We start from the raw sequence: 57,671 nt of genomic DNA, 5'->3' as shown, positions 1-57,671 counted from the left end.
GTGAAATAGTTTTATTAATATCTGGCTTGGAGGATAAAGATGAAGAAAAAGTAGCAAAGGATTTACAGGCTTTTATAAAATTATCTTTAGCTAAAAACCTAACTGCTAAAACTGTCACCGATCTTGCTTATGAAAAATTTAGCAATAATTATAGCAAAAAGGAAATATATAAAATTGTGAATCAAATAAGGGGATGAAGGTATTTTAGGAATACCCAAAACGTCAGGGCGAGATGCCTCTTGGCGTCCTGTCCATCCAATTCGCTCGCCCTGATGGGCTTTTATTGATTTCCTGCTCCACGCAACAATGCTGCTCTATACAATATAAATTAATCAGTCATGGAAATGTGTGATATTGCCCATATTATTTACCTCATGATTGTCGTTACTAGCAATATGAGCTAGGTTATTTTGTTCAACAGGTGAATTATGTATTGGCTCTTTTATTTCTTCTATAAATTGATCTAATACATTGAAATTGAATTTTTTATAATGATATTTCTCTCCCCTAATTGGTGCTCCAATAATCTTAGATAACTCATCTATTTTTTTGCTAGCAGCTAAGCAATTAGTGTCATCTTGACTTAAACTTAAAGCGTCTCTATAGCATCCCATCGCTTTATCATGTCGACTGATTGAAAGGTAATAATCCCCTTTATCTATTCTAATATTTGGATCATCTGAATTTAACTTAATAAGCTCTTTAAAACAGTTTCCAATCTTTATTGATTTGTCTACTACTTTAAAGCATTCTATAGCTTCTAAATATTGTTTATTATTAAATAATATTGCACCTAGTTTTCCGTAAACTTCAGATAATTCTGGATTCATTTTTAACGCTTGTGTATAATTCGTTGCTGCTTGAGTGTAATCACCTTGAGCATCGTATATATCCCCTAAGTTTTTATAGGCAATCGCTTTTTGCTTAGTACAATTAGGATCATCTTTACAAATATCTAAATATTTTATAGCTTCCTTATAATAAGCTATATCAGGCTCACCGCTTTCAGCATTTATTTTACCTTCTTCTACTTCTAGGAGTTTGATTTCTCTTTTTAATACCTCCTCTATCTTCCCTTTACATTCCTGTAAAGCTTGCTCCATATGACTATAATCTACAGGTTTATTTCCGCACACTTGACTAAAACATTTATTGATATCTATTTGCTGTTTAAAGACATATGCATAGTTTTGGATTTTTTGTTTTAACTCATTGTCATTTATTACAAACTCTGCAAATACTTCTAGCACCTTTAAAAAATTATCTTTAGCAGAATTTAAGTTATTATTATTAGATAAATTTTCAAATAATATTTTTTGTAAAGATTTGATTTGATCAAGTTTTAAAAATGGATCGAGAGAACTATGTAAAGGTAAATTATCAAATAAAGTATTTTTTTCTGAAGTTGATGATTTCGGTAAAGATTCTACAATATTATAATTATCAAGTTTCGTAAACTCGTTACCCTCAATATTTGTCATACATTTATTAGGATCACTAATAGCTTTTGTAAAAATATTGACTAAACTGTTAATATTATTATATGTGACTTTAAGTAATCCTTCTGCACATTCCTTTGCTTCTTTTGAAATGGATATATTAGCAGAGTTAGGTTTTGTAAATAAATCCACATATTTAGTAGAACCATATTCAGCAGAACCATTAATTGTATCTAATATCTCAGTAGTTTGTACAAATGTTTCCTCACCGGGTTCACGAAAGATATGTATAGATTTTTTTAGAAACTCTAACATCTTTTTAGTTTTAGCAGGAATATTATCGTTATTTTGTGTTACAACCCTATCAAAATCTTTTTGAATATTAACAAGATTTTTTTTATTGTTTACTTTAGTAATAACGAGAGATACACTATTTTCCAAAAAATCAATATCAGTAAAAATTTCTGCAAATTGTTTAACCATCGGTAATATGTTTTCTTTATTTTTTAAGTCAGCTTCAGTAATTGCTAAAACAAATTTTAGTTGTTTACTGATCATACATAATTTTTGAGTATAAAAAGCGTTTGCTATTTCTTCAGCGGTACCCCTCGTATCCATAAAACCTGGGCAATCCCAAATTGCTACCCCGTTTTTATCGGTAAGTTTGCTTGAAATTTTGGTTTCTGAGACTTGTGTATGATTAATTACAATATTTTCTTTGGGTACAACTGCTTTAAAGAACATGGCTCCGTTATCTTCGACTACTTTTAATTCTTCACCGGCTAGTAAATAAGTTAAAGTGCTTTTACCGGCTCCGGTTTTACCTAATATTAATATTCCTTTGTCATTCCCCTCTGTTATTCTATCATTCCCTATCGCTACTAACTCCATTGTCTTTTGAATTATTTCTTGTTGTTTAGCCATAATTTCCTCTGCTTGTTTAGGAACTATTGGAGGGCTTACCTCCTCCCATATATCTAATTCGTCCGAGGACAATTTTGTAATAAGTGGACAAGATAGGCTAATTTTTTTTTCACTAATTTCCTTATTCTTAATTAATAAGTTTCTAGTTTGCGCCGACATTTTACCATGAGTTCCAATAGTAAAAGCAAAATTTTCAATGTTAACATTAGGTAAGAGATTTGCCAGCTTCTGCAACTCTTGATCGGATATATATATTTTATTATTATGAAAGTTATAGTTGGCTAAATTGCCATCTTTTTGAGCCGCTAACCAATATTCGAATCCTTTATCACTTATATTATTGTCGCTAAAATCAATATTCTTAATAAGAGAATTCTCAGCTATATCAGCAAAAGCTTTCAATCCGTTATCCCCTATTTTATTTTTACTAAGAGAAAGAGTTTTAATATTTTTATTATCCCTAAAAGCATTAGCTAGAATCTTAGCATCGTCGCTTGTAAATTGGTTATTAGAGAGATCAATCTTTTGCAAGTATTTATGATTAGCAATTGAGTCTGCTAAACTTTTTACCTCTGAGATACTAAATTTGATATTATTGAGGTTAAGGGTAGTACCACCGTTTTTTAAACTATCAGCTTCCGCAGTAAACCCCTTACTTTCTATAAAATCTATTAATTCTTGCATATTATGCTCCTTGATTAAAGCTCATGATTTTTAAGATTTTGTTAAAAATCTCACTACATAATAATAACATAATAAAAAAGTTGAAAAAGCCAAGAAATATTTAAATATAAGTGTAAATAAAAAATTTATCCTGTATCTATATCTTATAGTTGAATAACTTTTTGTTTAAATTATATTTTTTCTATAAAAACTGATCGTATAATAAATTATGTCTTAAACAGAAATTGAAGACTTCACAAAATACCAAAAGCACTCCAGCAAACCTAAATCTACAACTGAAGATAAAATTATAGTAAATTCATTTAAAAGCTTATAGACAAAGCCGGATTAATCTATTATAAGAATTGGTCATACGTTATATATACGTGAAGTATTTCGAGAATTAGATTTTATTTTGATGGGTGAGTACGCACAGCCTATACTTAATAGCCATCTATTAAATAATGGCATGCGAATCTCTGATAAAATAAAAAAATAATTCTTGAAAGACGAGGCGTATAATGGCCCGATAGCTCAGTTGGTAGAGCAAAGGACTGAAAATCCTTGTGTCGCTGGTTCAAATCCGGCTCGGGCCACCATATATGATATTTGTTGTGGGATAGATTTATAGTTGTCATTGCGAGGAGTTGCGATAGCAACGACGTGGCAATCTAGTTTTTGTTATGCTGAACTTGTTTCACCATCTCTTATAGCAGATCCTGAAATAAATTCAGGATGACTATTATTTTCTGGATTCCCGCCTCCGCGGGAATGACATAAGGGGCTACAAGAATGACAATAAAAATTTGATTTACATAACAGTACCTCCACATTTAAATACTCGCTTAGGTTTTATTATGGTAAATAGTAAATTTTATAAAAACCTGGGACCGCATAAATTATCCACAATTATCGAATTTTTACAAGATACTATAGAAGTATCTATAGGTAATTATGAAGATGTAACTATTCACGATATAAAAACCATCGAAGAAGCTTCCTCGCACGATATTACCTTTCTAAGCAATCCTAAATATGCAAGTTTATTAAAAGATACTAAAGCTGCTGCTGCAATCGTTCCCAAAGATTTTGCCGAAGAAGTAAATAATCATATAATCTTATTAAAAACACAAAATTCATATTTTGCTCACGGCAAGTTAATTAACTTTTTTTATAGTCCGGTAAAGTCTTATCAGCCAAAAATAATGAAATCGGCAAATGTGGCAGATTCAGCAATTATCGGTAAAAATTGTTATATAGGACATAATGTTGTTATTGAAGATAATGTCGTTATAGGTGATAATAGTGTAATAGAATCCGGAACTTTCATAGGTTTTGGTGTAACCATTGGCAAGAATGCTTTAATATACTCAAATGTTTCAATAACTTATAGCATTATAGGTGATGATGCGGTAATTTTATCGGGCGCACGAATCGGCCAAGACGGTTTTGGCTTTTCTACTGAAAAAGGAGTGCATTATAAAATATTTCATATTGGTATAGTTAGAATCGGTAATAATGTTGAGATAGGCGCGAATACTACCATCGATAGAGGTTCGGTAAGTGATACGATCATAGCTGACCTATGCCGTATAGATAATTTAGTACAGATCGGACATGGTGTAAAAATAGGTAAAGGATCAATTATTGTAGCGCAGGTAGGAATAGCTGGCAGTAGCGTAATCGGTCAATATTGTGCGCTCGGCGGTCAAGTTGGTATAGCTGGTCACTTAACGATAGGTGATAAGGTGCAGATAGCAGGGCAGGGCGGAGCAATTCAAGATATAGAAGCGGGTCGTATTGTTGGTGGAACGCCCACAGTATCAATTAGAGATTGGCATAAACAGTCAATAATTATGAAACAATTAGTAGAGGCAAAAAGTAAATAAATGACTATTGAGATTGTTGAAATTATGTCGATGCTACCGCATCGCTACCCGTTCTTATTAATTGATAAAGTATTAGAGTTTGATATTGGTAAGTCTATCAGCGGCATTAAAAACGTTACTTTTAATGAACCACAATTTATGGGGCATTTTCCGGAAAAACCTGTTATGCCGGGTGTGCTAATAGTTGAAGCAATGGCACAGTTGGCAGCTATTTTGGTTGCAAAATCTTTAGATTCGACTAAAGATAAAGAAGTTTTTTTAATGTCTATTGAAGAGGCGAAATTCCGGAAAATTGTTCAGCCCGGCGATACTATGTATATTCATGCGCAAATCGAACAACAAAGGGGCCCGGTGTGGAAATTTTATAGTAAAATTATGATTGACGGCACGCTGGCTGCCGAAAGTAAATTTACTGCAACAGTTAGAATTCGTGTTTAAAATAGGAAGTAATAAGTGGTAACATCTAATATACATCATACTGCAATAATAGATCAAAATGCTTCTATTGGTGAGAATGTAAAAATTGGACCTTATTGCATAGTGGGCCAAGAAGTAGTGCTTGGCGATAATGTAGAATTAAAATCTCATATAGTGATTGAAGGGATAACTAAAATCGGTGCAAATACGGTAATTTATCCTTTTGCCTCGCTCGGTCAACCTCCGCAAATCTTAAAGTACGCTCAGGAAAAATCTGAAACAATTATAGGTGCTAATAATACTATTCGTGAATATGTAACTATTCAAGCCGGAAGCAAAGATGGTGGAATGGTAACAACAATAGGCGATAACTGTTTATTTATGGTGGGGGTTCATATCGGTCATGATTGTCAGGTTGGTAATAATGTGGTATTTGCCAATTACGTAAGTTTAGGCGGTCATGTTAAAGTTGGTGATTATGCAATTATCGGCGGGCTTTCTGCAGTCCTTCAATATGTACGAATCGGTGCACATTCAATGATTGGCGGAATATCGGCAGTAGTTGAAGATTTAATACCTTTCGGGCTTGCTAGTAGCGAGAGAGCAAAGCTTGAAGGTATGAATTTAATTGGTATGAATAGACGAGGCTTTGACAAAACAGAAACTTTAAGTGCTATAAAAGCACTTGAAGAAATTTTTTCCGGCGAAGGAATATTTACCGATAGAGTTAAAAAAACTTCAGAAAAATACAAAGATAACTCTATTGTCCAGCAAATTATCGAGTTTATTAATCAGGATCTATCTAGGTCCTTTTGTTTGCCAAAAAAATAAATTGACATTGAGGATACATGTCTTAAACTGTTTTTATAAAAAAAAAGTGGATTAACTCTATGGCAACTATAAATTTATCGCTTGAACAATTACTTGAAAACTACAAAGACAAAGAAGAACAAAGGTTAGATAGTCTAGGATGGGAATATAAAAATTTATCTGAGTTAATGAGCAAGGATCCCCAAAATACTAAATTTTTAGTTGATAATGTAGATTCTATAGAAGAGCTAAAAGACATCAATGGAAATATTCTCCAACTTATCAAATTATTTTCTACGAATCCCAGTGAAGCAAAATACCTAATTGAAAATATAGACGCTATAAAGAAACTAGATAAATTAGGGGTGGAGATTGAAACTCTGGAAGACATTATTTATAGAGACAAAAGGTTAGACAAAGCAAAATATCTAGTTGAAAATGTAAACTCTATAAATGAATTAAGTAAGTTAGGGTTAGAGAACAAAACTCTTGAATATATTATTAATGAAATTATTGATGAAAGGAAAAATATTGAGAAAGCAAAATACCTCATTAAAAATGTAGAATCTATAAAGGAATTAAGTACCTTAGGGTTGGAGAGTAACACTCTAAGATATATTGTAGATGAAGTTATTTATACAAGCGAAAACGTTGAAAAAGTTGAAAAACTAATTACAAATGCAAAGGATATAAAAAAATTAAATGATTTAGGATGGAAAATTAGCGCACAATACTCAGAAGTATTTGAACAAACAAGCTTTTTACTTAAAAATATCGAAGGTATAAAAAAATTAAAAGAAAATGGTTATAATATTTTTGAGCTTAGTAAATTATATGGTCAAATAGTTTATAATGAAGAAATTCGTTTCATGATTAAAAATCCCGAACGAATAATTGCTCTCCAAGATGCAGGATGGAACATAAAAGAAGACTACAAAAAACAAATTAAAACAGGCTTAGAAAAATTTGTAACCGCATTAGAAAAAGTTAAGGAACTAGAAGGAGATGTTCCTTCCCTTGCATCACTTTATAAAATTAAAGAAGCGGAAGTAAAAAATTTCATAGAAAATAGCAAAAATTTAGAGAAATTATCTAGCTTAGGAATACCTGCAAGAGAGATACAGGATTTTCATTTTAAAACTACCGAAGCACAATTTTTAATGGATAACCCTGCAAAAATAGAAAAATTATCAAAAGTAGGCTTAGGTTTTAAACAGTTAAAACAATTATACGATATAAATCCCTTTTATTTCAAAATTATAGTGAAAAATAGTGATAAAGTGGAAAATATTTTAACTAATTATAAAGCTTCAGAATTAATAAATTTATTTAAGGAAAACCCTAAAAATGCAATAACTTTAGTAGAAGAAGGTTACATTACTCAACCTTTGCGAACCTCAAGAACTTCAAATAGAAATAATAAAAGTTTATTTGAAGAAATGCAGGAGGCAACCGTGCCATTATCGAGCCCTGAAATTCAAAACAGTAATAGTAAAAGTATACCTGAAAAAATTAGAGAAGCAGAACTATCACCACAAAATGTTTCGAGTACTACTAAAGCTGCTTATAAAAGAAATAGTTCGTGGGATGATGATTTACCTCCTATGGTTAAGAGAGAAGAAATAGGGACAGAAGCAGGGAAAACTAAAATACGTAATAAATCTAATCTATGGCAAGCAGATGATTTACCTCCTATGGTTAGGAGAGAAGAAATAGGGACAGAAGCAGGGAAAACTAAAATACGTATATTAGAGAGAGGCTTTAAGAACGGTAAAGGAATAAATGATAGAAAAGAAAATAAGAGTGCCTCAAAAGAAAAAATTTTAGAAGAATTAGAAAATTTAAAAAATACAAACGAAGTGAAAAAATTAAAGGCTAAATTTGAAAAGTTTCAGCAATCAGAAGGCCAAATAGATACTAAATTACAAAGAAAGGTGGCGCGACAAAAACTGTCTCGTATACCGTAATAAAATTATTTTTATTTAATAAGAATTCTCTAGCTCTTCTAAACTCCATCTAGCTCTTGGGCAGAAATTTACCGGACTAAATAAATTATTATTAAAGCGCTCAAGCCCGGCATAAGCAATCATTGCTGCATTATCGGTGCATAACTTAATAGGAGGAGCAATAAGCTCATAGTCGTATTTTGCTAATTGTTCGGTCAATAATTGACGTAAGTATCCGTTTGCAGCGACTCCGCCGGCAATTACTATATTCTTGTGTTTTTCCAAATTAGCTCCACAAGACTGTGGGGAATTTAGATGTTCACCTAGTAAGTATAAGCTACGCTCATTCACTCCTTGTTTTACGTTCAAATTTAAAAGATCATTTGAATATGAGTCCTCGGCAATAATTTTCTCATAAACTTTAATCGCTTCTAAAGTTTTTATAGTTAAAATTTCACCAATTGTATATTGAAAGCTGGCGGCTATATTATTAATTTCTAAATCACTGATATTTTTAAGTTTTATTATCAACGTACGCACGGCAGTTTTAAGACCGGAAAAAGACATATTACAATCGCTGCTATTAATAATCGGCTTCGGTAGAATATATTTATGAGGATCGCCAAGTTTGGCTCTTTTTTCTATTTCTGGTCCTCCGGGAAAGGGCAGTCCTAGCATCTTAGCGACCTTATCAAATGCTTCACCGACTGCATCATCAATAGTTTGTCCTAGAATTTTATATTTACCTAAAGCCTTGACTGCTACAAATTGGCAATGTCCGCCTGATACTAATAACAATAAATAAGGATATGCTATTTTGTGAGTTAGGCGAGCAGTTAGAGCGTGACCTTCTAAATGATTAATAGCGATGAAAGGTTTTTTTAAAACGCTAGCAAGAGTCTTGCCAAACATTGCGCCGACTATAACGCCCCCTATTAACCCGGGGCCGGAAGTTGCGGCAATTGCGCTAAGCTGCGATAATTCAACTCTGCTTTCATCTAATGCTTGCCTCAATGCTTTCTCTAAATTAGCTAAATGCGACCTTGCGGCGATTTCTGGGACTACTCCTTGAAAAATTTCGTGTTCTTTATTTTGAGAAATTACTATATCGGCAAGGATTTTATGATTCGAGGTAACTATTGCTACTGCCGTATCATCACAACTTGATTCAATTCCTAGTATTGTTGTTGAGTTGTTCAAAAAGCTTCCTGTTTGGTTTTTTTGAGTAGTAAAGTATTGTCATTCTCGCTACCTGAGGTCATTCCTGCGAAAGCAGGAATCCAGCCCTTACTTTGTCATGCGGAATAAGTTTGCCACATTTTTTTAGTAGATTCTGAAATAAATTCAGAATGACTCTAATACTGTCATACCGTGGTCAAGCCACGGTATGACAGTATTAGAGTCATATACCAAATGAATTACCGCAACCGCATTTTGTTTTAGCTTGGGGATTACTAACTTTAAAATATGAGCTACCAAGTTCCTCTATAAAGTCTAAAACACATTCTGCCATAAAGTTTTTAGAGATTGGGTCGATAATAATCGTAGCATTATTTTTGGTAACGATATAATCATCATCTTCAATAGTGTCTTTTGCTACAAGTTCGTAATTATACATAAGTCCTGAACAGCCGCCGCTATCAACTGAAACCCGGAGTGCTAAATTCTCGTTTTTCTCTAGCTTAATTAATTCCTGAACTCGCTTGAAAGCGTTATCGGTTATTGTTATGGACACAAAATACCCTTGTAAAAACCTTATTAATTATATAGTATATGCGTGTTATAGTATTGTACATTAGTTCTATGTCATTCCCGCGTAGGCAGGAATCCAGATTTTTTGTCATGCTGAACTTGTTTCAGCATCTGTTGCAAGAGATCCTGAAATAAATTCAGGATGACTATTATTTTTTCTGGATTCCTGCTGCCTACGCGGGAATGACCTCAATCACTATATTACTACATATTTAATATTTTTTCAAGATGGAGTGCAAAATGCTTGCTTCATATGCTTGTGATCCAGCGAAGAGTAAAGGCAGATTATATCCTGAATCTCCAACCTCTTACAGAAATGAGTTTGAACGTGATCGTGACCGCATTATTCATACTAATGCTTTTAGACGTTTGCAGTATAAAACGCAAGTTTTTATAAATCATGAAGGGGATCATTATAGGAATAGGCTAACCCATTCTTTGGAAGTTTCCACGGTTGCAAGGTCGATAGCAAACACTCTAAATTTGTCAAGCGATCTAGCGGAAGCTATAGCACTTGCTCATGACCTTGGGCATACCCCTTTCGGTCATGCGGGAGAGATTGCCTTGAACGAATGTATGAAGGAATACGGGGGATTTTCTCATAATGCACAATCTCTAAAAATTTTAACTGCGTTAGAAAAAAGATATGCTGCTTATCACGGAGTAAATCTAACCTGGGAAGTTTTAGAGGGGATTGTTAAGCATAACGGTCCTTTAACAGAAAATGTAAATGAATATATAGCGGAATATAATAAAGAAAATGATCTATATCTTGAAACTTATGCAACTGCTGAAGCGCAAATAGCTTCGCTCGCCGATGATATTAGCTATATCTCTCATGATTTAGAAGATAGCATCGGAGCTAAAATTATTGATTTTAATCATTTAGGAGAAATCAAATATATCGATCAACATATTTTTGAGCTTAAGGCTAAATTTAAAGATATAAATTCTTCCTGTTTAATCTATGAAATAGTCCGAAGATTAATAAATGAGTTAATTACCGACTTATTAGGACAGACAAGAGATAATTTAAATAAAGAACAAATCAAAAGTGTTGGGGAAATACGTAATTTAAATTATCAAATAGTTGATTTTACAGATAGTGCCAAGGAGCGCATTAATGAAATCAAACAATTTTTATTTCAGAAAGTTTATAGAAATAACAGGATTACAGCTATTACTTATAAATGTCAAAAAATTATCAGAGGTTTATTTGAAGTTTATATGGGTGATATTAACCTATTACCTTTTAGTTGGAAAATACTGATAAAATCGGAAGATACTAACTCGAAAGCCAGGATAGTTGCAGATTACATAGCCGGTATGACTGATCGTTTTGCCATCGGTGAATACAATGAACTTTGTTCACTTAATTTTAACAATATATAAAGATACTCGTTGAATTTGAAAAATTGGCGGTGTTGCTTCTCGCTTTCGATCCCTACGTATTAATTATACGCTGCGGTTAAAAGCTCCAAGGCGCCTTGCTCTTTTTCAACTTGAACTTCGTATCTCAATTTTTTATTTTGACTTATGAATATATTTAACCAATTAAAACAAGACATAATTACTGCCGGCACACAGATATATAGCAATCACGATATAGCAAAAATTACTAATATTGAGATTCCTAAAGATAATTTTAACGGTGATTTATCGAGCAATATAGCGATGATTATTGCCGCTAACGAAAATATTTCTCTCGGTACTTCTCCGCGGGAAGTAGCAATAAAATTTAAAGAAATTCTTATATCGCTGCCTTATATCGCTAGTATAGAAATAGCCGGACCGGGCTTTATAAATTTTACTATTAAAGCTGAAAATTGGCATAGTGCTATTAAAGATATATTACAAAATGAAGAAAAGTTTTTTGCAATTGATATTGAGAGTAACAAAAATATTAATATCGAATATGTTTCGGCAAATCCCACCGGGCCTATGCATATAGGGCATGCAAGAGGGGCGGTATATGGGGATGCGCTCGCCGGAATTTTACAAAAAGTCGGATATAACGTTACAAAAGAATATTATGTTAATGATGCCGGCTCGCAAATAGATGACTTAGTTAATGCTGTAATATTGCGTTATCAGGAAGCTTTAGGGGAAAAAATCCAAATACCTGAAGGGTTATATCCGGGAGAATATCTAATTCCTGTTGGTCAAAAGCTAGCAAAAGAATATGGTGACAAATTACTTGCCATGGATAAAGCGCAAAGATTTAAATTGGTTAAAAACTTTGCCGTGCAGGAAATGTTGTTGTTAAATAAGGAAGATCTAAAAGAGCTCGGTATCAAACATGACGTGTTTTTTTCGGAGCAATTATTGCATGATAACGGTAAAATAGACGAGGCCGTCAAGTTGTTAACCGATATGGGGCTGATTTATGAAGGAGAATTGCCAGCTCCTAAAGGCAAAATTCATGAAGAATGGGAAAATAGAGCACAAAAACTATTTAAATCTACCCAATTCGGCGATAATCAGGATAGACCTATTGAAAAAGCTGACGGTAGTTGGTCATATTTTGCTGCCGATCTTGCTTATGCCAAGGATAAAATAGACCGCGGAGCTAATCACTTAATTTTCGTACTCGGCGCTGATCATAGCGGCTACGTTAAAAGGATTGAGGCCGTGGTAAAAGCTTTAGGTGCGAATAAAGTTAAAGTTGACGTGAAAATCTGTCAACTAGTAAATTTTGTGGAGAATAACGTGCCGATAAAAATGTCAAAACGTTTGGGCAATTTTACCAGTGTTAGGGACGTGAATAAGGAAGTAGGAAAAGATATAATAAGATTCATGATGCTTACACGTAGGAACGATGCTACCCTTGATTTTGATTTAGTAAAAGTAAAGGAACAGTCAAAGGAGAATCCTATATTTTACGTACAATATGCTCATGTACGGGCAATTTCGATATTAGCAAAAGCTAGAGAGATAATGCCGGAAGCGTATGAGAATTTTAAAGCTAATGAGTATGATTTGTCATTGCTTTCTTCAGAAGAGGAAATAGCAATAATTAAGCTTCTTGCATCTTGGCCAAAGATGCTCGAAAGTGCGGCAAAATATTTTGAACCGCATCGTATCGCATTCTATTTAATAAATTTGGCTTCCAGATTTCATGCCTTGTGGAATTTTGGTAAAGAAAATAATGATTATAGATTTGTAATTGAAAACAATAAAGAATTAACCAGTGCTAGACTGGCACTAGCTAAATCCATTCAAAAAATTATAGCTAGTGGTTTGGAAGTTATAGGGGTAGAACCTATGGACAGAATGTAGGTATACGCTCGTCTTTTAAGAATTGTTGTTTCATTTTATCAGGGATTCATGTGCTCACCTATTAAGTATAGGCTGCGCGCACTCACCCTTCAAAATAAAATCCAATTCTTAAAATACTTCACGTATACTTTTTTTTAAGGTTTCTTTGATGTTATTCCTGCAATCAACCGATGACATAAGGGGCAAGCGGGAATAACATCAAAATTTTGTAAGCAATACCTAAATAAAACCTCTTCAAATCATGAATAACAATATTTTATTTAAAATTTTTATTATAATTATAATATTGTCAACTTCCGGCTATTTTTTATATCATTACTATTATAACAATAAGCCAGTAATTACCATTTACCCTGATAATTTACCGACAAAAATTAAACCGCAGGAAATAGAAAAAATAAAATCTTTCAGTACAGGAAGCACAATATATGAAAATCTTACTTCTAAAAAAACTTTAATCAAAGATGCCAGGCTTTTACCAGAGCCGGAAAAGCCTCTAAGTATAGATTCCCGTCGGCGAACAGATAAGGAAATAGAAGATTTACTAACTGATTTTTCTAGTTTGGAGCAGCAAGTGGAGCCGCTTGATAAAATTTCTGATTTAATATCTTTAAGTGATATCGTTGGTGATGTTTCTGATTCTCCGAAGATAGAAGAAAATACAACAGGTTTAAATATAATAAAAATTAATCGAGAAAATGAAAAAGTTGAACGAGAGCAAGACCGTACCGAGGTAGAAGGCTATAAAATTCAACTTGCTTCGGTAAAATCTGAAGCGGAAGCAATTGAGGAAGGAGAAAGAATTAAAAAGAAATTTATAAAAATTCTTAAAAACGCTGATATTACTACTAAAAAAGTTAAATATGATGACGGAAAATTTTTCTATTTAGTATTAGCAGGCGATTATGAAAGCCTGTCTCAAGCTAAAGCGGTTTGTAAAAAACTGTCTTATCAACATCAAAGTTGTGTTTTGAAATAATTTTTAATTATTATATTTATAACTGAGTGCTAAATTTATTGTTTTATAAATATTTTTTAATAATTGTGCTTTTTTGCCTCGTTGTGGGATAATAATTTTAACCTTAACGTTATATAATGTTTTTAACGCCTCAATGATTAATTGCGGTTTTATAAGCGCATAGTTGATTATTATTTCTTTAGGAGGTTTTCTAGTTTGATAAAATTGTCCGATAAAGGACTCTAAAACTTTTGGTATTTGGCTTTCTTCCGTATGGATAGGAAAATAAATTTGCTCTCCCCATTTCTGCGCTCCCCTATATAATAAAACTCCTATACAATATTTATTATGTTTTTTAGCAAGAGCAATAACATCTGCATCGATAATACCCGTATATTGCTCACCAATATTTAACCGAGAATACTTCAAAGTCTTAATCCTGTCCCTAATTATTGCTGCTTCTTCAAATAAACAGTTATTGCTTAATTCTTGCATTTTATTTGCTAATTTTTCTAATAATTGTTCTGTTTTGCCAGATAAAAAATCTTTAGCCTGATTTATTAATTCATTATAATTCTCTATGGAAATTTCTCCTGTGCAAGGAGCGAAACATTTCCCGATTTGATATTGTAAGCAGGGACGTTCTCTGGAAATAAAATAACTATCTATGCATGTCCTTAATCTAAAGATTTTTTGTAATTCTTCAATAACGATATCTGTTTGATAACCTGAGATAAAAGGGCCATATAGTATCTCGTTTTCAGTTTTATTACTGCGATATTTTATAAATTGAGGAAAATCATGATCTAATCGTAATTTTATATAAGTAAAGGATTTATTTCTCCTGAGTAAAATATTAAAACGCGGCTGAAATTTTCTTATTAAGTTTGCTTCAACTAAAAAAGCTTCAGCTTCTGATTCAGTGATTTGATATTCTATCGAACAAACCTGATGTACCATTCTGGATATTCGTCCTCGTAAGCCCGGAGCAATATAATTAGTTAGGCGTTTTTTTAGGTTCTTGGCTTTACCGATATAAATGACTTGCTGATCGGCATTGGCCATAAAATAGACGCCTGAGGTTGCAGGAGTATCTTTCAATAATTTTTGAATTAATTTTTTACCGTGCTCTACATTATTCTCTGGCATTGAAAAATATAATTTTATATTTTCTTTATAATCAATTGATTTAAACTAGCCTACATCGTTGCTCGTCGTCTCGCCTATTTTTATAGGCTTCGCTTCTCGCGCCTTGTATGCTAATCCAACTGAATTGATTATATAATTAAAATATATTACAGATTGTGACAAAGCCAAGCTATTTAAATTTTGATAATAGAAGTTACGCCTGGAGAAAAGGTCTAGATTACCGTGAAAAGTCTGAGCTTTATAAAGTAGGGAAGGGGGAGCAGGGTGTATTGATCTGTGAGCCATATAAAAGTGAAATATTACCTTATTGGCGTTTTAAAACTCCTGAAATTGCCAGAATAAGTAGTGAAAAAATATATGAAATGTTTTTAAATTATTTAAAGCAAGGCGAGTTTGTGGGTAGCGATATGGCTCGAAAATATTTACAAATGGGTTTTACGAGAGCTAGGCGCTATACTAATTACAAAGGTGGTAAGAAGTACGATGCAGAACATAATCATAAGCAACTAGAGCGTGGCACGGGTGACCCGGAAAAAGCCGTGAGTGCCGATATATTTTTTAAAAAATGGCAAGAAGCGGAAGAGAATGAGGAATATAAAAATATGAAAATAAAGTGGAAAGAAAAGTATGGTTAAGCTATTGTAAACAGTAAATAAAAGATGTATTATACACTATATTAAACAAAATGAATTTGTTTAGTAAATATAAATAAAGGTAAATTTATGAAAGAAATTAATTCAAGCGCTGCTAAAGAAGATATTGAAGGTATAAAAAAAGATATAGAGAGTTTAGTATCTCGTTTAAGCAGTTTAAAAGGTAAGTCCGGTGAAATTATGAGCGAGCAGTTAGAAAATCTTTCTAGTGTTATATCTCACTATAAGGATAAAGGGATAGATAAAAGCAAAGCTAATATAGGCGATTTATGTGAGTCTACCCGTGACCATCCACTTAGAAACCTCGCATATGCTTTCGGTATCGGAGTAATACTTGCTATTCTTATTAAATAGGTAAATTTAATGTTAAAAGCTTTATTGTTTGAATTACTAAAAAGTAGAATGGTGGAAGAAAGAAAATCTTACGCTAAACCTTTTGTCTATTTTTTTAATATCTTAGGTTTAAGCTTGTTAATTATTGCTAAATATAATTACTGGCCTGATACTAGGGAATTTACTTTTTTTATAAATGGTGCAATTTTATGTATTGCGATAGCAATTATTATCGAGTGCATTAGATGCTACTTAAAATGTAAAAATAGATACAAAACTATAAATAGTTTAAAGTCATCAAGTAGAGATTTAGCAGATAAAGCAACTACTCAGGTTGCTCGCTTATTTACTTCAGATTCAGTAGCTAGGTGTGTACCGATAATTATTCGCTATGTTCCAGGCACTATACTAACATTTTTAATATGTGCTTATATTAAAAGAAAATTCGCCAAAAATATTACCTACCCGCTTTTAGGTAAGTGGGTAAAATAAAAATTAAGATTAAGATAATAGTAATTTTGCTATATTAGCAAAGTTACTATTATCTTACTTAAATTTTTTTAAGAAGTTTTATATAGCATCTGTAATTCCACTTAAGCCTACTTCACCCATGCCTAAGGTAAGTGCATTTATATCTTCAGAAACCTCAAAACTTTCTGAAGCTTTTTCAATGTGTGAACTATTTACTTCAGCAGTAGGATGCTTAAGTAATAACTCAAGGACTTCCGGATTTTCTGAAGTTTTGTCAATAGCTTTGTTAATGTGTGAACTATTTACTTCAGCAGTAGGATGCTTAAGTAATAACTTAAGGACTTCCGGATTTTCTAAAGCTTTATCAATAGCGTTGTCAATTTGTAAAATATTTACTTCAGCAGTCTTATTTTTAAGTAGTAACTCAAGGACTTTAAGAACTTCCGGATTTTCTAAAGTTTTGTCAATAGCTTTGTTAATGTGTAAAATATTTACTTCAGCAGTAGGATGCTTAAGTAATAACTTAAGGACTTCCGGATTTTCTGCAGTTTTGTCAATAGCGTTGTCAATGTGTGCACTATTTACTTCAGCAGTAGGATGCTTAAGTAATAACTCAAGGACTTCCGGATTTTCTGCAGTTTTGTCAAGAGCTTTGTAAATGTGTAAACTCTTTACTTCAGCAGTAGGATGCTTAAGCAATAACTCAAGTACTTTCGGATTTTCTAAAGCTTTGTTAATGTGTAAACTATCTACTTCAGCAGTAGGATGCTTAAGTAATAACTCAAGGACTTCCGGCTTGTCTAAAGCTTTGTCAATATACCAATTGTTTATTTTAATAGTAGTAGGACAATTATTTATTAATGTAGAAAGAATTTTAAAGTCAAGGTTTTCTAAAGCTTTTTTAATATAGCTGTGTTTTACTGCTTTAGAGCACTTACTAAGTAATACTTCAAAAAATTCAGAGTTTTTGGTATCGTCGTCTATGGTTGCGTTAATATACGTATGTTGTACTTTAAAAGCAAGATTATTAAGCAATATTTTGAGAGATTCAAAGTTTTTGGTGCTTAAAGCCTCTTTAATGTGACTATATTCTATTTGAGCAGAATAATGATTACATAGTAGTTTAAGAATTTCCGGTTTATTAAGAGCTTTTTCAATAATTGATTCCTCTATTCTAATAGTGTGATGTTTAAGTAAAATTTCAAGGATTAATGGATTATCAAAAGCTTTAATAAGATGCGATTCTTCAATTTTAACGGAATAATGCTTAAGTAATATTTTAAGAATTTCTGGATTTTTAGTAGCTGCCTGTACAATATGCGATTCTTCAATTTGGACCCTAGCAATAGTATTCAAAAATAAATATTCAAGATATTTTGAACTCAATGGATCTGAGCTTTCTATAAATTTACTGATATCGTTACTAGTTATTTGTTCTTCTTCCAATAGTAGTAATTGAAAAATCTGTCCTAGAGATTTTTTATTTTCGTTAAGTGGCATAAATATACTTCATAATTAAATTAAACTTTTAACGCAACGCCATATAACATGGTTTTAGACATTTTTCAAGAAAAGGTTTGCAATAATTAGCATTTTTAATAATAAATATTAATGTAAATTAAGAAAAATGTGATTAGTTTATCGACTTTTTATTGAGATAGATTAGATATCTTTAATTAGTTTATTATTGAGTTATCTCTTTTATTTAAAAAACACTTAATAGCAGAGCAATTATGATAAAGATAAAAATCAGTCTAATTTAATGAAGATACTCAAATCTATCAGGTAATTTAATTTAAAAATATCTAGAAATTTTGAAGCCAATAAAGAGATAGTATTACGAAAAGATGATAAGTTTATTGTTCGCTAAAACAGAGAAAGGCTTAGTAAATAGGCAAAGGGAATTGAAGGGAGTAAATAAAATTTTACAAAAAGAAGATTCTTTTTTGAAGATTCAGAGAATGATGTAAAAGTTCCAAATAGTGCAATAAACCCTAATGTAAAACTAAAAAAGTCGATTCTTCAAAATAGATAAAATGTAATTTTGCATTCATATAAAAAAAGAAATTTAAAAAATATTTAAGATAGTGTTTGACATGGTAGAGAATAATAGATATAAAACTTCTCAACAAGGTTTGCAAAAACTTTGTTAGCTGTTTAAAAAGTTGATAAAGCTGAAAAAACTAAATACACACCGCGAATAAATAAAAATTTATATCGTGAGTAGATACTGTAATTTTTTACTCCAATGATTTTAAAAAGCAATTTATAAAATCAAAAAGAGTAATATAGAATTAGTTCTGTATACATCGTGTAATCTCAAGTTTTAATAAAGTAAATAAATAAGAGCATTTGGTGAATGCCTTGGCACTAGAAGGCGATGAAGGACGTAATACGCTGCGATAAGCTTCGGGGAGCTGCGAATAAGCTTTGATCCGAAGATTTCCGAATGGGGCAACCCACCTAATTTATTAGGTATTGTATAGTGAATACATAGCTATATGAAGCAAACCCGGCGAACTGAAATATCTAATTAGCCGGAGGAAAGGACATCAACCGAGACTCCGTTAGTAGTGACGAGCGAACGCGGACCAGGCCAGTGGCTTCAAAAAAATAACTAAAACAACATGGAAAGGTTGACCATAGAGGGTGATAGTCCCGTATAGGTAAAAAGTTTGAAGTCCTTGAGTAAGGCGGGACACGTGAAATCCTGTTTGAACATAGGGGGACCACCCTCTAAGCCTAAGTACTCTCTAGTGACCGATAGTGAACAAGTACCGTGAGGGAAAGGTGAAAAGTACCCCGACAAGGGGAGTGAAATAGTATCTGAAACCAAATGCTTACAAGCAGTCGGAGCAAGCGTATTTATATGTCTTGTGACGGCGTACCTTTTGTATAATGGGTCAGCGACTTAGTTTATCTAGCAAGCTTAAGCCGTTAGGTGTAGGCGTAGCGAAAGCGAGTCTGAATAGGGCGTTTTTAGTTAGATGAATTAGACCCGAAACCGAGTGATCTAGCCATGGCCAGGCTGAAGGTGGAGTAAGATCCACTGAAGGGCCGAACCCACTACTGTTGAAAAAGTAGGGGATGAGCTGTGGTTAGGGGTGAAAGGCCAATCAAACTCGGATATAGCTGGTTCTCCGCGAAATCTATTTAGGTAGAGCGTCATAGCATTACCATCGAAGGTAGAGCACTGAATGAGCTAGGGGGTCCTACAGACTTACCAAACTCAATCAAACTCCGAATGTCGATGAGTACAGCGTGGCAGACAGACTATGGGTGCTAAGGTCCATAGTCGAGAGGGAAAAAGCCCAGACCGCCATCTAAGGTCCCTAAATCATGACTAAGTGTGAAAGGATGTGAGAAAACCAAAACAACTAGGATGTTGGCTTAGAAGCAGCCATCATTTAAAGAAAGCGTAACAGCTCACTAGTCTAAATAAGTTTTCTTGCGCCAACAATGTAACGGGGCTCAAGTCATGTACCGAAGATGCGGATTTGCACTAAGTGCAAGTGGTAGCGGAGCGTTCCGTAAGCCTGCGAAGGTGAACCGTAAGGTTTGCTGGAGGTATCGGAAGTGAGAATGCTGACATAAGTAGCGATAAAGAATGTGAGAAACATTCTCGCCGAAAGTCCAAGGGTTCCTGCGTAAAGTTAATCTGCGCAGGTTTAGTCGGCCCCTAAGGTGAGGCTGAAAGGCGTAATCGATGGGAATCAGGTTAATATTCCTGAACCTGAGGGATGTGACGAAAATAGAAAGTTGTACAGACTTATTGGATTGTTTGTGCAGCGAATATTTTCCAGGAAATAACACCCTCGTTAAAGACCGTACCCCAAACCGACACAGGTGGACAGGTAGAGTATACCAAGGCGCTTGAGAGAACGATGCTGAAGGAACTAGGCAAATTGCATCTGTAACTTCGGGAGAAAGATGACCTATAGATGGGCAACCATTTGTAGGTGACACAAACTAGGGGGTAGCGACTGTTTATTAAAAACACAGGGCTCTGCTAAGTCAATAGACGACGTATAGGGCCTGACGCCTGCCCAGTGCTGGAAGATTAAGAGGAGGGGTGCAAGCTCTGAATTGAAGTCCCAGTGAACGGCGGCCGTAACTATGACGGTCCTAAGGTAGCGAAATTCCTTGTCGGGTAAGTTCCGACCCGCACGAATGGCGTAACGATTTCCCCACTGTCTCCAGTATCGACTCAGCGAAATTGAATTCTCCGTGAAGATGCGGAGTTCCCGCGGTCAGACGGAAAGACCCCGTGAACCTTTACTATAGCTTTGCACTGGTGTTAGGAATCAGATGTGCAGGATAGGTGGGAGACTATGAAATAGTGACGCTAGTCATTATGGAGTCATCCTTGAGATACCACCCTTCTGGTTCTTGACATCTAACCGAGATCCTTGAATCAGGATCCGAGACAATGCATGGTGGGTAGTTTGACTGGGGCGGTCGCCTCCCAAAGAGTAACGGAGGCGCGCGATGGTTAGCTCAGGTTGGTCGGAAATCAACTTTTAGAGTGCAATGGCATAAGCTAGCCTGACTGCGAGTCTGACAAGACGAGCAGAGACGAAAGTCGGTCATAGTGATCCGGTGGTCCCGCGTGGAAGGGCCATCGCTCAACGAATAAAAGGTACTCCGGGGATAACAGGCTGATGATTTCCAAGCGTCCATAGCGACGAAATCGTTTGGCACCTCGATGTCGGCTCATCACATCCTGGGGCTGGAGAAGGTCCCAAGGGTTCGGCTGTTCGCCGATTAAAGTGGTACGTGAGCTGGGTTTAGAACGTCGTGAGACAGTTCGGTCCCTATCTGCCGTGGGTGTAGGAAGTTTGAGAGGATCTGCCTTTAGTACGAGAGGACCGAGGTGGACGTACCCCTGGTGGACCAGTTGTCATGCCAATGGCATAGCTGGGTAGCTAAGTACGGAAGGGATAACCGCTGAATGCATCTAAGCAGGAAACCCACCTCAAAACTAGACTTCCCTATTAGAGCCGTGGAAGACCACCACGTTGATAGGTCAGGTGTGGAAGTGCGGTAACGCATGTAGCTAACTGATACTAATAGCTCGATTGATTTACTTTGCTGAGATTACACATGTATACAGTGTTAATTCTGTATGATACGGTAAGGATCTCACAAATAAATTTTTTAAGATACTGCTTAAAATTATTATTTTTAGTAAGTTATTGCTAAACTTTTTAATCTATCTATAATGGGTAAATTAAAAAGCGAAAGCAATAATAATGAAATTACTAAAAGCTAATTTTAAGTAGTTCTTTATATAGGTAATTTCAGCTTTATCAACACACCCAGCGAAAAAAATTGTCATTGTTGTACTTCTTATAGTCAGCAATGACGGTTCTAAACTTTAAAAAGTTTGTATTGCTGGCTTGGTGGTTATAGCATGAGTGAAACACACGATCCCATCCCGAACTCGAACGTGAAACCTCATTGCGCTAATGGTACTATGCCCTGAGGCATGGGAGAGTAAGTCGCTGCCAAGCTTGCAATGCAAATTTTTAACTCTTCTTCTTAAAGCTATTATTTTGTATAAAATATGGTTTTTCTCAATATATTTTCTATTCTTATTTTTTTAGTTAGTTTTCAAAGTAATATAGTTAAAGTAGTTGGATTTAATTACAAGGAGCGAAAGCAAACGCCTATAATAATAGGCGAGACGATAAGTAACTTATTAAGTGAATTCAAATCATGTGACTATAGTTATAAAAAAACCATTTACTTTGTAATTTTTTAGCTTTCTGTTTATATCGCCAAAATTGTAGTTGTGCTTTTTCGTACATTAAGCGTTTAGCTTTAGACATTGTTACAAGAATATCTATATCTAAAACAGAAAATCATTCTACTATAATCTTCATACAGGGTTTTTATCAAATTGTAATGCTAGAGAAGCAATTTCTGTAGCCCCTAACCTTGAGCTATCAAACCAAGTATTATAAAAATTTTTACAAGATTCAAAAACATCATATTGTCCACTCTGTAATCTTACAAAATCTTCCGTTAAGAAAAGGTTGTCAGTTCTAGTTTTTAATCTTTTTAATAGTTCTTCAAGTGGGCAATAAATTCCTACAAATTTTATTTTATAACCGTGCAGAGATTCAAGATAAAGTTTTGCCAGTTCTTGTGCATCAGGCCCATCTAGCGCAGTATCAATTACAATGTTAAAGTTTTTATTTAACAGATTCTTTGCAGTTGCAAGCAATATTGATGCAACAATTTTTCTTCTTGCCAATCTATTGTTATTAAAAAGACCTTTTAATCCATCATCATTTTGTTCAGTACCAACTTCATTTTCTATAAATTTAAATCCTTTGGGGAAAATTGTGCTATAAAATTCTCCAACTTTATCAATTTGTAAATGAACAAATTTACATCCCGATAGTTTACAAATTTCTTTAGATATTGTTGTTTTACCTGAGCATGAAGGTCCATTAATTATTATAATTTGATTCATATTAATTACCTTGTTTTTTATAAGTTAAATTTGTTTCTCAATTTAATATGAAGGGATTTAAAAAAGTATCATTAATATACATAACGAACAAGAATATTAAGAGATCAGCTTCTTTAAAATACTGAAACACAGGTTTACTGCACGGTGATTTACAAGATTAAATATTTTCATAAAATCATTTAAAATTTTAACATATAATATATTATCGTTAATTACTAAACAAATACATTATATGAGTTCTCAAAGCATGCTTACAAAAACCCAACCCCTCCCTTTTTTATGGTCGGTTATAAAGCCGTATAAATAATTTATATCTGATCATGGTGCTTGCACCGCTTGCAAACGGTTTCTCTCCTATTTTATATAACTATGCTGTAAAACTTTTGCTTGATTTATTTACCCAAAATGAAAAGATTACATTTGTACAAAGTTATAAACCGATAATATTTTTTGTAATGTCCCAAGCGATACTTGACATTGCTTGGCGTGCTCATAACTTTGCACAACTTAAGGCTATGCCTTATATCTTCCAAGATATGATGAATAAAATATGTCATCACTGTTTTAATTTATCATACTCCTATTTTCAAAATACTCTTTCCGGTTCCATAGTAGGAAAAGTACGTGGCATAGGTGATAATTATTATAAAATACATCAAGCAATTGAGCATAAATTAAGCGTACCATTCCTTACTACCTTATTTTCCGGTATTAGTCTTGCCTATACTAATATAAAAATATTTATTTTTATTATGGCTTTTACTGCTATTTATTTACCGCTTGCTTTAAAGTTCTTTACTAAACTTGCAAAGATGGAACAGGCTAAGCAAGATTCTTGGTATAATTTATTTGGTATAGTTGCTGATTGTATTACAAATATTTTCACTATTTTTTCATTTGCGGCAAAACAGCGAGAATTAAATAAAGTACAAGATTATTATCGCAATGTACATAATCCTTTAGTGATTAAATATTATAGATATGATCTCATTATCTCTATAATACTGTCCCTGATATATTGGGTATATTTGATAGGAGTATTTATATATGTAATTCACTTACGTAATACTGGCGAGATTGGTATTGGTGATATCGCTTTTATTATGTCGCTAACTTTTTTATTTGCTGAAAATTCCTGGCATAGCACTATGGAAGTTAAAGACTTTTTAGAAGACGTGGCTGCTTTTCGTTCAGCTTTTACAATCATGCAAATCCCGAAAGAGAATATAGACAAAGAAAATGCAGAGAACTTAAAAATTTCTAAAGGCGAGATTATATTTAAAGATATATGCTTTGCTTATACAGAGGGTAACGAGGTATTTAACAGTCTTAATTTGCGTATCAAAGCCGGTGAGAAGGTGGGTATTGTTGGGCATTCAGGTAGCGGTAAGTCTACTTTAATTTCGCTACTATTAAAAAATTTCAAAGCATCAAGCGGTGATATTATAATCGATAATCAAAGTTTGTATGATGCTTCTTCTGATAGTTTGCGTTCTCAAATATCATTAATTCCACAAGATATTATGCTTTTCCATCGTTCAATCAAGGAGAATATCGGCTATGCAAAAGAAAACGCTACGCAAGAGAAAATAGAAAACGCTGCAAAGGCTGCAAATATCCATGAATTTATTGAAACTTTACCGGAAAAATATAATACAATTGTTGGTGAGAGAGGGGTAAAGCTAAGCGGCGGGCAGAGACAGCGTATAGCGATTGCTCGTGCTATCCTTAAAAATGCACCAATCCTAATTTTAGATGAAGCAACTTCAAGCCTTGATAGTAAAACAGAGCAAGAAATACAAGAATCTATTAATATAATGCTTGATATTGAAAATGTAACGATAATTGCTATCGCTCATAGATTATCTACCATCAAACATATGGATAGAATTATTGTCATGGATAAAGGTCAAATTGCCGAAAGCGGTACTTTTAAAGAACTGCTTTCTAAAGATAAGGGAAAATTTAAGGAGCTTTGGGAACATCAAGTTAACGGATTCGTTTAGGTATACTACTTATCTTTCAAGAATTGCTCTTTCATTTTATTAAGGACCTCGTGATGCTCACGTACTAGATGTACGCTCCGCTCACTCGCCTATCAAAATAAAATTCAATTCTTGAAATACAAGCAGTATACTCGTTTAATTTGGAAAATTGGTGTTGTCGTTCTACAAAAGCTGCGGTACTCACGTATAGTATACGTTCCGTTCCTCGCTTTGTGAACTCCTAGCTCTTTTTGAAATTGACCTTCGTCTACCAATCTTTCTAGCACTACTAAGTAAAGATAGATATAAACAATTTTTTTCGTCATTGTGAGGAGAAACGTAGTTTCGACGCGGCAATCCAGTCAAAAAATATAAATTTATAGTACTTTTTATTATTTTTCTGGATTACCGCGCAGCCTGCGGTTGCTCGTAATAACGATGTCTATCTTTGGTTAGCAATGACACCTTTCTTAAATAGACAAATACTAAAAAATATAGTAAATCATAACTAAATCAACTAAACAGAATATAAAAATGACTAACTCTAACTTAAATAAAGCCGTAAGTTACTATACAGCCATGCGTGATAAAAATTTTGATGAAATGGCTGGATGTTTACATCCTAACATCCATTTTATAGGTCCATTATCGGTTATGGACGGTAAAGAGTTGGTCGTTGAAGCTGCTAAAAATTTTGCTATGTTTTTTAAGAATCTTACAATTAGTGAAAAATTTTATGCAGACAATAAAGTTATGTTAGCATTAGAATTTGATTGTCCTGAACCTATAAATGTTTTCAGGGGTGCTTCGTTATTATCTTTTAATGAAAATCTGATTTCTCGTATTGAGTTATTTTATGATGCTCGTCCTTTTGTAACAAAAAAAGAAGAGATTTTTAGTTAAATAAATCAGCTATAGTTATAATAAATATAAGGTTTTACGTGTCATGAAAATTATTTTTTAGAGCTGTCATACCGTGGTTTGTCCACGGTATCCAGATTAGAAATTTGTTATGGATAAAGGACAGATTGCCGAAAGCGGTACTTTTAAAGAACTGCTTTCTAAAGATAAGAGGAAATTTAAGGAGCTTTGGGAGCATCAAGTTAACGGATTTATTTGGACTTCGTGTAGTTTTTAAAAGTATTTATATTTGCAATAAAAACCTAAGTAATAATTTCTACTTAAAATTTAGATCAATTTACTATATAATCTAATTTTTAATTCGCTCAAACGTCTTATGCAAAATATAAATACTACTTACACCCTTCTTCTTATCGCAATAATAACATCATTATTTGTTAAAAACAAAAAGCCGTCTTATATTTTACTCATCATTACTAATTTGTTTGCTTTATACCAAGGTGTAATAAATATTGTTGGTTTCTTTTCTTTGGTTTTATTTGCCGGTATAATTTATTCTTATTTTAATTTTCAAAATCTCAATAAAATAGCAAAGATTTTATTGTTTTTAATAATATCCATTTGTGTAGCAGCATTTGCTTTGCATAAAGTGCCAGGATTTTTTAATATATTAGCAATTCACCAAATACAATTATCAGAATTATCCCCACCATTTTCAATGTATTTGAATTTTGATAAAGTTATGGCGGCTTTAATAATTTATTGTGTTAGTGATTTATATATTTTAGAAAAAAATAGTAAATCGGCATATATAAAATATACCATTACTTCCTTGTTATTATGTATTATAGTAATTCTCACTCCAAGCTTTATAAGCGGTTATATATTATTTGATCCTAAATTACCGGATATTTTACCGATTTGGACAATTAATAATTTCTTTTTTGTTTGTATGAGCGAAGAAATAATTTTTCGTGGTTTTATGCAGAGAACATTACAAGATATTCTAAAAAAGCAGCAAATATTAGCTATTATTATAACATCTTTAGTATTTGGGTTTGCTCATTTTCAAGGTGGCTTAATATATATGGCTTTAAGTAGTATATGTGGTTTTTTCTACGGTTATGCATATTATAAAACTGGTAAAATATTATGCTCTATGGTAGTGCATTTCGGTTTAAATCTATTTCATCTATTATTATTTACTTATCCTACCGCTATTAAAATTTTATGAAAAACAGCAATATAATCAACTTTATTTATGAAGTTTGTAAGCCGTTTAAATGGTTAATATTGGGGCAATTTACGGTTGCGATTGTATGGGCGATTGATATGAGTCTACGCCCTTATATACTAAAGCTCATGCTTGATAAAATTCCTTTATTAAATGCCGATAATGTAGCAAGCGAATTATCAGGATTAATGGTTTTTTATCTTAGTATGTCATTAGGAGTAAGTATTATATGGAGATTTATAGATTATACTCGCATTAAATTAAAATCTCCGCTAAAGCGTCACATAACAGATACTTTGATGAACAAAATGATGCAGCATTCGCAAACTTTGTTTCAAAATCATTTTGCTGGAAGCCTTGCTAATAAAGTAAAAGACGTAATGAATAATATTCCTGATTTGATAGATATAGTAATACTTCAGTTTTTTGGTAATTTTATAGCGGTAGTGATATCTATTTTTACGGTTTGGACTATAAATTATAAATTTTCATTATTATTGGGTATTTGGGTAGTTATTTTTACCCTCAGCGCAATTTATTTTTCAAAACGTGCACGAGAATTATCCAAGAAATCCTCTGAAACTCACTCAAAAGTAGTCGGGTATGTAGTTGATATATTAAGTAACATTGTCAGCGTTCATTTATTTGCTTCAAAAAGAATGGAATCGAGGAGATTGGGAAGACAGCTTGACGAATATGTACAAGCCCATCAGAAACGTGACTGGTGGTTTTTATATATGTTTGCTTTTCAAAGTATATTATTTATTGTTTATCAAATTATCGGCTTTGTTCTTTTAATATCCGGTTTTAAGGAAGGTAGTGTTACTCTAGGCGATTTTGCACTACTTATAACCCTTAATATCTCTATTGTCGATATTTTATGGGCTTTATCACGTGACATTCTAAATTTTGCTAAAGCAATAGGTGAAACTAAACAGGGGCTTGATATTGTCTTAACACCAATGGAGATTGCCGATAAGCCTGATTCTAAAGCTTTAAAAATAAAAGAAGGGAAAATAACTTTTGATAAAGTAAAATTCCAGTATAAAAACACTGCGCCATTATTTCAAAATAAATCGGTTATTATTAAGGCTGGTGAAAAAGTAGGGCTTGTTGGTTATTCCGGTAGCGGTAAAACTACTTTTGTAAATCTAATTTTAAGAATGTATGATATAAATGAAGGTAGTATTTTTATAGATGATCAAAATATTGCAAGCGTAACGCAGGAATCGTTGCGGAGTAATATAGGGGTCATACCGCAGGAAGCTTCGCTTTTCCATCGCAGTCTTATGGAAAATATTCGTTACGGTCGCTTAGATGCTAGTGATGAGGAAGTAATAGAAGCAGCAAAAAAAGCTCATGCGCATGAATTTATCGAAAGACTTCCGGAGCAATATGAGTCTTTAGTAGGAGAGAGAGGGGTTAAATTATCAGGCGGGCAGCGTCAAAGGATAGCGATAGCTCGGGCAATACTTAAAAATGCCCCGATTTTAATTTTAGATGAAGCAACTTCGCAATTGGATTCGGTAACGGAAAGTTATATACAGGAAAGCCTATGGAATTTAATGCAGGGGAAAACAACTATAGTGATTGCACACCGCTTATCGACCCTACTACATATGGATCGGATTCTGGTTTTTGATAAAGGTAAGATTGTGGAAGATGGTGAGCATGGGGAGTTACTTACAAATAAAAAACTTTATAAAATTCTGTGGAATGCACAAATAGGCGGTTTTTTACCGGAGAGAATATAGTAATGAATAAAAAAAATAATATAATAACTTTCTTTACTTTATGTACGGTTATAATACTAATAATTCTGGGATTTTGGCAACTTAATCGTTTAAAGGAAAAAAAATTATTTTTAGCGGCTATGGACCATAACCTTACTAGTCCTGCTGTAGATTTGAAGGATTTAAAAGATGATTTTATTTACCATAAAGTAAAAATTACCGGACATTTTTTACCGGGGCAAGATATCCATCTATATGGGCGTAGATCGATGTCGAAAGAAAAAGACGGCTATTATTTAGTGACGCCTTTTAAAACTATAGACGATAAAATTATTTTAGTAGCACGAGGTTGGTTTAGTAATCGTAATAAAAGTATAATTGGCGATTCTGCAAATAGACTTTTTTCCAAACTCGCTTATAGGGAGAAATTTAAAGGAGACACGGAACACAGAACCGCAACGTACTCTAGCGTACGTGAGGATTCGAGTACCGGATCGACGTATAAATTACCCCTAGAAGTAGAGTTTGGAAAAAAGTCTATTGAGCAAGAGCATGAAATTATTGGCGTTACCATGCCGTCTGAGAAAATACGTAGCTATATACCAGATAATGATATTAAAAATAATGTTTGGTTAACTTTGGATTTAAAAGCAGCTACCAAAATTTTAGACCTAGAACTTCAAAATTTTTATATAATACAAGAAGGAAAAGATATTAGTAATTTGGATATTTTATTACCGCTTTCTATAAATCACTTGGCAAATATTAGAAATGATCATTTAGAATATGCTTTAACCTGGTTTGGACTGGCTATCTCTTTAATCGTAATTTATATTATTTATTCTAGGGCTAGGGCCACAGAACCTAGAAAATATAAATCATGATTATTATTTGTAATTAATTGAGTAAGTTGTTCATGTATAACGGACTCATCAATTATAGTAACACGTTCCGGTCTTTCCTTAAACATTATCTCATAGCATTCCAATTCCTCAAATACTATCTCATTCCTTTGAGCCAGGTTACCAGTTTTACTTTTGACAATATCATAACAATCTAAAGCCTCGCAATAATATTTTTTTGTAAGTAAATAATCTCCCTTTTGACGCAAAAATTCTGGATGTTCTTGATTATTTTCTATAAGTTTGTCGTAACACTTGAAGCCCTTACTCGTTTGCCCGGCAGCATCATAATATTTTATTGCTAGTGTTAAAACCTTATTACTTTCATTAAGTTCTAATCGATCGCTTAATTCAAATAATGTATCACCAATTTTTTTATACAATAAGTCTTTTAGTTCTTTATTAAAGCTAAGAGCTTTTATAAATTCTTCTGCTGCTTTAAAAAACTCTCTTTTTTTACTATAAATTTCTCCCTTATAGAAATGAGCTAAAGCTGTGGTTTTATTTATCTCTTGAGGTTGAGGGTATTGTTCTAGCAACCGTATGGCAGTTTCATAATAATCTAGCTCACTATTAACGTCTTCCGGTTCCATAAGCTCTATCTTTTTAATAAAAGGTGTAGCAATTTCATTTATTATTGTTTTGCAATGATCAATTGCAGAGACAATAAGAGCATTAGGGAAATTTTCTGTTAAGGCGTTTAAGTGTTTGTTAAACAATTTAAAAATATAGCTGTAATTATGTATTTGCTCTTGCTGCTCTGGTGCTTCTACAAATTTTTCAATAATATCCAAGAGTGGAAGAATCGTATTTTCATTATTTTTTTCTATTAAATCCTGAAACTCAAATATTTGCTGCAGCCCTTGGAAATGCTTAGGCTTTTCGAGAGTTGAGGAGGTATAATTTTTACAAGGCCCTAATAAGAATTTTTGAATATGAGTGTTATAATTATCAAAAAATATCTGACAATTTAAAGGTTGGTAATAATGAAAATTTTTTTCATTAAAAGTTAAAGTTATAAAATCGGTTATGGCAGCAATATTAACATTTATTAAAAAATATACCTTCCTCAATTCTTCATAATCTTTTAGACGTAAAGGTAAAGGATTAATTTCGACGCTAGCAGCTTGTAAATCATTAAAATCTTCAATTAATATTTTTACGGGTACTAACTTTGATTGAGATGTAAGAATTTTAATAGATATAGGAGAAAATAAATCTTCTAAAAACTTCTTAAACTCTTCACGCTTTCGAACTATATCATACACTGCTCTATCAAAATTATTTGGTTCTTGGGCATTAGTTATTACTAATGAAAGACTGTTTTTTAATTTTTCTAGCTCTGATATAGTAAAAATACTAGTAAAGAAATCAAGGATAGAGAGAAAATCGCTACTTTTTTCTATTACTGATGATTCGGAAGTTAATACTATAAACTTTAATTTTGTAGTAGTTTCCGATAATCTTTTTATAAAAAATCTATTAATCAATCCTTGAGCTAGCTCAGTAGTAATTTCTAAATCCTGACAATCCCAAATTACAGTCGTATCTATTTTATATTTATTAGGAATTTTTATTTCATGATTAGAATTACTAGAAGTTTTATTATTTAAGGATGATACTAAAATAGTATCTGTATTGCCCGGTCCCCTCAATATTATTAGCGCCTCTTCTGCTTTTTCTTCTGTTTTGTTATAAATTTGTTCCAATGCAGAAAATATTTGCTTTCTCTCATAGGTAAACTTCATATATTTAATTTTTAAAATTAATTTTTACCGTATCGCTTTCACCTGCATTATCGATAACCCTTATAATCGCTTCCCCAGCTTTAGGTTGCCAAGATAAAGGGTCATTTGGTTTAACGGTTGCTATTAACTCATCGTTAACAAACCAAAAAATATCGGATACGCTAGGATCAACAGTTGCCGCAAAAATAATCCTATCACCATTTTTAATTGAATAAACAGAATTTTTTATGGGAGAGGTAATTTTAGGTTTTTGATAATTTTGGTTTACTAAATTACCACAGTAATTGCCTGCTAGCGGTTTCGGTAATAAATGAATACCGGCGTTTTTATATACCGATAGTAAATCGGTTGGCCAAAAATTCACTATTCTATACTCGGTTTGTCCTTCTATGAAATTACAAGCAGGCATACCGTTCGTTCTATCTATTAAAATTTTCCTATATATCCCTGAAGGTTTTATCGGAGATTTGCCTTTAATAAACAAAGTATCGGTTTTGATTGGACACATACCATTGTAAATATCACCAGTATCAGCACAGACAGGAATTTTAGTAATTTCAAGTCCTGTTATTTTACCTTTAATTAAATCTTGCTCTTTGTCCTTATTTATTACCGTATTTATAATATTAAAAAATAAGGGTGCAGCAGTTTCTACTCCAGTAAATGTTCCTCTAACCTGTCCTTTAAAATCTCCGATCCATACGGCCAGGGCGTATTTACCGAATATCCCGACTGTTAAAGCATCTCTAAACGAACTGGAAGTGCCGGTTTTCCAATATATCGGTAAGCCTGGCTCTATATTATTATAAGCATGCGGGTGAGCGGTATCTTTTAAAATATCTAGAGTTAGATAACTCGCTTCCCTGGATAGGAGCGTTGCAGACGTAAATCCCTGTTTTGAATCTATTAATTTCTTTAACGGTTGATATGAGCCTAAATTAGCAAGCATTGCATAAAGCTTCACCAATTCTTCCATATTAATCTCTACTGCTCCAAGGGCTATAGACAAACCATATATTCCCGGTTCCTGTAATTTAGCAATTTTTGCCTGTTGTAAAAATTCGTAAAAATTAGGGTTTTTTAATTTGGAAGCCAGAAATATCACCGGTATATTACGGCTTTTTATTAATGACTCGCTCGCGCTCATACCCCCGGCAAAACTACTATCAAAATTTTCCGGCTTGTAGTTGTCGTAACGAACAGAAGAGTCTTTTAGCAAAGTTAGAGGGTGGATTAACGATTGATCGAAAGCCAAAGCATAAATGAAGGGTTTGAGAGTCGAACCGGGAGATCTGTAAGCTTTCGTGCCGTTTATTTGACCATCTATATCAGTGTCAAAAAAATTAGCAGAGCCGACACTGGCTAGTACTTCCATGGAGGTAAAATCCACTAGCATCGCAACGGCATTAGTGATGCCATATTGTTTGCGTGCATTGATATATAATTTTATTTGTGTTTCTAAAGTAGCCTGTAAATTCCTGTCTATAGTAGTGAAAATATCTTTACTGCTGCTATTTTGTGCCAATATATCTAAAGTAAAATGCGGGGCGATAAAGGGTAAGTTTTTGGTTTTATTAAATTTTATGGGCAGATTAAACAAATTACTATAAATGGCATCCTGCGGGTGAGTTTCCAGCCATTTAGAAGATAGATAGCTTCTAGCTTTTTTTATATTATTGCTAACTTTGTTTTTTCCTCTCTTAACCGGATTTTGCGGTATCACGGCTAGAGTTAAAATATCTAGTAAATTTAAATTTTTAAGCTCTCGGCCGAAATAAATATAGCTTGCAGCTTCTACCCCTTCAATATTACCGCCGTAAGGAATTAAATTTAAATAAGCTTCTAAAATTTCATTTTTTGAGTAATGTAGCTCCAAATGGATTGCTTTAATAATCTGATATATTTTACCGGGTATAGTACCGGAATTTATACCACATCTTATGCGTGCAGCTTGCATAGTGATAGTGGAGCCGCCAATTTTCCGCTCCTTATGTAGGTAGGTAGAGCGGAAAGCTTTGAATAATGAAAGAGGGTTAACTCCAAAATGCGAATAAAAATATTTATCTTCATATAATAAAACTGCTTCTATGAATTGCTGCGGTATCTTATTAAGCGGCGTGTATATTCTATATTTGTCATCTTTTGAGAGAGAAATACGCATTAACTCTCCATGCCGATCAAATACTTTTTGTGAGAAACTGACTTTATGAAGCAAAAGGGGAGGGGGGAGTATAAAATATACTATAATGCCGATTGTTAATAGAGTTATAATTAGCTTTGTTTTGTAGAGCAAAATAATATACCCGTTATGTTTTTTATGTCGATGCTATTCTTGTGTTTTTATGATCCACGCGGGCAAATGCCCTTCCCGCCTTGCTCCTCTATGTCATTTTCGCTTGCTCTCTATGTCATTCCCGTGAAAACGGGAATCCAGAAAATAATAGTCATCTTGAATTTATTTCAGGATCTCTTGAATTAGATGCTGAACCAAGTTCAGCATGACAAAAAAGCCTGGATTCCCGCCTCCGCGGGAATGACATAAAATCTCAACTTATTTATACCCTAAAACACTATAATAAAAAATGCCTATATCAATATAAGAAAAATATTAATAAAACATATTGACTATTTGATTTGTTTTTCGTATAATGCCTTTTAAGTTAGTTAATAAGTTAACTTTTTGTAAACAAATTCACTCGCGCCTCTTTATTTACTTTATGTAAGCTATAACCTCCCTGCCTCTTTAACACAAAAGCTAAAAATCTATCTAAGCCTATCAAATACATATTTAAATTTCTTGACTTTAATTTTTTATCCTGTATAATGTTTCTTAATTATATAAAAATTTATTAATATTTTAAAAAAGGTTAAATTATGCAAAATAGTAAATCTAAGTTTGTTAAAAATTTAATGCTTATTGCTGTATCTACAACTATATTAAGCGGAATAGCGGCAGAAGCGATAGCAGCAGGGGGATTTAAGCGTCCTGCGCCTCCAAAAAAAGTAGGTGGGAGAATTGTAATTCCTGGAGGAGCTGCTATTCCTGTTCCCCCTCCACTGCCTGGGGCTATTCCTGTTCCCCCTCCACTGCCTGGGGCTATCCCTGCCGCCCCTCCGGGGCCTGGGGCAGCAGGAGCTCCAGCTGCTGTAGTAAAAGCAGGCAAGCCTGGACTAGTAGGTGGTGCATTCAGGGTTATTAGTAATGATGAAGCAGCAAAAAGGCTGGGGATTCCTGTAGTTGCGCATTATTCAGCTGATGATAAAAAGAAAATCACTAAGATACAGAATGATGCAAGAACGAAATATAGAACAATAAAGATGAGTGCACCTGATATAGATCATCTTGCAGTTGCTTATGGTTTTACATTAGATCCTGTAAATAATACATATAAAAAAGCGGATCTCACTAAGATGCGTATATATATAGCAGGTTTAATAAGCGCAGAAGAGGCTAAAAAAGGTGGCGGCGCCAAAGCAGCAATGGTAGCGCAGATTGCAGCTAAGAAAGTTGGTGGTGCAAAGGCAGCAGCGAAGGCAGCAGCTCGCGCTCTTGTAGTAGGCGCTGCTAAAGCTTATGTAAGTGTAGTCCCAAGGGGTAAATATGAGGTTTCTTATTTTAATGTTAGAACTAGCCTTATAGAAAAAATTGATGTTACTCATGAAGTTACTTTAGCGTCTGATGACTTCAAAAATACTAAAGTAAAACTAATGGCATTTGATAAGAAAAATCCAGTAGATCCAAAAGATTATCCTCAAAAGGAGCGGGAAGAAGTTTTTAAAGCTGTAACACAAGTTATTACAAAGAAAGTGTTAAGTGATCGCGGATTAACAGAAGATAGAGCGATGTTAGCAGCTTATTACGATGCCAACATCGGAGGTGACTCATATGAGAAATATTATACTTCTAGAGATGTAGATACTATTAAGAGCGTAGGCGGAGCTATCGCGTATAATAAGAAGTTACAAGCTGAAATAGATGCAGAAAAAAAAGCTTTAAATCCAGCTGTGCTTGGAGCAGTAGCTTATCAAAATGCTTGTAATGCAATAGATAAAGCATATAGAGACCCTAAAGATGAGGATGTAATAAACACAGCTACCAAGCGTTCAATTCCATATAACCAATTTTTAGATGAAGCAATATTAGAAGCTAAGAAGAAGGCAGCGATAAATTTCTTATTAAATGAGGAAAAAACACGACTTGAAGCTGTAGGAGGAGGAGTAGCGGCTTTAAGAATTGACGGTGCTACGACCTTCTTAGCGAACGATGTAGGAGTTATTCTAGCTGCTCCTCCAGCTCTAGATTTATCCCCAACCATACCTACTGATTCTTTTAAAACCGGAGGAAGTAGCAGTGCTGCTGGGGCTACAATAGTTATGCCAGAGACTGCAGCGGTTAAAAAACTACAAGCAGAAATTGCTATTTTAAAAGCGCAAGTAGCTAGCACTGTTTCTAAAGGCGGGTTTAATAATGATCCTACGTTATTAACAGAATTAGATAACCTAAAAAATAAACTAGTTGAGACTACTAATGCACTTGTTGCAGAATCTGCAGCCAACGCGGCTTTAAAAGCTGAATATGTAGATGCAAATAGTAATTTGGGTAAATTAAGAGTAATTTTTAAGAACCACGGCACGCAGCTTACAGAAGAGGAAAGAGAATTCTTAGATGAAATAAGAAATAGCTCAGATCCTGCAGAATTTATTGAATATATTGAAGAAAATCCTGACAAAGTACCTGCTTTATTCCTAAACAAAGATCTTTTAGAATTATTAAAACAAGATGCCGGGGTATTAAATAAATTAGAAGTAGTAGAAGAAGTATTAAGTAAAGAGGAAGAACAAAAGGAAAAGGTTAAATATATTAAAGAAATAATAGAAAAAGCAGAGAAAGCAGAAATAGAAAGGATTGAAGATTATAATTTAGGTGAGCAAGCTAATGATATAATTAAAACAACAGAAGAAACCATGGATGCTAGTGGTAAAATGTTAGCTTCAGTGACTGAAACTATAATACCTGAACTATCTAATAGATTATTTTCTTTAGATACTAGTACTGTTGCTATTATGGGTGCTGGTGATGAAGAAGAGCCTATTAAAAAAGGTTTATGGGTTAGTGGATTGTTTGGTAGTAGTAAACAAGAAAATTCTGCGAATGCTGCAGGTTACAAAGGTCGCACTAGCGGTGCTACAATTGGTTTTGATATAGATTTAAATGATGATATTTTAGGTATTGCTTATACTAATATTAGATCTAACTTTAAATATAATAAAAACCGTGGTAAGTCTAATATTACTGGGCACGTTCTAAGTTTATATGGTCTAAAAAACTTACCTAATAATTTTTCGCTGCAAGGAATAGTTTCTGGGGCAACTAATATACTTAAGAATAAGCTGCCATCTCAAGACGGTATCATTAATGGTAAGTATAAGAATAATAGTGTAAATTTTGAAACACTTTTAAATTATACTTATACAATATCAAATATGATGAGTATTAAACCAAATATCGGTATTAGATATGGGTATACTCAAGACGGTACATATAATGAAAGTGATAGAGGAATTCAGCACCTATCTGTTTCTTCCAAAGCGCAGAATACATGGACCGGGATTATTGGTGGTAGAGTGAAATTTGCTCCAATAACTGTTGTTGAGGGTATTAATGTGACTCCAGGTCTACATGGATCTGTTGAAACACGCCTTACTAATAAGAACAAGTTAGTACAAGCTAAAGTAAGTTGGAAAGATAAGAGTCGTGAAAAAACTTTAGTTTTACCAAAACAACCGAAAGTGGGTTATAATATCGGTGCTAGCGTTCTTGCTCAAAAAGCTAATATTAGTCTTTTGTTAGAATATAACTGCCACTTACAAAAGAAATACCAAAGCCACCAAGGTTTTGCCAAGTTGAAAGTTAATTTTTAACTCTATTTACTCTAGGGTAAGGCTTTTTAAAGCCTTACTTAAATTTCAAGAATATCCTCAGCAACCGCTCTTGTTACTCCTGAGAGCGGTAAAGCTTCTATAGTAGGTACTTCCACATTATCAAGCTCTTGAGGGAGCAATATCATTTTTTCCATTAATATTTCTAATCTTTGCATTATTGTTAGCAATACTTTCGCGACATTCCCTATAGATGAATTATCTTCTATCGCCGATGGTGTAACACTTGATTGCTCTAACTCCTCTACCTCTTCTATACTATGATAAGGTTTAGAGGTTGAAGCATGGTTCCATAATAATTTTTCTCTAATTATATTTATTTGTGCTTTAGATAATTCAGGAATTTCTGTCTGTTTATTTTCTATTACTTGTAATAAAGGAAAGGCCAAATTAGTTAATATTATAGGCTTCAAATTTTTTGCTATTTCATACATTAGTATTATACCTTTATGATCTAATTTCTCGTAGCAAAGTTTTAATGAGCCTGAATCCTTTTCTTTAGCTGCTTCAATAGTTCCTAAAATGTAAATTATTTGCTCTTGATTAGTATTTTCAAGTATTTTTAAGAGTGTTTCATGTTTAAGGTTCAGATCTTTACATAAGCTTTTTATTAGTTTATGTGAAGAAAGGGACTCTTGAGTTGAAGAAATAGAAGAGACATTAGATACGCTATTCCACCTCTTATGGTTTTTATACATAAGATACCTTATAAATTAATGCGTTATTAATTTATATTAACAAAATAAAAAAAGCAAACTAATTTTTATTAATAAAAAAATATATAAGTAAGATTTATAGAAAATTTATTTATAAGTACTTGCAAAGTTAGATTAGATAAATAGAATCTATAAAAAATACAATAGAGGGGAAAATATATGCTCAATATAAATTTTACAAAAGAAGAATCATTACATAATCAAGGCATAATAGTTTTTATTAACGATCAATTAAAGCTTGATAGTAATTTAATGGCAATTGATCAGCAGCATCACGGTTTAATTTCTAAAACCATGCAAAGTAAACTAAATTTTGCTGGCAAATTTGGCCAAATAAAAGTAATTACTTCCGTTATTAAGACCGGTGAAATTAAATATTTAATTCTAGTTGGTTTAGGCGCAGAAGAAAAATTAAAAGAATCACAAATTGAAGAATTAGGCGGTAAAATTTTATTACAAAGTACTTGTGCAAAAATTACTAGTATTGGGCTAAAATTAACCGGTAGAATCAGTAATTTTGAACCGCATATTTTTACTGCCTTAATAGCTAGTGGTGCTGTTCTTGCGTCTTACCGATTTGATAAATATAGAACTACTTTAAAAGAAGAAGAGAAATTTGCTGTTGAGTCTTTTGAGATTGTTACTGATAACCTAGTTGAAGCCGAAAAATTATTTGAAGAGAAAAATTTGATCGCTCAGGCGGTGTTTTTTGCCAGAGATATTAGCAATGAGCCGGCAAATATTAAAAGCCCGCAAGTTTATGCTGATAGAGTAGCAGAGTATCTTGAAGAATTCGGTGTAGAGGTATCTATTATTGGCGAGCGAGAAATGAAAAATCTCGGTATGGGAGCGCTGCTCGGTGTCGGTCAAGGTTCTCAGAATGAGTCCAAATTAGTAGTTATGGAATATTATGGCGGTGATGATGATATTGCTCCGATTGCTTTCGTCGGGAAAGGAGTTACGTTTGATACAGGCGGGATTTCTCTAAAACCTTCCGGAAATATGGATTTAATGAAATATGATATGGCAGGTTCTGCTGCCGTAGTTAGTGCTATCGGAGCACTTGCTGCTCGTAAAGCTAAAATTAATGTAGTCGGGGTAATAGGACTCGTTGAAAATATGCCTTCAGGTAATGCGCAAAGACCCGGCGACGTTGTAACTACTATGTCGGGACAAACTGCCGAGGTTCTAAACACCGATGCAGAAGGGCGGTTAGTTTTGGCCGATGCTATTTGGTATGCGCAGGAAAAATTTAAACCCGAATGTGTGATAAATCTTGCTACACTTACCGGTGCTATCGTCGTAGCTTTAGGGCATACATATGGTGGGTGTTTTTCAAATAACGATCAGTTAGCAGAAAAATTAATTAATAGCGGTAATAAAGTTAACGAAAAATTATGGCGGATGCCGCTACATAACGATTACGATGCAATGATTAACTCCGATATAGCTGATATGGCAAATATCGGTAACGTTCCGGGAGCAGCAGGAAGTTCAACGGCAGCGCATTTTATCAAGCGTTTCGTAAAGAATGAAACCGCTTGGGCGCATTTGGACATTGCTGGTGTTGCTAATAGTAAAAAACCTTCATCGTTAGGACCTAAGGGCGCAGTCGGCTACGGGGTAAGGCTGCTTGAGCAATTCGTCAAGGATTATTATGAGCAAAGGTAATTCTCCTTATATATTTGTAGTCGGGAATGAAAAAGGTGGAGCTGGTAAAACTACCTGCTCCATGCATTTAATAGTTGCGCTGCTTTATCAAGGATATAAGGTTGCAACTATCGATATCGATTCACGTCAAGCATCTTTAACAAATTACCTAAAAAATCGGGAGTTATATAATAAACAAAATCCTGATAAACAAGTAGTAAGTCCGCAGCATTTTCATCTGCCTGAAAGCCTGAAAGAAAATAAGGGTGATGAGGAAGAGGAGCAGAAAATAATATTTGAAAAAGCGTTAACTGAGGCAAGTAATGCCGATTACATAATAATAGATACACCGGGAAGTCATACGTTTTTATCTCGGCTTGCCCATTCTTATGCCGATACAATAATTACGCCAATTAACGATAGCTTTCTTGATTTAGACGTAATAGCTAAAATTAATGCAAAAGACGGCATTATTAGCCCATCAATTTATAGTCAAATGATTTGGGAGCAGAAAATGCAGCGTGCCAGTCGTGACAAGGGAAGTATCGAGTGGATAATACTACGTAATCGTTTAAGCAATCTTGATGCAGTAAATAAACGTCGTGTCGCAAATGTTTTAAATGATCTTGCAAAAAGAATCAGCTTTAAATTAGCTGATGGTTTTAGCGAAAGAGTAATATTTAGAGAATTATTTTTGCAAGGTCTAACTTTGCTGGATTTAAAAAATGCTCGATATGATCGAGTATTTAGTACTTCTCATGTTTTGGCTCGTCAAGAGCTGCGAAATTTTTTAAGTTTTTTAGGTATAAAGCCTGTCTTTTAGTTTTTAATTGCAGAAACGTAGGACTTTGTATATGTTTATTTGGATAGGTTAAAGCATTTTTTATGTCATTCCCGTGAAAACGGGAATCCAGAAAAATTAAGCTAAAGATGTAACGATACCATTATATAGAAAAAAGCCTTACAAGCTAAGGCTTTTTAGCCTGGATTCCTGCGATCAATGGAATGACATAAGAGCCATGCAACAACGCCTCGCCTTGGCAGGGATGACATAAAAGGTTGACAGAATAGCATAAAGAGATGCAGTAATAACATAAATCACCATCATCATCAAATAAAAATCAAAACAAAAAAATGCATAAATATAGAACTCATAATTGTAACGAATTGCAAATTGCTCATGTTGGAGCCGAGGTTAAATTATCTGGCTGGGTGCATCGAAGAAGAGATCACGGAAATCTAGTTTTTATCGATTTGCGAGATCATTTCGGCGTAACGCAATTAGTATTTACCGACCAGGACCCCAAGCTAATGGACGCTGCTAGCCGTTTGCGTTATGAGTCGGTAATTACTATTACCGGCACGGTTGTAGCAAGATCAAACGATACTATTAATGATACGCTTACCACTGGACAAATTGAGATACTAGTTAAAGAATTTATTATTGAATCGGCTGCTGAAACTCTGCCTTTTGTTATTAATGTAGAGAAGGAAGCACCCGAAGATGTTCGACTTAAACATCGTTTTCTTGATTTAAGGCGTGAAAAATTGCATAATAATATAATACTTCGCTCGCAAATTATTGCTCACATTCGTCATTTAATGATGCAAAGGGGATTTACAGAATTTCAAACACCGATTTTAACAGCAAGCTCGCCTGAAGGAGCTCGGGATTTTTTAGTGCCGAGCAGAATGCATCCAGGTAAATTCTATGCGCTACCTCAAGCCCCGCAACAATTTAAACAATTACTGATGGTTTCAGGGTTTGATCGCTATTTTCAGATTGCGCCGTGTTTTCGTGATGAAGACGCGCGTGCCGATAGATCGCCGGGCGAATTTTATCAATTAGATATAGAAATGTCATTCGTTACGCAGGAAGACGTATTTAATACGGTTGAGCCTGTTATGTATGAATTATTTACCAAATTTACAGATAAAAAAGTATCGCCAGCCCCTTTTACCCGCATTCCTTACCATGAATCGATGCTAAAATACGGCTCTGATAAGCCAGATTTGCGTAATCCGATTATTATTGCCGATGTAACCGAAATATTTAAAGATTCTAATTTTACTATTTTTAGAGAAAATATTAAAAAAGGTTCAATAGTTAGGGCTATACCGGCACCAAAAGCAGCTAGCTTACCTCGCAGTTTCTTCGATAAAATGATTGATTTTGCTATATCGGAAGGTGCTGGCGGGCTTGGCTATATTCAATTTAACGAAAACGGTGAAGCGAAAGGACCGGTGGCAAAATTCTTAAGCGCTGAGCAGTTGGAATCTTTAAAAGCTATCGCTAATATCAGCAACGGTGATGCCGTATTTTTCTCAAGCGATAAGAAAGATAAAGCCGCAAAGCTTGCAGGTAAGGTTAGGATAAAACTTGGAGAAGAGTTAGATTTACTTAAAAAAGACTGTTTCGAATTCTGCTGGATTACTGATTTTCCATTTTATGAATTAAATGAAGAAACCGGTAAGGTGGACTTTAGTCATAATCCGTTTTCCATGCCACAGGGAGGTCTGGAAATTCTGGAAAAAGCTAAAACTACTGAAGAGCTATTGGAAATCACTGCCTATCAATATGATATTGTTTGTAACGGGATAGAGTTATCTAGCGGAGCAATCAGAAATCATAAGCCGGAATTAATGTATAAAGCATTTTCTATTGCTGGATATAGCGCCGAGGAAGTAGATAAAAGATTCGGGGGGATGATCAGAGCGTTTAAATTTGGTGCACCGCCCCATGGGGGAGTAGCCCCGGGCATTGATCGGATTGTTATGTTATTAGCTGAGGCGAGTAATATTAGGGAAATAATCGCCTTCCCGCTTAATCAACAAGCCGAAGATTTGCTAATGAATGCCCCGAATCACGTAGAAGAGAAAGCTTTAAAAGAACTTGGTATAGCATTATTGTCGTCTATGAAAAATAATAAATAGCTTATATTAACGCCAGTATAGGGATAAGAGTATAATTTTATCCCTAGGCTCTGTGAACAAAATTTAAATTAATAATTAAAGACGAGTCTGTAGCTTTTTTCCTTTCATTTTATCGTTTAATTTAGATTGAGTTATTTTTTTAACCTCCTCAAGTCTTTTCGTTTGAAATTCGCCTACTTGACTTTTTAACTTACTACCAATTTTTATGCTTGCGTGGATAATATTTTCTGTTTCATAAAGCTTACTTAGGTTAGCCGGTGAAATTTTCTCTACAAAGTAATTTGATATGTTAGGTAATCCTATTTTTCTACAAAAATTTGCTACCTTGTAATATATTTTATCTTTACCGGTTAAATTGGGAGTGGCGAGGTTTATAAGTTTTGTGGTCTCTTTAATATTCCTTTTATAATCCGGATCATTTTTTATATTATTAATGTTTTGATCCGTAAGATAATTTTCTTTTTTTAGCTCATTCATGATATTTGCATAAAATTTTTCTATCTCTTTATCAGTGATTTTTTTGCCAACTGTCTGTTTGGTGAAATCAACGACTAAAGATTCCAATTTTTCCCCAACAGCTTTGTCCTGTACACGCATTGATTCTACAGGATCAGAAAGTTGCATATCTACTTTATCTTTCTCAATAATACCTTCTCTTTGTTTCCATTTTCCTTCTGAATCTTTTTTCCATAATTTTTCTTGTATAGTTTCTTTTTTTAAACCTATAGGAGTTTTAATTTGATAATCATTTTCATATGCCCACTCCAAAGCATCTTTCCCATCAATTTGAATTTTATTTTTAGCTGCATAGAGTACAGGGTCTCTAACAGCAGAGTTAGCGAAAGCTTCTAACCAACCTCCATTTTTAAATTCAGGAGAGACATTACTAAATTTTGTAACTATTTCAGCGCTTTTAGCCACTTCCTTCATATTAACGAGGTTTTCTTTTATATTGTCCTTATAATGCTTCCTCAAATCATCAAAATTTTTAATATCAGCACTTAATGCAATATTTTTCGGATCAAATCCAGCTTTTTTTAATTCATCAATTTTTTGGTCCACTATTGCTTCCATCTGTTTTTCATCAAATTGACTTATCATTTGATTTAGCGATTCGCTATATTTATCTATACTAAATGATAAATTACCTGCTTTAATAGCAGCACCGTAACCAACCCCAGAATGCGCAAACATCGCAGCTGTTGACTGAATCATGCTGCTAAAATTATCATGAAATACTAAAAAAGAGCGACCATGATCAATCTTAGTGACGGTTTTACCATCCTGCACCATCAAATTACCGGCATGATAATCTCCTTCTCCGAGCATGTGACAAGCAGCTATGGCTTTTTCAAATCCTTCCAAGTTTTTTAAATTTTTATCATTAGCTCTAACTTTAGTTTGATTTAATAAACCGGAAAATTCTGTCAGGGTTACAGCATTATCAAAGAATTTAGAACGTACATAAAGTGAATTCGAAGAGTGTTCGTCTGCTTTTACTAATCCTTCTTTCGGTGCTCGATCATGTAATAAAAACTGATACATGGTAGAGCCTATTAATTCCTGCACTCCATCTCTTCGATCAGCAATAGCCTGTTTTCGTGCATTTTTATCCTGGATTTCTAGGCAGGCATCATGAGTTTTATAAAAATGTTTTAAAATAAAAGTATTGCCTTCTTTGTCTGTAGCAACATAGCCAGTAGAGACTCCCGCAGTCTTTGCACCTTTTTCGGTAAACTCGCTTTGCTGCGCAACTCGCTTGTCACGTAGCATATCATTAACTGCTGGTGTAGGAGCGTTTATTATCCCTTTAAGTTCTTTATAATCTGCTTTATGCCGCATATCATCTACTTCAACCTGGAGTTCGGTTGCATTTTCTCTGACTATTTCCTGTAACAAGGGTGTATCGATTATCTCTCTTAATTCTTTATTTTTCTCTCCTGGGAATGAATCTTTTATTATTTTTGTTACTTTAGCTAAATCTTGACTATTCAAGTTAGCTAGATCCACTTGACTGATATATAAACTTGTAGTAGTAGGGGACTGGTCATTGGAAAGGTCAATAGCAGCTTCAGCAATACCTTCGCAGGCTCTGAATATTTTGGCATTCAATGCTTCATCTTTGGTTTTTAAGACTTCAAAAAGCTTACTCTTTAGTGATTCTTGTTCTATTCTTTCTTTAGACATAAAAATATATAATTATGTTAATCTTTGCTTCTAAAAGTTTATTATAAAAATTAATTAATTGTTATTATTTTATATAACTGATTTATTTAAATGTAAAAATTAATGGTATTATAGTAACTTATTATTTGCTAAAAATTTATCTTAACTCAATTCAAGAGCTGCTTCCTCCAAGGTTTTTAGTTGATCACGTAATTTTGCCGCTTGTTCAAATTCTAGATTGCTGGCTGCAGCGTACATTTCTTTTTTAAGTTTTTCAATATGGATTTTTAATTTGACAGGATTGTCAAATAATAAATGAGTTTGTTTTTTATCCTGAAGTTTACTATCTACTTTTTCAAGTTCCATTAAAGCATGGATAGTGCGGTTAATAGTTGTTGGAGTTATATTATTTTCTTTATTAAATTCTTCCTGAATAGTTCTTCTACGTAAGGTCTCGCTAAGAGCTTTGTCGATTGATTTGGTCATTTTATCGGCATAAAGTATTACTCTGCCTTCGCTATTTCTGGCTGCTCTACCGATGGTTTGGATTAACGATACCTCTGAGCGCAAAAACCCCTCTTTATCGGCGTCCAAAATCGCTACTAATCCGCATTCAGGAATATCAAGACCTTCTCGTAGCAAATTTATCCCGATTAGTATGTCTATTGTTCCTTGTCTTAAATCTCTCAAGATTTCAATACGCTCAAGCGTATGAACATTAGAATGCAAATATGATGTTTTATAATTTAACTCCTGTAAATAGGTAGTTAAATCCTCCGCCATTTTTTTGGTAAGAGTGGTGACTAAAATACGAAATCCTTTGGCAATAGTACTTTGAATCTCGCCTACTAAATCCTCAACCTGATTAATAGCCGGTCTAACTATACATGCAGGATCAAGCAGGCCGGTAGGTCTAATTATCTGCTCTATTAAATTGTCTCCCGATTGTTCAAGTTCAAAAGGTGATGGCGTTGCCGAGACAAAAATAGTTTGCGGTCTGAAAGTCTCCCACTCTTCAAACTTTAAAGGGCGGTTATCGAGAGCGGAAGGAAGTCGGAAGCCATGTTCGACTAATACTTCCTTTCGTGCTCTATCGCCGTTATACATCGCTCTAATTTGCGGTACCGATACATGGCTTTCATCAACGAATAATAATGCATCTTTTGGCAGGTACTCAAATAAGGTCGGTGGCGGCTCGCCCGGTTTTCTGCCAGTAAATAGCCGAGAGTAATTTTCCACACCTTTACAACTACCGGTTTCCATCAACATTTCCAGGTCATATTGAGTCCGTTGATTAAGCCTTTGATATTCTAATAATCTATCTTGTGATTTTAGGAAAGCTAAACGCTTTTGTAATTCATCCTCAATTTGTACTATAGCTTTTTGTACTGCTTCTTTCGGCATGACAAAATGCGAATTACCATAAATTATTGCTTTATCAAGTTTCGCCAGCTTCTCACCAGTAAGCGGATCAAATTCATGAATATGCTCAAGCTCATTGCCAAAAAATGATAAGCGCCAAGCTTTGTCACTATAGTGCGAAGGGAAGACATCAATATTATCACCTTTTACCCTAAAACAACCTCGCTCAAAACCGATATCATTGCGTTCATATTGTAAATTCACTAGATCATTTAATAACTTATCTCGGGAGTAGGTGTCTCCCGGTACTAAATTAACCGTCATTTGATAATAGAGATCAGGAGAACCAAGGCCATAAATACAGGAAATAGAGGCAACAACTATTACATCGCGACGTTCAAGTAGTGATCTGGTTGCCGAGTGGCGCATTAAATCTATTTGCTCATTAATAGAGGAATCTTTTTCAATAAAAGTATCAGTTCGTGCTATATAGGCTTCAGGCTGATAATAATCGTAATATGAAACAAAATACTCAACGGCGTTTTGTGGAAAAATCGACTTCATTTCTGCATAAATTTGTGCAGCAAGAGTTTTATTATGCGCCATAATAAGCGTCGGTCTGCCGGTTCTCGCAATAATATTTGCCATAGTAAAAGTTTTACCAGAACCGGTAATACCGAGCAGCATCTGAGAGCGTTCCTTAGCTTCCAGCCCTTTAACAATCGTATCTATCGCTTTCGGTTGATCCCCGGCCGGCTTATGCTCTGATATAATAGAAAAATTATTCATTCATTTACTTATGTTAGATTTATATTATAATAACTTAAAATCACATAAAAAAATATACTAATATGAATAAAACTATATTACATACCGTTATTATTTATACACTTGCTCATTGCCCTTACTGTATTAAAGCAAAAGCATTACTTGATAGTAAAAATGTTACTTATCAAGAGATAGCAGTTGAAGATTTTACTGAAGAACAAAAGGAAAAATTGATAAAAAAAGCTGGTGGTAAAAAAACAGTGCCGCAAATATTTATTGATAATATGCACATCGGTGGATGTGATGATTTATTTGAGCTTGAAAAAGAGGGAAGGTTGGATAAATTATTAGAAGGTCAGCCAAAAAAAGTTCCCTCTACAGCCTTTGGCGGTTAAGTTTGGTATTGGCGTAGACCCTTATACGTCATTGCAAGGAGGTATTTATGCCGGCATGGCAATCTAAAATTCCCCTCGTCATTGCGAGTGAAGCGAAGCAATCAAGCTATTTTTTATTTAGATTGCCACAGCCGCTTTGTGACTTCGCAATGACGGCTAGATTGCCACGTCGAGGCTACGCCTCTCTCCTCGCAATGACGGTTTAAGTATCCACGCAACAACCCATTCGCGGGGATGACATAAGAGCAATAGAATAACATCAAAATATGTTCCACTCAACAATAACTAAAACTAAATAATGACTGAAAGACCTTTAAAAAAGAATGCTTTTTCTTCTCTTCTGCCTTATCTCTGGCCGACGGATTTTAAAATTCGATTACGTATTATCATCTCTCTTATCTGTCTGTTAATCGCTAAAATAATTAATATATTAGTTCCGATTGTCTATAAATATGTGATAGACGCATTAAATAACAAGATAGTGCTTTCGGTAATTATTGGTATGATTATTGCTTATGGCGGTACCAAAATATTTGCCCAGATATTTAATGAACTACGTAATATTATTTTTGCTAAGGTAGGGCATCAAGCCACGCGTTTAATTGCTTTAGATGTATTTAAGCATATGCATAATCTTAGCATGCGCTTTCACCTGGATCGTAAAACCGGGGGGCTTAGTAGATCGATAGAGAGAGGGACTAAAGGAATTGAATCGGTGTTACGTTATTCGTTGTTTAACATTATTCCGACAAGTATAGAAGTGCTGTTGGTTTGTACTATACTATGGTATGTTTACGGCATTTGGTTTGCCGTAACTATTTTAGCTACCATGGTAGTTTATACCATTTATACTTTTTCAGTTAGTCAATGGCGTATTTCCTTTGCAAGGCAAATGAATCAAAGTGACAATGTAGCTAATAATAGAGCGATTGATAGCTTGTTAAATTTTGAAACGGTTAAATATTTTGGCAATGAAGAATATGAAGCGAAAAAATTTGATGAAGCGTTAGTAACATATGAAAAATCTGCAGTAAAAACCACTACTAGCCTGTCTATTTTAAATATTGGTCAAGATGTCATTATATCGCTTGGCTTAATCACTCTTATGATGCTTTCTGCTATCGCTATCGAACAGAATAAAATGACAGTTGGCGATTTGATTATGGTCAATTCTTATCTTTTCCAATTATCTATACCTCTTTCGATGCTAGGTTTTGCTTACCGTGAAATTAAGAACGCCATAATTAGTATGGAAGATATGTTTGAGTTACTAAACGTTCCGATTGAAATACAGGATCCTCCTACCAGTGCGATATTACAGATACCGAAAGGGTTGGTCGCTTTTGAAAATGTAAGTTTTGCTTATAACCTTGAGCGGCCTATTTTGCATAATATCGATTTTACTATCGAAAGCGGAAAAACTTTAGCTATAGTCGGAGCTAGCGGAGCAGGTAAATCAACGATCTCAAGGTTGCTTTTTAGATTTTATGATGTAACCGGCGGAAAAATTACTATTGATGGCCAGGATATAAGAGAAGTGACGCAGGAGTCATTACGCTCAGCTATCGGAATAGTACCGCAAGATACCGTTTTATTTAACGATACTATTTATTATAATATTGCTTACGGGGATAGTTCGGCTTCTTATGAAGAAGTTTTAAAGGCTGCCAGAAATGCTCATATTCACGAATTTATTACCTCTTTGCCTGAAGGATATAATGCGATGGTCGGTGAGCGTGGGCTTAAACTTTCCGGCGGAGAGAAGCAGCGCATTGCCATTGCCAGAACTATTCTTAAAAATCCATCAATATATATTTTTGATGAAGCCACTTCTTCGCTTGATACCAAAACCGAAAAATTAATTCAAGCTAGCCTTAAGGAAATCTCAAGCCAACATACCACTTTAATTATTGCTCACAGGTTATCAACAATTATCGATGCCGATGAGATTATTGTTATAGATAACGGCTATATATTAGAGCGTGGCACTCATCGAGATTTATTAAAACAAAAAGGTCGTTATGCCGAATTATGGTATAAGCAACAGGAAGAAGAAATAAAAATATCTTAATTTTATTCATCATCAATAATTTTTATCTCTCCTATATTTTGTATCTTATTGTAGTCGTTAAATATAGAGCCAGAGCTTTCTAGATTTATAGGTGGTATTTTTTGCAATAAATCTAAAGGAGTATAATCTTGTTTATTTTTAATTGTTAAGTTTATTCCCTGGCATTTAAGCAAACAACTTATTATTTCCACATTGCCGTTTTTAATCGCATAATGCAAAGCTGTACTCCCATTTATAATATCCTGCTCATTGACATTAGCCTTATGATGAAGGCACAACCTCACCTCTGATATATTATTATTTAACACCGCTTGATGCAAAGACGGTAATTCTAAAACTCTATTTATTTGAATCTTTGCTTTAGCTTCAAATAATTGTTCTAACCACTCTAATAGCCACATAAATATACCTTTTAAAAAAAGGACATTATTACACTATAAATAGTACCTTGTAAAGATAAAAGTAACTAATAGTTGCTAAATTTCATAACTTTTGCTACAAGTCCATACCAACAATTTTCAGGTATTTTAATTTTGTTACTATAGCCGCAGATAATTAAATGATCTTCTGCCCTAGTCATAGCAACGTAAAGCAGCCTAATATATTCCTGAATATCTTTTTGTTGTTCCTGTGCCTTTAACTCTTTAAAAAAATCCGGGCTACTGTTAGTTTTCGTAGAAAAAAACATTTCTCCATCTTCTGTCCAGATAAATTTATTTCTGTTAATGGGCATTATAGTATTATCGCATAATATAACAACTGGTGATTGCAAACCTTTAGAGCCGTGAACGGTCATTATTCTTATTTTATCCGAATGCTCAATATCTCGTTTAATTTTAATATCGTTATTTTCAAACCAAGCTATAAAGCCTTGCAAAGAATTATCAATTTTATGAGCATAGTCAGCACTTAAAGAAAGTAATTCATTTATAGCATCATCACTATCCGCTCCGTTGGTGATATTTAAGGTTTCTCTTAAATTTAAATTATTAATTACTGAAAGAAAAAAATTTCCAGCATTTGAGGTTTGATAGATTTCAATCAGATAGCTTAGCTTTAAATAAAATTCCTTATATAATAAAATATTATTAAATAAAGTTGCCCATAAAGAATTCTCTCCGCGGTTTAAAGCAAGTTCATATAATTGTTGTTCACTCATACCAATTATCGGCGATTTAAGTAAGCTTGCCAGATTTAAATCGTCATCCGGTAATAAAACAAATTTGGCTATTGAAGTTAAATCCATTACTGACAGGTTTTCTTTTAGCGTTACCCTATCACTCCCTTCCACATTAAGCCCTGACTGTTTAAGATGATTTATCAGCTTGTTACTAAATTCATCTCTTTTTCTAACTAAAATCATAAAATCTCTTTCCATTATTTCTTTCCCGGTAGAAGGTAGAATCTTTTTACTTTTTAGTTGGGTTTTTATGAAATCAGTAATTTTGTGAATGAGTAATTCTATAGAAGATAGCAATTTATTATGGTCTTCCGGTAGCGGCCAAAATAACTCGGTCTTTTCCTCGGCAATAACTAACGGCCATAATTCAACACTACCACTATGAGATTTATTAATTTTACGGAAAGATGAAATTAACGGATTATCGGAAATAAAGAGAGTAGGGTTATCGATTTTTATTTGTTTAAAAACTTTATGAACCAGCTGTAAAATTTCTTCGGTCGATCTGTAGGACAGGTCAAGTGTAATATTTTTAAATTTTCTATTAGCGGTAATCAGGTTATTTTTTAAAACATTATTAACGTTATTGAAAACAGTAAGATTAGCTCCCTGAAAACTAAAAATTGATTGTTTTTCGTCACCTACCACAAAAATACTGCTATCCGGATTAACGGTAGCATTAAATTCTGTTATAATTGCACTGATAATCTCCCATTGTCCTGGGCTGGTATCTTGGGCTTCGTCGATAAGTATATGAGTTATATCGTCTTCCAGCTTATGCAATACCCATTCCATATTATCATTATTTAACAATAATTGCGTATAGTAAATAAGATCATCATAATCGAGAAAATTATTATCCAGCTTATATTGCTCATATTTTTTAAGAAAAATTTGCGCGAAGTTAATAAGTAAAGCTGAATAATAAGTTACTTCTTCTATTTTACTTAATTGATCTAACCTATAAATTTCCGTACTAATATTTTCAAGCTCTACTAATAATTTTGGATATTGTTTCTGTAGCTCTCTTGAAAAAATATTTTTTCGTTTACTACCGTCTTTAGTAAAAAATAACTCTTTTGGGTTAATATTTAATGAATATTTTGTCAGCAAAGATCTCACAGTGTCATACATAACCAACAATTGCTTAGCAGTGAGTGATTCATTATTTGTTTGAGGTTGCTCCAACGTAAATAGTTTTTTAAATTTGATTTTCTGTGTTATTATTTCATCAAAAATATCTTGTATGGTTGTTTCATGAAAATTGCTAAGCAAAAAATTAATAAAAGAAGAATGTTTAGGATTTAAATAAATATCGCTTTTTATTTGCAAGAAAATATCTTGTAGTAGAGAGTCATCAAGGATTTGGAACTCCGGCGTTACCCCTCCTTCAAGCGGAAAAGATTTAAGAATTTTTTGACAAAAGGCATGAATAGTGTAGATATTTAGCGGTGTATCGGTATTTAATAATTTAGAATATAAAGTTTGAGCATTAGCTATTTCGTTAGCTGACGGCTTTTCACCCGTTACTGAAAAAAGCTCCTCCTTTAATGTACTTATCTCTGCAAGTGCAAAATTTTTAAGTTTATTACTAATCCTTGTCTTCATTTCCAAAGCAGCAGCATTAGTAAACGTAAGACAAAGGATATTTTTAAATTCTGCTCCTTTAATCAATAACCTTAAAACACGATCGGTTAGGATTTTTGTTTTACCAGTACCAGCAGATGCCGCCACCCAAACAGAATATTTAGGATCTGATGCTTGTCTTTGTAAATCACTCATATATATCAGCTAGAATTGCAAGAATTTGTATATTTGGGGGTATATAGTACCCGACAATTTTTAAAAAGCTCTCGATGTCATTCCCGTGAAAACGGGAACCCAGAAAAAATAACAGTCATTATTTCATTTATTTCAGGATCTACTAAAAAGATGTTGAAACAAGTTCCGCATGACAAAGAAAGGTCTGGATTCCCGCCTCCGCGGGAATGACATATTACTGCTTTTGTTGAGCTATGCAACCCCACTTATTTCTATTGTTAAACCTTCTTGCTTAAACTAATTGAAATGTAACAAATTAACTTAACTATTTTGCTAATTATCGGAGCTAAAAAAGCTTGTTCGCTATCATGAATTATAGCAGTATTTTTATGAGCAATTTCATCAGCTTGAAATTGAATTATATTATCTAGTAACTCTGTATCTATACCCTTTAAATAATCTATCTGTTTTTGATAATGCTCTTCTATTACTTCCTCTACCGCTTGAGTTATAAGCATAGCGGTTTTAGGACCTAATATAGCCGAACCGGCTCCTAGCAGATAGCCAAAATGATGCCAGAATAATATTAAAATTGTTGGTCTGATTTGTCGTTTTAATAACTCATCGGAAAAATAATTTAAATGTATCTCTTCTTGTGCAAGCATTTCTTTTATTAAAGCGTGATCATTTGAGGATTTTATATATTTTAATTGTCCTTGGTAAATTCTTTTTGCGCCGTATTCTCCGGCATGATTAACCCTAATGATTTCTTGTATACTCAAATCATTTGAGTATAGTTCGGTATAAGTGTCAGAAAAATCAGGTCTGGGCATATCAAGAATTACAAATTTGTTGATATAAATCAAAGCTGGCGGGTCTTAACTTAAAATCTACTTCTGCCTGCTGTAATTTTGCTAACGTGTTTAGACAACCATGTAAATTAATTTGATTGGCAGTTTGTTTGAAATCATTAATATATTGATAAAAAATCGGCGGTGAAAGCGATTTTATTGCTAAATCAAGTTTTTCACCGTTTGCTACTTTCGACAAAACTATGTACAAATTTAAATAATACCTGATTAACGCCCTAATTATAAGTACTTCATTAATATTCTGCTTTTTTAGTATCGCAAGTTCGTGCAAAAATTTTTCATAGTCTTTTTTAGCAAAATAAATAGCTAAATCGTTACCATTAGCCATAATTTCACTGCTAATTACAGCTTTTACGTCTTCTAAAGTGATTTCTTGTTTATCAAAAGCAAAATTTACCAGTTTGGTAATTTCATTACAAATTAATCCGTGATCGCCCCTTAGATGAGTTTTTAGATAAATAAGCGCTTCTCGTTTGATAGTTTTAGCTGCTTTATTAAGCTCATTTAATATTAACTTTTCAATCTTCTGCTCATCATCATGATAACAAGCAATAGCAGCTAGTTGCTGTTCAGTTTCAAAAAATTTCTTAATGCTAGAGCTAGAGGCAATCTCATCGCCGATAAATACCGGTAAATGAAAGTAATCACCGTTAAGCATTATTTTTAAATTTTTATCGATAGAGTTTGTTACTGATCTTATTTTAACCAATTCTTTTTGACCAAAAAAATTCCGCGAATTAAGCAACATCTCAAGAGAGGCAACATTAAGATTCGTATATTCCATAGAAGTCTGCACCATGGAGAATTTCTTAACTAATGCTTTACAAATTTTATTTATATAACCCTTATCAGGCCCATAAAGCAGGATAGCTTTAATTTTACCTATCTGGACTAGTTCCAGTAACTGATTGACCTGTGAAAGATATAGTTTCATGAAGCTTGTTTATTTTTAGCAAAATATAAAATTAATCTAGTACGGATTTCCTCAGCTGCTTGACGCGCTAGTTCTATTTGCGTTTCTTCTCTTTCAATATCAGAAGCGTAAGGCGAAAAAATTGTATTATATGAAGTAGTTTGATAAAATTTTTCAGAAGTTAAAATTTTATTAGTCTTAATATCAATTAATTGATAGCTAACTGATTGATTTATTGATTCTCTTAAAATATTAGAATTCTTTGCAATAGTAGCCGGCATACTTACATTAACAAATTGCGTTTTTAATAAATACTCCGCTTTTGCCTTTTGCGGTAAAATACTAACAAGACGATGATAAAACTCTGCGCCGTCAACTGACCTTACTGGCTCAACGTTAATGGCGTTTAATTCATTATGCGAGGATAAATAATTATAATATTTTTCACTATATACCGGCTTTAAAGTACAGGAACTCAAAAAAAATATTATAATTATAATGCTTGATAAAAAATACATGAATTTTAATAAACAAATTGGTTCTTATGTTATTGCATGGCTTGAATTTTTAGTGTCATTCCTGTGAAAGCATTACCTGAGTGGACAAAAACGGTGCTAACTCTGTCATGGCTCAATTCTATACTGTCATTGCGAGCGAAGCGAAGCAATCCAGCTGTTACTTTCTAGATTGCCACGTCGAGACTATGTCTCTCCTCACAATAACGAGTAATAGTATAATTAATATCAGCTTCTTATAATCAGTCTACTATAATTTTTTATTTCCTACTTTTTGAAAGTGTTTAACTATATATTTCGCCTAATAAATATTGCTCTATTTCCTTTATATCTGCATCAGAATTAGCTAGTCTTTCCACTGCCTCATTATATGAGTCTGAATCTAAATATTTAAACATCGCTGGATTTTTTATTTCATAAAGCGGGTTTGTTTCTCTAACTATAGTTACTTCATTTTCTGAATGAGATAATTTCCTTAATTTATTATTTGAAGTTTTGTTCGCTGAAACTTTTTGTTTTTGTAAACTTATCATTATTTTCCTCAATATTTGTTAAAATTTTCTTATTTTTCTTATTCTGCATAATCAGGGATTATGTTATGATCACCCGCTAAGCTCTCGTGCTAGGTAGAAGATTGATTTATGAAATCTTTGACATACCCTTGCAACATCGTCTGGATATCTTCTGCTTCAAGCAGGTTATCCGTAAGTATATTTTTACCAAACCCATGAATTTGACCGTAATGCCAAGGCGTATTACTCCATCCATCCTCTGCATTAATTAATGCCGGATTAGCTTCAAGCAGTATTTTGAATATTTCCAGATCTGCTACCCCTAGCACTGCAGAATGTAATACTGTGAGACCGTTATAAATTACTACATTAATTAATTCAGGTTTTAGTTCCAGAATCTTTTTAACGCTTTCTTTTGCACCGCATTCAGCTGCTACGTGTAAAATATAAGGATGCGTTTTGAAAAGGAGTTCTATTAAATCCTTTTCATCTTCATTAATTAACTTGCAAAAATATTCTAGAATAAAAATGTTTTGCTCATCGTTTAATGTTTTACTTGCCGGTTTTTTAAATAGTTCCTCATCTTCTGAACTTGAAGAACTTAAAGGTTCTTCATTTTTTGAATTTATAAAATGAGTGAGGTCTAAGGGCGGGATGGATACGTTTGATTGTTTGTTCATTTTTCTCCTTAAATTTTAATGACCGAGGTATTTAAAATTTAGGAGATTCTTAAGTAAAGCAAAATACTATTATGATTAATACAGTTGAATTTCTTATTTCAAAGTTGTTAATTTGACGCAGTTATGTTCTTTAACTTATAAATTATCTCTAATGCTTCTTTAGGGGATAGTTGGTCGGGATTAATGCTATTTACTTCTTCCTCTAATTTACTTATAGAAATTTCTTCTTTAGGGGAGGGGGCTAAAGTGAATAGGCTTAAATTATTTGATTCGGTAGATAAGATATTTTTACCTTTGCTAGCTGCCGTTTTTTCGAATTTAGCTAAAATTTGGTTAGCTCTATTGATAACGCTTGCAGGTAACCCGGCAATAGCCGCTACATGAATGCCGTATGATTTATCGGCGGCACCTTCTATAATATTATGTAAAAATAAAACATCTTTTCCCGATTCTTCAATAGCAATGGTATAATTTTTTAAAGCCGGTAAAAAATTATCCATAATAGTTAGCTCGTGATAATGCGTTGCAAAAAGGCAGCGGCATTTTAATTTGTCATGGATATGCTCAAGCACTGACCAGGCAATAGAGACGCCGTCGTAAGTTGAGGTGCCTCTACCTACTTCATCGAGTATAATCAAAGAATTCTTAGTTGATTGCGCAAGAATCGCCGAGGTTTCAAGCATCTCTGCCATAAAAGTTGATTGCCCTCTAAGTAAATCGTCTGCTGCACCTATTCTACTAAATATTTTATCTACAACGCCTATTTTGGCGCTTGTTGCTGGTACAAAACAACCTATTTGAGCTATTATGGTAATGATAGCATTTTGCCGCAGAAAAGTACTTTTACCTGCCATGTTTGGGCCGGTAATTAACCAGATTCGTTTATCTTCTGACAGTTGACAATTGTTACTTACAAAATTCCTGCTATCACGAAGCAATGCCTGTTCTATTACAGGGTGACGTCCTTTAATAATTTCAAAGCTTTGATCTTCGGTAAATTCCGGTTTAACGTAATTATATTCGTCGGCAATATGTGCAAAATTACAAAATACGTCAAGACCGCTTAGCGAGCCGGCAAGCATTCGTAAAAATACGGTTTTATCAACTATCTGCCGACAAATATCAGCATATAATTCCTGTTCCAAATTAATCGCTAAACTTCTGGCGTTTACTAACTCGCTCTCAAGTCTCTGTAAGTCAACGGTAGTGTAGCGAACACTATTAGCCGTAGTTTGTCGGTGAATAAATTTCCTATCTATTATTTTATTAATATTTTTGGTAGTAATATCAATAAAAAGCCCAATAACGTTATTATGAGATATTTTAAGGCTGTCTATTCCCGTTTCACGGCGATATTGCTCTTTTAATTTTTCTATATGTAATTTGCCGTTATTAATTAAATCATGTAATTCTTTTACTCTTGGATGATATTCGGGTTTTATTATACCACCGTCATTTAAGTTATTTGGAGCGTCTTCTTTAATTGCGCTATCTATTAAGTCATATAATTCTTCATCGCCTGCTAAAGCTTTAGTGATTTTTTCAATAAAGGGTGGCAGCTCAAGGCCATATCGACTAAAAAATATACCTTTAATTTGCAAAGCTGCAT

42 protein-coding genes, 1 tRNA gene, 2 rRNA genes and 1 pseudogene (2 of these 46 only partly in view) are annotated in these 57,671 nt (G+C 33.7%); 26 read left to right on the top strand and 20 right to left on the bottom strand.

All coding sequences use genetic code 11. The annotated features are described in order from the left end of the window. Positions 1–197, top strand: the 3' end of a protein-coding gene (rsmI, locus tag OTR29_RS03435) for a 16S rRNA (cytidine(1402)-2'-O)-methyltransferase (RefSeq protein WP_422229264.1). Its footprint begins 646 nt before the window's first position; 197 of the gene's 843 nt are visible here — the last part of the coding sequence; its start codon lies off the left edge, out of view; the stop codon is at positions 195–197. 135 nt (positions 198–332) lie between these two features. Here the strand turns inward: rsmI and OTR29_RS03430 are convergent, their stop codons facing one another. Beyond that, positions 333–3,047 carry a tetratricopeptide repeat protein gene (locus OTR29_RS03430; protein ID WP_422229263.1) on the bottom strand — a complete coding sequence of 905 codons (2,715 nt, stop codon included), beginning with the start codon at positions 3,045–3,047 and terminating at the stop codon, positions 333–335. Between the two features lie 502 nt (positions 3,048–3,549). Between OTR29_RS03430 and OTR29_RS03425 the strand changes: the two genes are divergently transcribed. From OTR29_RS03425 to OTR29_RS03405, 5 genes are all read left to right on the top strand, one after another. Next, positions 3,550–3,625: transfer RNA gene (locus OTR29_RS03425), tRNA-Phe, on the top strand. A gap of 258 nt (positions 3,626–3,883) precedes the next feature. Next, a complete protein-coding gene (lpxD, locus tag OTR29_RS03420) occupies positions 3,884–4,915 on the top strand; it encodes a UDP-3-O-(3-hydroxymyristoyl)glucosamine N-acyltransferase (protein WP_422229262.1) in 1,032 nt (343 codons plus the stop codon). After that, positions 4,916–5,353: a 3-hydroxyacyl-ACP dehydratase FabZ gene (gene fabZ / locus OTR29_RS03415; RefSeq protein ID WP_422229261.1), complete on the top strand. Its 438-nt coding sequence runs from the start codon at positions 4,916–4,918 to the stop codon at positions 5,351–5,353. It abuts the gene before it with no gap. 15 nt (positions 5,354–5,368) lie between these two features. Continuing rightward, entirely contained in the window at positions 5,369–6,163 is a 795-nt protein-coding gene (gene lpxA, locus OTR29_RS03410) for an acyl-ACP--UDP-N-acetylglucosamine O-acyltransferase (protein WP_422229260.1), read from the top strand. Positions 6,164–6,222: 59 nt separating this feature from the next. Further along, positions 6,223–8,109, top strand: a complete 1,887-nt coding sequence (locus OTR29_RS03405; protein WP_422229259.1) for a hypothetical protein — start codon at positions 6,223–6,225, stop codon at positions 8,107–8,109. Positions 8,110–8,124: 15 nt separating this feature from the next. Here the strand turns inward: OTR29_RS03405 and tsaD are convergent, their stop codons facing one another. Together tsaD and OTR29_RS03395 are read right to left on the bottom strand one after the other, a co-directional pair. Next, complete coding sequence (gene tsaD, locus OTR29_RS03400) at positions 8,125–9,288, bottom strand: tRNA (adenosine(37)-N6)-threonylcarbamoyltransferase complex transferase subunit TsaD (protein ID WP_422229258.1); 1,164 nt, start codon at positions 9,286–9,288, stop codon at positions 8,125–8,127. 202 nt (positions 9,289–9,490) lie between these two features. Beyond that, positions 9,491–9,823 (bottom strand): iron-sulfur cluster assembly accessory protein, encoded by a 333-nt coding sequence (locus OTR29_RS03395; RefSeq protein ID WP_422229257.1) that lies wholly within the window; start codon positions 9,821–9,823, stop codon positions 9,491–9,493. A gap of 257 nt (positions 9,824–10,080) precedes the next feature. Between OTR29_RS03395 and OTR29_RS03390 the strand changes: the two genes are divergently transcribed. The 3 genes from OTR29_RS03390 (at position 10,081) to OTR29_RS03380 (ending at position 14,098) form a co-directional block, all read left to right on the top strand. Beyond that, complete coding sequence (locus OTR29_RS03390; RefSeq protein WP_422229256.1) at positions 10,081–11,232, top strand: deoxyguanosinetriphosphate triphosphohydrolase; 1,152 nt, start codon at positions 10,081–10,083, stop codon at positions 11,230–11,232. Between the two features lie 144 nt (positions 11,233–11,376). Beyond that, positions 11,377–13,119 (top strand): arginine--tRNA ligase, encoded by a 1,743-nt coding sequence (gene argS, locus OTR29_RS03385; protein WP_422229255.1) that lies wholly within the window; start codon positions 11,377–11,379, stop codon positions 13,117–13,119. A gap of 241 nt (positions 13,120–13,360) precedes the next feature. Further along, the gene (locus tag OTR29_RS03380; protein WP_422229254.1) at positions 13,361–14,098 is read left to right on the top strand and encodes an SPOR domain-containing protein; all 738 of its coding nucleotides are present in this window, start codon (positions 13,361–13,363) and stop codon (positions 14,096–14,098) included. A gap of 3 nt (positions 14,099–14,101) precedes the next feature. Here OTR29_RS03380 and uvrC read toward each other — a convergent pair whose 3' ends face one another. Beyond that, complete coding sequence (uvrC, locus tag OTR29_RS03375) at positions 14,102–15,226, bottom strand: excinuclease ABC subunit UvrC (protein ID WP_422229253.1); 1,125 nt, start codon at positions 15,224–15,226, stop codon at positions 14,102–14,104. Positions 15,227–15,274: 48 nt separating this feature from the next. Then, positions 15,275–15,358 (bottom strand): annotated as a pseudogene (locus OTR29_RS03370) (palindromic element RPE2 domain-containing protein); the annotation flags it as partial. 23 nt (positions 15,359–15,381) lie between these two features. On the opposite strand from OTR29_RS03370, the gene OTR29_RS03365 reads away from it, so the two are divergent. The 3 genes from OTR29_RS03365 to OTR29_RS03355 all read left to right on the top strand — a co-directional run bounded on the left by OTR29_RS03365 (position 15,382) and on the right by OTR29_RS03355 (position 16,704). Beyond that, positions 15,382–15,861, top strand: a complete 480-nt coding sequence (locus OTR29_RS03365; RefSeq protein ID WP_422229252.1) for a DUF4385 domain-containing protein — start codon at positions 15,382–15,384, stop codon at positions 15,859–15,861. Positions 15,862–15,948: 87 nt separating this feature from the next. Further along, positions 15,949–16,233, top strand: coding sequence for a hypothetical protein (locus OTR29_RS03360; protein ID WP_422229251.1), 285 nt, complete (start codon positions 15,949–15,951; stop codon positions 16,231–16,233). 9 nt (positions 16,234–16,242) lie between these two features. Continuing rightward, complete coding sequence (locus tag OTR29_RS03355; protein ID WP_422229250.1) at positions 16,243–16,704, top strand: hypothetical protein; 462 nt, start codon at positions 16,243–16,245, stop codon at positions 16,702–16,704. Between the two features lie 78 nt (positions 16,705–16,782). On the opposite strand, the gene OTR29_RS03350 is transcribed toward OTR29_RS03355, so the two are convergent. Beyond that, positions 16,783–18,183, bottom strand: a complete 1,401-nt coding sequence (locus OTR29_RS03350) for a hypothetical protein (RefSeq protein ID WP_422229249.1) — start codon at positions 18,181–18,183, stop codon at positions 16,783–16,785. Between the two features lie 832 nt (positions 18,184–19,015). On the opposite strand from OTR29_RS03350, the gene OTR29_RS03345 reads away from it, so the two are divergent. Both OTR29_RS03345 and rrf read left to right on the top strand, forming a co-directional pair. Further along, positions 19,016–21,774 (top strand): 23S ribosomal RNA (locus OTR29_RS03345). 307 nt (positions 21,775–22,081) lie between these two features. Beyond that, a 5S ribosomal RNA gene (rrf, locus tag OTR29_RS03340) occupies positions 22,082–22,196 on the top strand. Between the two features lie 368 nt (positions 22,197–22,564). On the opposite strand, the gene OTR29_RS03335 is transcribed toward rrf, so the two are convergent. Further along, positions 22,565–23,164 carry a phosphotransferase-like protein gene (locus OTR29_RS03335; RefSeq protein ID WP_422229248.1) on the bottom strand — a complete coding sequence of 200 codons (600 nt, stop codon included), beginning with the start codon at positions 23,162–23,164 and terminating at the stop codon, positions 22,565–22,567. Between the two features lie 320 nt (positions 23,165–23,484). Here OTR29_RS03335 and OTR29_RS03330 point away from each other — a divergent pair, with 320 nt between their 5' ends. The 6 genes from OTR29_RS03330 to OTR29_RS03305 all read left to right on the top strand — a co-directional run bounded on the left by OTR29_RS03330 (position 23,485) and on the right by OTR29_RS03305 (position 29,861). After that, a complete protein-coding gene (locus OTR29_RS03330) occupies positions 23,485–25,170 on the top strand; it encodes an ABC transporter ATP-binding protein (protein WP_422229247.1) in 1,686 nt (561 codons plus the stop codon). 513 nt (positions 25,171–25,683) lie between these two features. Then, the gene (locus OTR29_RS03325) at positions 25,684–26,052 is read left to right on the top strand and encodes a nuclear transport factor 2 family protein (protein WP_422229246.1); all 369 of its coding nucleotides are present in this window, start codon (positions 25,684–25,686) and stop codon (positions 26,050–26,052) included. Positions 26,053–26,161: 109 nt separating this feature from the next. Then, the gene (locus OTR29_RS03320) at positions 26,162–26,287 is read left to right on the top strand and encodes a hypothetical protein (RefSeq protein ID WP_422229245.1); all 126 of its coding nucleotides are present in this window, start codon (positions 26,162–26,164) and stop codon (positions 26,285–26,287) included. Between the two features lie 99 nt (positions 26,288–26,386). Further along, positions 26,387–27,244, top strand: coding sequence for a CPBP family intramembrane glutamic endopeptidase (locus tag OTR29_RS03315; protein ID WP_422229244.1), 858 nt, complete (start codon positions 26,387–26,389; stop codon positions 27,242–27,244). Then, the gene (locus tag OTR29_RS03310) at positions 27,241–28,998 is read left to right on the top strand and encodes an ABC transporter ATP-binding protein (protein ID WP_422229243.1); all 1,758 of its coding nucleotides are present in this window, start codon (positions 27,241–27,243) and stop codon (positions 28,996–28,998) included. Before OTR29_RS03315 ends, OTR29_RS03310 begins: the two co-directional genes overlap by 4 nt. A gap of 2 nt (positions 28,999–29,000) precedes the next feature. Continuing rightward, positions 29,001–29,861: an SURF1 family cytochrome oxidase biogenesis protein gene (locus OTR29_RS03305; RefSeq protein WP_422229242.1), complete on the top strand. Its 861-nt coding sequence runs from the start codon at positions 29,001–29,003 to the stop codon at positions 29,859–29,861. Here OTR29_RS03305 and OTR29_RS03300 read toward each other — a convergent pair. Then, entirely contained in the window at positions 29,816–31,627 is a 1,812-nt protein-coding gene (locus tag OTR29_RS03300; RefSeq protein WP_422229241.1) for a tetratricopeptide repeat protein, read from the bottom strand. The genes OTR29_RS03305 and OTR29_RS03300 overlap by 46 nt on opposite strands. A 4-nt stretch (positions 31,628–31,631) precedes the next feature. Next, a complete protein-coding gene (gene pbpC / locus OTR29_RS03295; RefSeq protein ID WP_422229240.1) occupies positions 31,632–33,920 on the bottom strand; it encodes a penicillin-binding protein 1C in 2,289 nt (762 codons plus the stop codon). Between the two features lie 581 nt (positions 33,921–34,501). Between pbpC and OTR29_RS03290 the strand changes: the two genes are divergently transcribed. Beyond that, complete coding sequence (locus OTR29_RS03290; RefSeq protein ID WP_422229239.1) at positions 34,502–37,549, top strand: autotransporter domain-containing protein; 3,048 nt, start codon at positions 34,502–34,504, stop codon at positions 37,547–37,549. Between the two features lie 38 nt (positions 37,550–37,587). On the opposite strand, the gene OTR29_RS03285 is transcribed toward OTR29_RS03290, so the two are convergent. Beyond that, a complete protein-coding gene (locus tag OTR29_RS03285) occupies positions 37,588–38,265 on the bottom strand; it encodes a hypothetical protein (protein WP_422229238.1) in 678 nt (225 codons plus the stop codon). Between the two features lie 177 nt (positions 38,266–38,442). On the opposite strand from OTR29_RS03285, the gene OTR29_RS03280 reads away from it, so the two are divergent. The 3 genes from OTR29_RS03280 to aspS all read left to right on the top strand — a co-directional run bounded on the left by OTR29_RS03280 (position 38,443) and on the right by aspS (position 42,867). Continuing rightward, positions 38,443–39,954: a leucyl aminopeptidase gene (locus tag OTR29_RS03280; RefSeq protein ID WP_422229237.1), complete on the top strand. Its 1,512-nt coding sequence runs from the start codon at positions 38,443–38,445 to the stop codon at positions 39,952–39,954. Beyond that, positions 39,941–40,756 (top strand): division plane positioning ATPase MipZ, encoded by an 816-nt coding sequence (locus tag OTR29_RS03275; RefSeq protein WP_422229236.1) that lies wholly within the window; start codon positions 39,941–39,943, stop codon positions 40,754–40,756. The genes OTR29_RS03280 and OTR29_RS03275 overlap by 14 nt, the downstream gene beginning before the upstream one ends. Positions 40,757–41,067: 311 nt before the next feature. Then, entirely contained in the window at positions 41,068–42,867 is a 1,800-nt protein-coding gene (aspS, locus tag OTR29_RS03270; RefSeq protein ID WP_422229235.1) for an aspartate--tRNA ligase, read from the top strand. Between the two features lie 75 nt (positions 42,868–42,942). Here the strand turns inward: aspS and risK1 are convergent, their stop codons facing one another. Continuing rightward, the gene (risK1, locus tag OTR29_RS03265) at positions 42,943–45,054 is read right to left on the bottom strand and encodes a T4SS effector phosphatidylinositol 3-Kinase RisK1 (RefSeq protein WP_422229234.1); all 2,112 of its coding nucleotides are present in this window, start codon (positions 45,052–45,054) and stop codon (positions 42,943–42,945) included. A 141-nt stretch (positions 45,055–45,195) separates the two neighbouring features. After that, entirely contained in the window at positions 45,196–47,184 is a 1,989-nt protein-coding gene (gene uvrB, locus OTR29_RS03260) for an excinuclease ABC subunit UvrB (RefSeq protein WP_422229233.1), read from the bottom strand. A gap of 62 nt (positions 47,185–47,246) precedes the next feature. Between uvrB and grxC the strand changes: the two genes are divergently transcribed. After that, positions 47,247–47,558, top strand: a complete 312-nt coding sequence (gene grxC / locus OTR29_RS03255) for a glutaredoxin 3 (RefSeq protein ID WP_422229232.1) — start codon at positions 47,247–47,249, stop codon at positions 47,556–47,558. 298 nt (positions 47,559–47,856) lie between these two features. After that, positions 47,857–49,629, top strand: a complete 1,773-nt coding sequence (locus OTR29_RS03250; RefSeq protein ID WP_422229231.1) for an ABCB family ABC transporter ATP-binding protein/permease — start codon at positions 47,857–47,859, stop codon at positions 49,627–49,629. A gap of 2 nt (positions 49,630–49,631) precedes the next feature. Here OTR29_RS03250 and OTR29_RS03245 read toward each other — a convergent pair whose 3' ends face one another. From OTR29_RS03245 to mutS, 8 genes are all read right to left on the bottom strand, one after another. Beyond that, complete coding sequence (locus OTR29_RS03245; RefSeq protein ID WP_422229230.1) at positions 49,632–50,030, bottom strand: ankyrin repeat domain-containing protein; 399 nt, start codon at positions 50,028–50,030, stop codon at positions 49,632–49,634. Positions 50,031–50,095: 65 nt separating this feature from the next. After that, positions 50,096–52,591, bottom strand: a complete 2,496-nt coding sequence (locus OTR29_RS03240) for a UvrD-helicase domain-containing protein (protein WP_422229229.1) — start codon at positions 52,589–52,591, stop codon at positions 50,096–50,098. A gap of 257 nt (positions 52,592–52,848) precedes the next feature. After that, complete coding sequence (locus tag OTR29_RS03235; protein WP_422229228.1) at positions 52,849–53,403, bottom strand: demethoxyubiquinone hydroxylase family protein; 555 nt, start codon at positions 53,401–53,403, stop codon at positions 52,849–52,851. A gap of 1 nt (position 53,404) precedes the next feature. Continuing rightward, a complete protein-coding gene (gene holA / locus OTR29_RS03230; RefSeq protein WP_422229227.1) occupies positions 53,405–54,376 on the bottom strand; it encodes a DNA polymerase III subunit delta in 972 nt (323 codons plus the stop codon). Continuing rightward, complete coding sequence (lptE, locus tag OTR29_RS03225; protein ID WP_422229226.1) at positions 54,373–54,873, bottom strand: LPS assembly lipoprotein LptE; 501 nt, start codon at positions 54,871–54,873, stop codon at positions 54,373–54,375. The genes holA and lptE overlap by 4 nt, the downstream gene beginning before the upstream one ends. A gap of 281 nt (positions 54,874–55,154) precedes the next feature. Continuing rightward, positions 55,155–55,403: a hypothetical protein gene (locus OTR29_RS03220; protein WP_422229225.1), complete on the bottom strand. Its 249-nt coding sequence runs from the start codon at positions 55,401–55,403 to the stop codon at positions 55,155–55,157. A gap of 89 nt (positions 55,404–55,492) precedes the next feature. After that, complete coding sequence (locus tag OTR29_RS03215; protein WP_422229224.1) at positions 55,493–56,062, bottom strand: hypothetical protein; 570 nt, start codon at positions 56,060–56,062, stop codon at positions 55,493–55,495. Between the two features lie 107 nt (positions 56,063–56,169). Next, positions 56,170–57,671, bottom strand: the 3' portion of a protein-coding gene (gene mutS / locus OTR29_RS03210) for a DNA mismatch repair protein MutS (RefSeq protein ID WP_422229223.1). 1,174 nt of this gene lie beyond the right edge of the window; the window shows 1,502 of its 2,676 coding nt (coding positions 1,175–2,676); the start codon falls outside the window, past its right edge; it ends in the stop codon at positions 56,170–56,172.

This window comes from Rickettsia endosymbiont of Halotydeus destructor, assembly GCF_049278075.1.
GTDB lineage: Bacteria > Pseudomonadota > Alphaproteobacteria > Rickettsiales > Rickettsiaceae > Rickettsia.
This window is presented reverse-complemented; position numbering and strand designations above follow the sequence as displayed.

What these genes read in the sequence shown, in the direction of transcription:
- OTR29_RS03275 (WP_422229236.1), top strand. Translation starts at nt 39,941, where the DNA reads ATGAGCAAAGGTAATTCTCCTTATATATTTGTAGTCGGGAATGAAAAA.
- uvrC (WP_422229253.1), bottom strand. Translation starts at nt 15,226, where the DNA reads ATGCCAGAGAATAATGTAGAGCACGGTAAAAAATTAATTCAAAAATTA.
- OTR29_RS03430 (WP_422229263.1), bottom strand. Translation starts at nt 3,047, where the DNA reads ATGCAAGAATTAATAGATTTTATAGAAAGTAAGGGGTTTACTGCGGAA.
- risK1 (WP_422229234.1), bottom strand. Translation starts at nt 45,054, where the DNA reads ATGTCTAAAGAAAGAATAGAACAAGAATCACTAAAGAGTAAGCTTTTT.
- OTR29_RS03290 (WP_422229239.1), top strand. Translation starts at nt 34,502, where the DNA reads ATGCAAAATAGTAAATCTAAGTTTGTTAAAAATTTAATGCTTATTGCT.
- OTR29_RS03350 (WP_422229249.1), bottom strand. Translation starts at nt 18,183, where the DNA reads ATGCCACTTAACGAAAATAAAAAATCTCTAGGACAGATTTTTCAATTA.
- OTR29_RS03330 (WP_422229247.1), top strand. Translation starts at nt 23,485, where the DNA reads ATGGTGCTTGCACCGCTTGCAAACGGTTTCTCTCCTATTTTATATAAC.
- lpxD (WP_422229262.1), top strand. Translation starts at nt 3,884, where the DNA reads ATGGTAAATAGTAAATTTTATAAAAACCTGGGACCGCATAAATTATCC.
- argS (WP_422229255.1), top strand. Translation starts at nt 11,377, where the DNA reads ATGAATATATTTAACCAATTAAAACAAGACATAATTACTGCCGGCACA.
- aspS (WP_422229235.1), top strand. Translation starts at nt 41,068, where the DNA reads ATGCATAAATATAGAACTCATAATTGTAACGAATTGCAAATTGCTCAT.
- OTR29_RS03245 (WP_422229230.1), bottom strand. Translation starts at nt 50,030, where the DNA reads ATGTGGCTATTAGAGTGGTTAGAACAATTATTTGAAGCTAAAGCAAAG.
- lptE (WP_422229226.1), bottom strand. Translation starts at nt 54,873, where the DNA reads ATGTATTTTTTATCAAGCATTATAATTATAATATTTTTTTTGAGTTCC.
- OTR29_RS03250 (WP_422229231.1), top strand. Translation starts at nt 47,857, where the DNA reads ATGACTGAAAGACCTTTAAAAAAGAATGCTTTTTCTTCTCTTCTGCCT.
- OTR29_RS03335 (WP_422229248.1), bottom strand. Translation starts at nt 23,164, where the DNA reads ATGAATCAAATTATAATAATTAATGGACCTTCATGCTCAGGTAAAACA.
- OTR29_RS03220 (WP_422229225.1), bottom strand. Translation starts at nt 55,403, where the DNA reads ATGATAAGTTTACAAAAACAAAAAGTTTCAGCGAACAAAACTTCAAAT.
- OTR29_RS03315 (WP_422229244.1), top strand. Translation starts at nt 26,387, where the DNA reads ATGCAAAATATAAATACTACTTACACCCTTCTTCTTATCGCAATAATA.
- OTR29_RS03235 (WP_422229228.1), bottom strand. Translation starts at nt 53,403, where the DNA reads ATGCCCAGACCTGATTTTTCTGACACTTATACCGAACTATACTCAAAT.
- grxC (WP_422229232.1), top strand. Translation starts at nt 47,247, where the DNA reads ATGAATAAAACTATATTACATACCGTTATTATTTATACACTTGCTCAT.
- OTR29_RS03360 (WP_422229251.1), top strand. Translation starts at nt 15,949, where the DNA reads ATGAAAGAAATTAATTCAAGCGCTGCTAAAGAAGATATTGAAGGTATA.
- OTR29_RS03305 (WP_422229242.1), top strand. Translation starts at nt 29,001, where the DNA reads ATGAATAAAAAAAATAATATAATAACTTTCTTTACTTTATGTACGGTT.
- OTR29_RS03390 (WP_422229256.1), top strand. Translation starts at nt 10,081, where the DNA reads ATGCTTGCTTCATATGCTTGTGATCCAGCGAAGAGTAAAGGCAGATTA.
- OTR29_RS03325 (WP_422229246.1), top strand. Translation starts at nt 25,684, where the DNA reads ATGACTAACTCTAACTTAAATAAAGCCGTAAGTTACTATACAGCCATG.
- OTR29_RS03380 (WP_422229254.1), top strand. Translation starts at nt 13,361, where the DNA reads ATGAATAACAATATTTTATTTAAAATTTTTATTATAATTATAATATTG.
- holA (WP_422229227.1), bottom strand. Translation starts at nt 54,376, where the DNA reads ATGAAACTATATCTTTCACAGGTCAATCAGTTACTGGAACTAGTCCAG.
- OTR29_RS03285 (WP_422229238.1), bottom strand. Translation starts at nt 38,265, where the DNA reads ATGTATAAAAACCATAAGAGGTGGAATAGCGTATCTAATGTCTCTTCT.
- OTR29_RS03320 (WP_422229245.1), top strand. Translation starts at nt 26,162, where the DNA reads ATGGATAAAGGACAGATTGCCGAAAGCGGTACTTTTAAAGAACTGCTT.
- OTR29_RS03215 (WP_422229224.1), bottom strand. Translation starts at nt 56,062, where the DNA reads ATGAACAAACAATCAAACGTATCCATCCCGCCCTTAGACCTCACTCAT.
- OTR29_RS03300 (WP_422229241.1), bottom strand. Translation starts at nt 31,627, where the DNA reads ATGAAGTTTACCTATGAGAGAAAGCAAATATTTTCTGCATTGGAACAA.
- fabZ (WP_422229261.1), top strand. Translation starts at nt 4,916, where the DNA reads ATGACTATTGAGATTGTTGAAATTATGTCGATGCTACCGCATCGCTAC.
- OTR29_RS03355 (WP_422229250.1), top strand. Translation starts at nt 16,243, where the DNA reads ATGTTAAAAGCTTTATTGTTTGAATTACTAAAAAGTAGAATGGTGGAA.
- OTR29_RS03310 (WP_422229243.1), top strand. Translation starts at nt 27,241, where the DNA reads ATGAAAAACAGCAATATAATCAACTTTATTTATGAAGTTTGTAAGCCG.
- OTR29_RS03280 (WP_422229237.1), top strand. Translation starts at nt 38,443, where the DNA reads ATGCTCAATATAAATTTTACAAAAGAAGAATCATTACATAATCAAGGC.
- OTR29_RS03240 (WP_422229229.1), bottom strand. Translation starts at nt 52,591, where the DNA reads ATGAGTGATTTACAAAGACAAGCATCAGATCCTAAATATTCTGTTTGG.
- OTR29_RS03405 (WP_422229259.1), top strand. Translation starts at nt 6,223, where the DNA reads ATGGCAACTATAAATTTATCGCTTGAACAATTACTTGAAAACTACAAA.
- uvrB (WP_422229233.1), bottom strand. Translation starts at nt 47,184, where the DNA reads ATGAATAATTTTTCTATTATATCAGAGCATAAGCCGGCCGGGGATCAA.